The following is a 57399-nucleotide window of genomic DNA, read 5'->3' as shown; positions in this document are numbered from 1 at the left end:
CCCCATTTTTTTGAAATATCGTGTCCGGTTAAAGCCCTCGTTCGCAAATGACTTGAGTGAATAAATAATCTCCCTTTGTAAGCAGCCCGTTTATTCACTACACTTCGATCTTCCGGTCAATCCGGCCATCCAAGACCGTATTCAAAAATGCCAGCTCCGTAGCCGTCATTGTTTTATCTACGATCTTCTGCATCCAGTCCCAACTGAGCTGATCCGCGTTGTACGCCTTGCCCAGCACTTCATACAGCATATCCCATTGCCATTGTTCCAATTTCATCGGCATATTCTCTTCATCCTCCTGTAAAACGTCGTAATTGTAGAGCTGGTATTTCTCAATAATGGCTATTAACTTGGCGGCATAATTCGAATCTGTCGCATATCCCGCTGCCTGTAAAGCTTGTGCAGCTCCCGCATAATCCAGCTCCGCGCACCGGTCAAAAAATCCTGCCTTCGAGTAACGACTGTTCTCTACCAAAAAATTACTATGGTCAATTACGCTGTCTTCCCAGCTGGGATAAGCCCGAAAGCCGTTGATGACAGTGACAAAGCTTCCGTTCTTATGCTCTTGAGTGACAAGCTCTTGAGCCGTACCCTTGATGCCAAACAAGTTATTGCCCGGGGCTGCAGCGCCCCACGCGCTTTCGTGCGCCGCTTGCGATATCGTTATGCTGGCCAATACGCCCGTGCGCTTTTGCTCGGCCACTGCTATAGGGACAATGATATTGATAAAACTTTGCACTTCCACCATATACCAACTCCCATTTTTTAATAGTTTATTCCGTATCGGGCTTGCCCGAAACTGCCTTCTGACCAGATTCCGAATTTTGACAAAAAGTCTCCTAACGTTTGTCGAAAAAAGAAAATAGAAAAAAACCCTTGCGGCGCAAGGGTGAACTATGACCTATGGGTGGAAACGTAATAAAAAGACGCTAGTCTGTAAGAAGATGACTTCTGCATGCATCGGGTCATCTTTTTTTCCCGCTGGCAGCGGCCATTACTGAATGCTTAATGTGCATTGCAATGCACTATTCTGGTAGCCCATTACCTCAATAATATACGTACTCCCCGCGACTACGTTATAAGAAATCTGTGAATACGTTGTGTTATTATAGTCATCGTTTGTAGAAAGGAGATTATTGTTAGAATCATAGAGATTTAAAGTCGTATCAGCCATATTTTGATAAAACCCGGTCGTAAACGTAACTACTCCGCTATTCTGCGCTTTAAATGTGTACTTCTTTGATGATCCTTGGGCTATTTCTACATTTACTGTGTCTCCAAGCGAGATTTGATCTTGATCGAAAAGTGTAAGACCTACAACTTGAACTGCATAATATGCTCTGGTTTTGTCTCCCGTTCCAAGTTGTCCTTCTGCGTTGCGTCCCCACGCCCAAACTGTACCATCGTTTTTAATGGCAAGTGAGTGAGACTGACCTACTTCTACAGATTTTACCCCAGTTAATGGTGTTACAAGATCAGATGTAACTACTTGATGCGGAGTTTTATAGGAGGAGTTATTGGTTTGTTGACCAATTCCTAAATATCCACTTGTGTTATTTCCAAAGGCCCATAAAGTCCCATCGTTCTTGATCACTGCTGCTCTGCCCCCATTTGAGGAGACAAAGGAAACATTGTCAATTCCCGCTTTTTGTGTCGGTACTTTTATGCTGGAGGAGCTACATTCCACAATTTCACTAGCAAGGCAAGCTCCCCAGTTCCATACGGTACCATCGGTTTTTAAACCTAAAGTAGCTATACTGCCTGGATCAACCATAGCGGCATTGGGGAAATCAATGATAACAGGCTCTGGCCTATGTTCCATGGCCCCGTCGCCAATTTGACCGTTAGCGCCATCTCCCCACATCCAAATTGTACCGTCTTGAGATGTTGCAGATGCATGTCCATACCCTACAGCAAACTTTACTATATTTGTTACGTTATGTACGCGTACAGGTACAGTATTATTGCCAGTCGCGGTTCCTAAGCCTGTTTTGTTAGAACCGGTTCCCCAAACCCATAGAGTTCCATCACTTTTTAATGCGTAACTGTTAGAGCCGGAAGCAGCAATGGAAATCACCGAATTTAAACTTGGAATTTGAGTTGGGGTCTTTTTATTAACTTTTGTTCCATCGCCAAGTTGGCCGTATTGATTTGATCCCCATGCCCAAACCGTTCCATCTGATTTAAGGGCCATAGAATGATTTGAACCTGCCGCTATATCAATCACATTATTCAGACTGGGAACTTGATTAGGTGTTAATTTTTCCGCAGTAGTGCCATCGCCTAGTTTGCCAGATGCATTATCCCCCCATGCCCAAACCGTTCCATCACTTTTTAAAGCTAATGAAAAAGAATCTCCTCCGGCAGCTAATTTGGGTGTCACGGTTACTGCTGCATGAGTAACGCTTGAAAAAATAGAAAAACTCCCAAAAAATAAAGATAAAGACAAAACTAGAAATAACCTTTTGCTAAAATTCATTGATGTCCTCCTAAAGTAAATAAGATTAAGGATAAATTGATATTCACACAAAAAGAATATTTATCCTTTTCATTTATTAATAAACAATTTATCCAATTCGTAGAAATTATATCATAAAGATCTTCTGAATTCTATAAACTACTACACATTGTTAATATTTAATTGGTAGTAACTACTAAAGGAATAGTAGGATTGGAACTGTTCTTGGCACTATCTATCGCCTTCAATGTGAAACTATACGTTTTTTTGCTTACCAGGTTATTTATCGTATAGGTCGTCGAAGCAGTATAACCGATATAAATATTGTCTTTATAGATTTCATATCCCTTAATATAAGTATTGTCGATTGAAGGGTCCCAGGATAATGTTATAGCTGTTGCCGTTTTATTGCTTGCCCTTACATTTGCGGGTGTGGACGGAGGCGTTCGGTCAATTTTGGCTACAGCCGTCGTAATGACGCTTTCGTTCCCTAAGTTGTCAATCGTTTTACTGTAAACTGTAGTTTCTCCTTCGGGACTAATCGGAACAGACAAGGTGTAATCAATCCAATTATTTTGGTCTCCAATTTTATATTGAGTTTTTTGAACACCGCTTCCGCTATCTATTCCAGGTGTAATAGTAAAAGTAACTTTAGAGTTGGTCCACTCAGCCGTACTCAAATTGATTGTTGCTGGCGTCGGCGGGCTTCGATCGATTTTAATAGTTTCCGTAACCTCAATGCTTGAATTCCCGGAATTATCAAGCGTCCGGGCATAGATTACTGTTTGACCTTCTGCAGTAATCTTGAAATCTCCGGTATAATCAGTCCATACTCCATCCGCATTAAGTTTATATTGGCTCTTATAAAACCCGCTTAAAGTATCAATTCCGTGATTAATCGAAACGGTCACATCATCCTTAGTCCATTCCTTGGTAGAAGCTACAATAGAAGGACTTGACGGTGCGGTTAGATCGATGACAAAAATATATAGTTTGGCTTGTTCGATATTGCCTACAATATCCGTTGAGCGGTAAATCAGTTTATAAAACTGCTCATTTGCCATGACAATCGGCCCAGTATAATTATTCCATGTCGCGCCCTCGTTTAGGCTGTATTCCGTGTTTTTAACGCCAGTATCATCAACTGCCGATAAAATAACTTTTACCGAGCTTCTAAAATAAGTCGGTTGTCCCTCGTCACCCAGTATTTGGATTGATGTTACCGGCGGTGTGACATCAGGATCAATTCTTATAAATTGAGATTTCGTCGTTTCCATATTATTGTTGTAATCTTTGGAACGATACAAAATTGTGTACTGATTATATTCCGACAAGTGAAGTATCGTATGATAAGGAATCCAAGTTACACCGCCGTCCAGGCTGTACTCACTCGACTGTACGCCGGATTCATTGTCCGTAGCATTTAACGTGATATCAATAGGTCCATAATATTGCCCAGATGTTACAGGGAGCTGGTTTACGAGCATCGTCGTCTCAGGCGGGGTTGAATCGTTTGAAACAATACTATCCCCTTGAATGATTGTTGTAGGCTCTAACTCCGTAAGAGTGCCAGAACCTTTTACATCATAGCCTAACTTAAATCCGATATCTTTCATCGTTATGATTCCTTTGGTCGCTGGAGTAACGGGGAGTTTGTAATATTGCTCAAACTGCAATTTTTTTCCGCCGCTAAAATCAGCTTCTTCGATAGTGACTAGCCCGTTATCGGTACCGGTTATTTCAATACGATAGTTTTTGGAATTAGGTATTTGAACATATTTATGTCCGTCCTCTATAAAGTACAGAATCCCAGGGATATTCTCCTCAAGAGAGCCGTCAGGCAAGGGACCCGTGTGTCTGCCGTTCACGTCGTAAACATGTACATCTACAGGCGATTTAAAACCAAAAAACTTTTGAAAAAGACTGGTGCAGCCCGAATAATCGCAAGTATCAATATCCGATGGAACCGCAGAACCAGGCGATCCCCACGGTATACCATTTCCAGGAGCCCCGCGACGAATTCCGTCTTTGGTGAAAAACGGCAGTATTTCTGATTTGAAGGCCATCATAGCAATCGGATTAAACCAAGGCAGCTTTTGTCGCAGCGGTACAGAACCTTGCAACTGGTCGTATGCAGGTTTATTTTCTTTCTCAAGACGCTGCCGTGCGCATTCGGCACGTAATCCTTTAAACCATACCTCAGATAAGAAGCTATTTGCATCAATATTAGTTTCGCTTTTCAATTTGCTTAAAAATTGAACTAATTTAGCGTCGGCAGTATTTGACCATTTTTGAATATCTATTGGCGGATGACTTCCATAATTACCCACTAAATTCCCGTTTAAGTAAGCATAATGATATGGAAAATAACTGCTTTGAACTGTATGAGAGCCATCCTTTTCATCAACCCAATTTGCACTAGATTGCCCATCTGCTGAAATTTGAACCTCCAAAGTTGAAAAGATGGATGGGATATAATGACTTTCACCGGTATTTCCGATCATCCCATTAATTGCACCCGACGGATCTGCCAATTTGGCTATACTGTCCCAAATATCAGGGGCATTTACGCTGACTCTGCTTTCCAAAAAAGACCTGACGGAATATTGGTAAGCATAATTGTCTCTTGGTATAACTTCTTCTGTTTGCCAGTTAACCTGCCTGGTAGGAGATGGTTCATTATCACAGTAAAGCGATTGTGTAATATCTCTGTCCGCCAGAACACGAGGTGTGCTTACGAAACGATTGCCGTCTGATTTGCCCTCCAAAATAATTTGGTTTAGTTGTCTAAAAGAATGCTGAGGATAAGTATAATACTCTGTAATCGTAGCGTTAGGGCTCTCTGATGGAATGTGATCCTCATGAAAAGGGCTATTTTCGACTTTATCAAAAGGAAGATAACTTAAAACCGCCCCTGTCGTTTTAACTAATGCATATAACCGAAGAGCTGCGGAATCTTCAGCGCCTCCGGGTCCCGATGCAATAACCTTGATTTCATGGTCGTTGATATCGTCCGGGGAGAACCATAAAAATTGGCTTTGATTCAATACGCTATTTTGTTTGGCACCATCGACGTAAAGATCCGCGCTTGTTGCTTCGCCACGGATATCCAAATGGAAGTAAACAATTTCCCCGGGATTATAAGAATCATCGTAATAAGAATCTGTTGTCGAATTAATTTTGTTTAGTTCCACTGTTAAGCTAGGTCTTCGAATGACCGAAATTATGATTTCGGTTAGCGACGCAGGGCTGTCATCCGGGATTACTTGAATAATATAATCGCCCTCATTCGTATCGCTAAAAATAAAATCCCCGCTCATGACATTAGCAAAATATGAAGACCGTAATTCGTTTCTGGAATCGTCTAATATTTTTACATATGTATTGTGAAAAGTACCTTTGTAAGAAAAATGAACCGTAGTTGTTTCCCCGGATATAAGGGTTCGTTTGGCAGCAGTTACATCAGGTGTAGCGTCAGGAGGAATCCCCCCGCTCGAAACGGTTACATAAACAATCGCATAAGCTTGAGACTCGTCGTAATCAGTGTTCGGGTCATCTATAAGATTGACCTCGATCCGATAATGCCCGGGTACGGTTTGCTTAAAAGTCCAGTAGCCGTTCAAAATAGATGAAAATGCGGACTCTTGAACTAAATTATTGTGTTCATCATAAACCGATATAAATCCGGGATGCGGTAAATCATCAAACCAATAATGAAGTGTTGCTTGCTGTCCGGGAAGCACTGTGGAGGGAGCTATTTCTGCATGCGTAAGCAGCGGAATTACCGTCCCCGAATCATTTCCGGTTGAAATGGGCTCGCCAGTAGTATCAAGAACAACCTCTCTTTTATATTTTTCCTGTATTGCATTTATCGGTTGTATAAGCCCATATCCATAGTATTGTTTATCTCCTAAGAATGTAGCGGAGTTAAGCATTGAAGCTCGTAATTGCTTGACGTCCCAGTCCTTGTGAGCGGACCATATATCTGCCGCAGCTGCAGTTACTATTGCTGCAGACAAAGATGTGCCCGATTTAACCGTATATTTATTGTTTATATCAGTTGTACTAATCCAAGAACCTGGTGCTACTAATTCCAATTTTGAACCGTAATTTGAGAAAGAGGCTGCTTTATATTCATTATCAATTGAACCAATGGCCATAACGGCTGGGAAGTGCGCGGGATACAAAATCGATTCCGTTCCATTGTTACCCGAAGGGGCAATAATGAGGATACCGGATTCCCACGCTTTCTCAATTGCTTCTTGAAGAGCCTTACTTGGTTCAGTCCCCCCGAAGCTCATATTGATAATATTTATATTGTTATCCATTGCCCAGTCCAAGGCTGCGATAATATCACTGTAAGATCCTTGACCATGTTTATCGAGCACTTTGACTGCATACAAATCTGCAGACGGGGCGATTCCCTTAATGCCAACATCATTAAATTGAGCATTAATCAAACCTGCCATATTCGTACCGTGACCGTTATCATCCTGAAAGGAATCCCCTACAAAAGAAATTCCTCCAGCTACGTTCAGATCCTCGTGGTTCAAATCGATACCAGAATCAAACAGGGCAATCTTTATATTTTTCCCCGTATGTCTATTACTCTCTAGCAGATTGCCTTTAACAGCACGAAAAGCCCATGTTTCCATCGCGGCATGGTTCATATAACTGTATGTTGCCTCGGTTACAGAGGGAGCGGCCGTCAGAATAGATACCGTCTGGTCTAATTCTATGTACTCAATTGAAGGGTCTTTCCTTAGCTGGGCAACTTCGCTATTTGAATATTCCATAACAATTTGAGAAAAATGGCTAAAACTATTTATTTTTTTACCGACTTTTGTTTTGTCTAATTCAGAATCTATCTTCTTATTAGACTTTGAAAATTCATTTTCATTTTTGAATTTTACAATGTAGCGTTTTTTGTTGTTTAAGTATGCTGATTGAGTGACTGTTTCTTCATTGTATGTATTGTCTGTAACAGTAGGAGCAGCGGATCTAACAACCGGATTGCCAGGCTCAGTAAAAGCATAGCCAATATTGTAAAAACTAGAATCAAAAAAAACGAATAGAATCATGATAAATGATATTAATGAAAACCATCTGCGTTTCATGTGTCCATCCTTTAGAGTGTATTTGTCCCTTAATCAATATTCGCCTTCTTTCCCTTTTATTGGGACTAATACAGTATATTAGGAAAACCATTAACTGTAAAGCTATTGAATTTAACAAAAAAACACACCTTCCAAATGAGATTTCAACGTCTCAAATAGTTAGTGTGCTACCGTTCCAAAATGAAGTTTTAAGCGGGTGATGGGAATCGAACCCACGCTACCAGCTTGGGAAGCTGGAGTTCTGCCATTGAACTACACCCGCATGGTTGCCGCGGCGTACTGTTAATTATATACGGACTTGCCGTAACTTTCAACTGCAATTCCGCGAAACCCGTTCAACCCACCGATCGATCGTTCCGTCAAAGGGGAACTTCCGCTCAGCCACCCGCTTCTGCAGCAGCTCCAGCTCTTGCCGGGCGCGGGCTATCAATTCGTCCGGATAACCGTAACGTACGGCATTGGTCGCAAATTCATCCTCGTCGACGACTTTCCATTCGCCGCCCCGGCAGATCAGGTCCAGATCCAAGTCGACAAAGGATACGTGATTCCCCTGTATTCGCGCCGGCTGATTAATATTGCAATAAAACTGCCGGATCGTTCCTTCCGCAATATCCGCGCTGACGGTGAACCAGGAGGTGAACGAAAAAAATTCGATGGTCCAGTGGTCCATCGTAAATATTTTGCCTTTGGTGTAATGATGAAGCTTGCGCCCCTTCTCTCCGAGGACGAATACGTATTCGCCGGTCTGCTCCAGCAGCTTCGTATTCCATTCATAATGAAGATGATTGCCGTATTTCAATGACTGAATCGTCAAATTTCCGCTTGATTCCATATCCGGTTCGCCCCCTTATCGTTTACGCTTGTCCGCTCAGTATACCAAAAAAATATACCTCCTACGATATCGAATATCGATAGGAGGCGGTGTCATGCCGTGGTATCTATTGTGCATCCAATGCGCCGATATGGTTAAACGGATAATAACGGAACAACACTTTTCCGATTAGTTTGCTTTTGTCGACGAACGGCGTCGGCCACAAATGCGAGTCCAAGCTGTCGTTGCGGTTATCGCCGAGGAAGAAGTACTGATCGGCAGGCACGGTAATCGGGCCGTACGTATAGTTCATTTTTTCCTTAAGATAAGGCTCGTCCACTTTCTCTCCGTTGCGGTACAGCGCGCCGTCCTTCACTTCTATCGTATCTCCCGGCAGGCCGATCAGCCGCTTCACGAAACGCTGATCCGCTTGATCAGGCAGCGGCGGATAAAAGACGACGACGTCTCCGAACTTGAAATCGGTCAGCTTGACCATTTTCTCCACCAATATTTTATCGTCCAGCTGGATCGTAGGCAGCATCGAGCCGGTCGGCACTTTCATTCCTTGAGCTACGTACGTATTAAATGTAAAGCTGACAATCACAGCGATTGCCAACGTTGGAACCCATTCCTTGATCCACCGTTTCATCCGATGCATTTACTCAGCTCCTTTGCCGTTTCTTCTGTTACTTTACACTATTTCGGCAAAAGAAAGATTAATGTAACATAAATTTTCGAATCGCGCTTCGCCCGATCAGGAAGAAGCTTTCTCCGCTTTGTTTTTCACGGTGATATATTCCTTGAGCACTTGGTTGTCCGAGCTCTTCCATTCAATCTCAACCTGCGTCGTATCCTTCCAGCTTGTTACGGTTCCTTTTTTATCCAAAGTTACGAATTGCCCCGGCTTCAGCAGCGTCGGCTCGATCACGGCGTTTGCCAGCGGCGTCCCGCTGCCGTGAACAACCGTAACGTTGACGTTATCGATCAGTTCGTCCACCTTGTAAGCTACCGATGCGATTTCCTGAAGCTTGTTATTTTGAGGCGCATAGTCTACCTTTACTTTCCAATGCAGCGATTCTCCTTCCAGCGTGGCCGGCTTCGCTCCGGGATCGCTCGCCGTACTGGCCGTATTGCCCGAATTGGGCGTCCCTGCCTCCTGCTTGACGCAGGCCGCCAAAGGCATGGCCATAAGCATCAAAGCCAGAATGGTAATGATCCGTTGTTTTCTCCGCATGCCGCTATTCCTCCTGTATGGCTATATGGTTATCATGGTGCTGCTGGCAATATTTTATTCCAAAAGGAGGCCTCGTTTCAAGTCGGGGGCGCTTTGACAACCATCCGGCATTATCGTTAAATAAAAGAGATAAGCTAACCAAATTCAGGGAGGGATTCAGTTGAAATACCGCAGATTGGGCAAGACGAATATGAAGGTGTCCGTTATTGGAGTCGGCACATGGCAGTTCGGCGGCGAATGGGGTAAAGCGTTCACGCAGGCGGAAGCCGACGCCGTTCTCGATCAAGCCAAGGAGTCCGGCATCAACCTGATCGATACGGCCGAATGCTACGGCGATCATACGTCGGAATCGCTGATCGGCAGCTATGTAGCCCGCAACCGCCGCGAAGACTGGGTGATCGCCACGAAATTCGGACATCATTTCCATGGCCATCAGGAGCGTACGCAGCACTGGTCTCCTCAAGAAGTGCTGTCCCAGCTGGAAGCGTCTCTAAAGGCACTGCAAACCGATTATATCGATCTATACCAGTTCCACTCGGGAACGGACGAAGCGTTTGATCAAGACGAGCTGTGGACGTTGCTGGACAAGCAGGTGCAAGCGGGCAAAATCCGCCATCTCGGCACCTCGATCGGCAGCAACGACAATCTGCATCAGACGGCGGCCTCGACCCGGGTGAACTCGCAGGCGATCCAGGTCGTTTATAACCGGCTCGACCGCAAGCCGGAGGAACGCGTCTTCCCCTCCTGCGAAGAGCAGGATCTCGGCGTGCTTGCCCGCGTGCCGCTGGCGAGCGGATACTTGAGCGGCAAGTATAAGCCGGGGGCCGTATTTCCGGACAACGACGTGCGCAACCGCCATGACCGCGAGCAGACGATTCAACGTCTGGAAGAAGCGGCCCGAATTCGCGAGAACGAAGTTCCGGCCGGCATGAATATGGCCACTTGGGCGCTGGCATGGTGCCTGAAGCATCCTGCCGTCACCGCCGTCATTCCCGGCTGCAAGAGTCCCGAGCAGGTTATCGCCAACGCCGCCGCGGCGAAGTATGTATCCGATCTGCATAAGCAAGCGTGGAAAGATTAAAGCATAATAATCCATGTTTTTAGACAGGAGCGTCCATGTTATTGAGCTGCCGGGTTGAGGTATGCTAATTCGTGAAACGAAATAAGCATTTCCATGCGGTGCAGAAAGGTCTTGAACCCGATGAAGCTTACGACACGAATTTACATGGACGCCGCTCTGCAGAACATGAAGAGCGTCAGTTTTTTCACGTTTCTGCAAGTACTTATCGCCCGTCTGGGCGCGAGCAATTTCGAGATCGCCTTATCCAATTCACTGCCGCCTCTGTTCTGCGCGTTGTCGCTAGCGTTTCTTACACGACAGCTCCCGGTAACCAGAGGCGTCTTTCTTGCGAGCGGCTACGTTCGTCAAGCAGCCTTCCTTTGCATGGCTTTCGCCGCGCTGCTGCCTCATCCGGTACCGTTTCTGCTGTTCTTCTGGTGCATTAACGCCGTCGCCGTCATGATTACGGGAGCGCAGCAGCCGGCCATTATGCGCAAGTGGGTCGCTCCGGACGCGTTCCCGCAAATTTTCAGCAACAATAAAATTATCGGCATCGTGATCGTCACTTTGGGCAGCTTCGGGATCGGGCAGTATCTCGACGCATTCGACTGGATGTTCCCGAAAAACTACGTATTTTCCATGCTGGTCGGCTGTCTCGCCACCTTCGCCGGCATGTCGCTCATTGCGGAGCTGGCTCCCAAGGAGAAGCAGCCGATCCGTCTCTCCTGGATGCGGCCGCTGCAAGAATGCGACCGCAAAACGTGGTGGATGGGACTGAATAACGTCGGGATTGCGATGGTCGCTCCCTTGTTTGTCATTTACCATGTCAACGTGCTGAAGCTGAGCAACTCGCAAATCGCCTATTTCGTCGTGACGGCCGGCATCGTCTCTACGCTGCTGCTGCCGGTCGCGCGCCGCTGCATGGAACGGTTCGGCGTACTGAAAGTATACGGCACGGCTGTGATCGGAATGGCGCTGGCCGTGCTGCCTTACGGCTTCGTCCATTCCTTCTGGCTGCTGCTGGTCATACAGGGCTGGGTCGGCGTCTGTCTGGCCGTGCACGAGGTGGCGTCGCAGACGATGATGATGAAGGAAGCCGCCAAGCATAAAAAAGAGATGGCGTACTTCTCCGACTTTCAGCTGGTGATGAACGCAGGCAATGCCGTCGGCGCGCTGGCAGCCGGAGCTTTAATCTCATTTCTGCCGATGTGGGGCTGCTTTATCGTGATCGCCCTAAGCCGCGTCTTCTTCTATTTGACTTACCGCTCTTCGAAGGAGGCCGAGTCGCACCAGCCATCCTCCGCCATGCAGCAGGCCAAATCGGCCAACGGATAAGCAGGAGCTGCGATTTGCACGCATTTTTTAGTAGGTTGGATCGGCGTCTAACCCTTCCTCTGGGATCGTTCTATGGGTAGACATTACTTTCGGGGGAGCCCCCGGATTTCCACAGATATGGCTGCGCATCATTTCCTAAACAATAAAAAAACCCAACCGGACTCCTTTGTCCCGGTTGGGTTTTGCCGTTAATACAGACGGATTTGCTTATCGTATACCGTCTCGTCATCGTTGCTGTCCATAACGCGAACCTCGATATCCCAATAGCCGGGATACGGCAGATAAGCGCCGCTTGCTTTATACGTATACTTTTTTAAACCGCCGAAATTATCTTCTATGCTGTTGTCCTCCGCGTATTCGAGCGGCACCTCGATAGGGGCGATATCCTTGCTCTTCGCATCATGCAGCTTCAAGATCATCTGTTTCGGCTTGCCGAGCGGTTCGGGCAGCCATACCTTCACCGTAAACTCGTTTACTCCCGGCACGTTCGGCGTAATCTGCGCCGTCATATGGATTTTGTCCCCCATCACATGCCAGTTCAGCGGTTCGTTGGCCGGCAGCGGCGTCAAATAGGTGAACACGCCGACAATGGCGACGATGAGGAGCGACAACACCGCATCGGTGCGCAGTAGGAGGCCGATTTTGCGTTCCCCGCGTTTGCGGTATACGAAGCGCAGGCAGCCGGCGGTGATAACGACCAGAACGACCAGGGCGCTTTTGGCGAGCAGCAGCTTGCCCCACTGCGTTTCCAGCACGTACTCGATATCGGGCAGAAAGATAACCGTCGACAATATGCCGGAAGCGGTTAGCAGCAGAATTGAAGCTAATGCGGCTCCGGAAAAGCGCGGGAAGAAGGCCAGTCCGTCTTCCTTGCGCTTGCGCCACAGCACCAGCAGCATCCACAGCCCGCCGACCCAGAGCGAAGCCGCGGCCAGATGAATCATATCCAGCAGCAGCGTCTGCTTAAGCGGCTCGAACGCCGCCGCATGCCCGTTCAAGCTTTTCGCCAGACAGATCAGACCCACCCACAGCAGGTCCAGCCATAGGCTGCGGTGCAGCACGACGAAGCTGAGCAGCGACAGCAGCAGCGAAACCATCCATACATACCCGATCCACGTCTGCGTGAAGATAACCGTCAGCGCTTCGGGTCCGCCGTCGCCGATTAAGGCGAACACATGAGTAAACATAAAAAAGAGAAAGGCCAGCAAATATCCTCGCTGAAGCTGGGTGCCCCAAGACTTCAGCGCATCCAGCGTCTCCGGGCCGAAGCCGCCGAAGCGCAGCCATAAGAGCCAGCCGCAGAAGGCAAGCATCAATGCGTAATATAAAATGCGCGAAATGAATTGCATGATATCGACGAAACCTATCTGAGCGGACAATCCGTGCGAGTGGAGATGCTGCATCGTCGGCGATGCTTCGATAGGCTGCTGGCTCAAGCTCTGTCCGACCGCAAACAAGTAGGTTCCTTCGACCGGGTGCCCGTCCGCCGAAATGATATGATACGTTACCAAATAGCTTCCTGAAGACAGCTTGGGTAAATCGAGAGATACCGTCGTCCGGGTCTCGTTCATCCGCGCCTTGTTCTCCGTTACCTGCTTTTTGTTGTTGTCAAATACTTTGATATAAAAAATGCCGTCTTCCAATCGCTCGTTAAACGTAAGCTCGACCCTCTCCGGCGCTTGGTCCAGCTCCGCGCCCGATGCCGGCGACGAACTCACAAGCGTTGCATGAGCCGAGGCCTGCTCCGGCAGCGCGGCGAAACCGATTCCGAGTAATAAGATCAAACAACAAAGCATTTGGACGAGCCGCCCGCTCTGCGCGTGACGAAGCCGTTCATAAACGACCGATTTCATGATATTCACAATCCCCCTTTGACCGCAACCGCCGGACTACTCTCCCGTAAGCTTCTTTCTTCCCGCATATCCGTCGTACAGTCCGTGATAATGCTGCACGCTCTCTTCGCCTTGGCGCCAGCACAGAAGCACTTCCTCCCCGTTCAACAAGGCAGGGAAATCGACGAGCCCCATATCCACGTCCTTCAATTGAATTCCGTTCAGCTCGAAGCTTTGCATGACCGCATTGCCTTCGACTTGCAAAAAGTCCATTTCGCATTCCAATGTAAAGTACGGGTCCACTTGGGATGCGCCGCCCTTTTGCTTATGATAAGCCTTGAGCTGATGCAATTCCTCGTATTTCTCGCGAAAACGGCGTTTAATATCCTGCAGCTTGGCCAGCTCCTGCTTCACAAGCGGCAGCATCGCATTGGCCTCAGCCAGTGTAAAATACGTTTTGGCCATAACACACCTCCGATAAAGGTACTTCTTGACAACCCGGCGGCGGACCGCCCTTCGCTACTTGATTCGAGGAGCCTCGCCATCCTCATCAGGACGAGAGTGAAGCGCGCCTTTGGAATCGTGCTCATGCTCGTGACTGTGCGGATGATCGTGATTATGACTGTGGCTATGATCATGCGCGCCGCTGTGAGCGCTGTTAGCATGTACCTCCGCATCCATATGCGTCACCGAAAGCTCGGCATAAAATACGCCCTTCAACACCTGAATCCGCTGCTGAAGCTCGCGCAGCCGGCTGACGACGCCGCGCACCACAATCACCTCCAGGCATTGAAGATGATTCAAATGAATATGCATCGTCGAGTTGATCTCCTGATGGTATTCGTGCTGCAGCTCCGTCAATACGATCGGCAAATCGCTGACATGATGGTCATATACCATGACGATCGTTCCGGCAGCCATCTGCTCGGGATGAATGTTAGACGGCGCCAGCAGCGCCTTGCGCACAAGATCCCGTATCGCCTCCGAGCGGTTATCGTAGCCTTGCTCCTCCAGCAGCGCGTCGAACTGCTCGATGAGCGATTGCGGCATGGAAATGCCGAATCGGACCAATGCGTCCTTCTCGCTCATTTGCCTCGCTCCCCTTTCCGTTTAATCCCTCGTATCCTTGCTGCCGCGCATGCGGCAATGCTTCTTTTAATGTAGCATACTCGGGCGGAGCTAACCAAACTTTTCACCGTAATGTCATACTCTGGACATAACGGGCTTAACGCGCATTCGCCTTCATATCTATTGCTTTATTCAGTACTATATATTATTATGTACTTAACAACACTAAGTTCGCTCGCTGCTATGGTTCGTTGCAAGGAAGGATGAATGCCCGTGGAAATCGATAAAGAAATATTAAAAGGCCATATCGACACGATCCTGCTGTCGCTGCTAAAAGCGCAGCCGATGTACGGCTACGAGCTGTCCAAGCTCGTTCGCGAGCGCAGTCAAGGCCGTTTCGAGCTTAAGGAAGGCACCTTGTACTTGGCGCTGAAGCGGCTTGAGAAAAACGGCTATATCGAGTCGTACTGGGGTGCGGAGGAAGAATCCGGCGGAGGCCGGCGCAAATATTACCGCATTCTCGACACCGGCGGCGTGCGCTTCCGGCAAAAGCAAGCCGAATGGCATTTCGTCAAATCCGTTATGGATACATTTATTAAGGAGGAAGCCGAACTATGAGCAACCCTATCGACCGGTATATCGATTCCTTGTACCGGGATTACGACGCAGGCTCGGCCGAGCTGACGGAGCTGAAGGCCGAAATGAAGCAGCATTTGCTGGACGCGGTCCGCGATTTGAAGGCGCAAGGATACACCGACGAGGAGAGCGCCAAGATCGCTCTGGATCGCTTCGGAGACGAAGACTCGCTCTCCGCCGAGCTGCAGGCTTCGTTCAAGCTGCACCGGACATTCGCCCGCGGCCTGCTCTACGCCTCGCTCGTCTTCGCGTTCATCGGCATCGTCGTTGCCGGGTGGTTTCTGCAAAGAGACTATCACGCTTCAAGAGAGCATTCGGCGCTCACTCTCGGTATCGGCACTATGCTGAAGGAGCAGACCGCGATCACCCCGCAGCTCAAGGAAGAGCTGGATTCTTTCGCATCGCAGCATATGTACGGCACCCGTTATATCGCCGTGTTCCAGAACCCTTCGAACGACCCGATATTTCCCCAGCCGCTTGACCGGGCGGTCTATATATATCCGCCCGATGCGACGCACGATACCGAGAGCGGCATGGGCGGGGGCACGGATGGATACTGGTCGACCCAAGCCCAGCAAGAGCGCTTTGTGACGAGAGGCTACGGAGCCGGCTGGTCCCTTCCGTTCTTTGCGGCCTATTGGCTGCTGTTTGCGATATGGGGCTTTGTGAACGCCTACCGCGAACGGCGGTTGACCATCATTTGGGGCGCGGCTTTCGCCTGCCTCAACGTCTTCGCCTATCTCTTGTTTCGTATCCGCCGCAAATGGCTTTATCATTAGACATTAATAGACTCCCGAGTAGGTCCAATTAACTATTTTTCTTTCGTAAGGAACGCCGCAAGTCCCCCGTTCGTGCCGGCCGGATCGGGCTGAAATCAGCCTCCACAGCGGGGATTCCGACTCGCCTATATATTGTGGAAGTACTTTCATAATCGACAAATATCATTTTTTGCGGATTCGTAGACTGCTCTCTTACGGAACGGGCCGGGCTCGGCATTCAAGGCCTGCACCGCACAACCGCTTTGCCGCCATTAGGCTTATACAGCTGCTGGCATGCGCCTTCTGTTTTCAGGACGGCCGCATGCTTTCCAATGAACGGCTGAAAAAGCTCGGCTTGGAAATTTTATATCCCGAAATCTCCGATCATCCGATGAAATGGGACGACTTGTTAGAAAGCGGACGGACGCCGGCCCCGTACACGCCGAAAGCCCGGTTTCGCTTAACATACAGCGAAACCGGGCTTTTAGGTTACCGTCATCGACCGTGCAGACCGCTTACAGATTAAGCAGCTGCCTTACTTTAAATTCCAGCTCCACCATCGAGAACGGCTTATGCATGAATACGTTCACGCCGAGCGAGAGCCCCTTCGACAGATCGTCCTCCCGGGTCCGCCCGGACAGCATCAGAATATGCATATCCTTCGGCTTGGCTTCTTCCAGCTCCAGCCTCTCCAGCAGCTCGAATCCGCCCAGATTGGGCATTATGCTGTCAAGAATGCACAGGTCCACCTGCTGCTGCTTGATCAGGACGTAAGCTTCCTCGCCGTCCGCCGCTTCAAGAAACGTAATCGGCAAATGCTGCAGCTTCGACATGAGAATCGAACGCAATATTCGGTCGTCATCGGCGATAAGCACCACCGTCTTCCTTCCTTGGGCGCCTTCCGCAATTCCGTCCTCCCCGCCCATCTCCTTGGCATACTGCAGCACCTTGTTTCTCCCGCATTGCTTGGCCGCGTACATCGCATCGTCGGCGCGTTTGATCCACTCTTCCACCGTCATGTCCTCCGACCACTCCGCCACTCCCGCAGAGAAGGTAATATAGTAGGACTGTCCGTCATTTTGAGTGACCGGCTCATTGCGGGTCAGCTGCAAAATGCAATCAATCGATTTTTGCGCGTCCTGCGCCGTGCTGCCCGGGAGAACGACGACGAACTCCTCGCCTCCGAAACGGGCGATCAAGTCCGTCGCCCGCAAATGATTTTGCAGCATATGCGCCAAGCCTTGAAGCACCAGGTCGCCGATATGATGGCCATGCGTGTCGTTAATGGACTTGAAGCGGTCTATATCGATAAAGACGAGGGAAATCGGCGTCGGATAACGGCGTATCCGCTGCAGCTCGACTTGAATCTGATGATCGAAAAAGCGCCGGTTATAAGCGCCCGTAAGCGGATCGCGAAACGCCATCTGCTCGAAGCTCTTCGTTCTTTTCAGCAGGCTGTATATTCGCGCGCTCAATTCTTCATATTGAAACGGTTTCGTAACGAAATCATCGGCGCCCAAATAGAAGCAGCGCACCTTATCCTGAATATCATCCCTTCCGGACAGAACGACCAAAGGAACCCATTTTAAGGTTGGATCTTCCTTAACGAATTCAAACAGCTCGTATCCGGATTGAGGGTGCATCATAAGATCCAGCGTGATCAGATCGTAAGAGTGCTCGCGCAGCAGCTTCTGCGCAGTCGCAACGTCGGAGGCATGGTCCACCTCATAGCCTTCCAGCTTCAGCCGCCTTACCAGATAGGAGCGCAGCACCTCATCGTCATCGATAATCAGCAGCCTGCCTCCGGACGGCGTCATCGTCGTTTTGCCGAATTGCTCCTGCTGCTCGTCGAGCTCCATCTCCTGCTCATAGAGACCGAGCTCCATAACCAGTTGACGCTTCCACCTCTCGCCGGCTTGAACCGCTTGGTAAAACTGCGCGCGCACGGTATGCGAACCGAGGATGCTTTCTTGGTCTTGCGCCCATTCCCATAAATGCACGAGATTCTCCGCAGCCGATCCGATCCGCTCGAATTCGAACATCGGCGCACTGCCCTTGATCGTATGGACGATCCGATATATTCGTTTGGCCGTATCCGCCGTGCGTTCCCCGACAGGCGCGCCATGCAGTTCTTCAAGCTCCTTGAGCTGTTTGCGAAGCTCCGAGACGTATCGTCTACGTCCCTCCTTCATCAGTCTAGCTTCCTTCAGCAAGCGTTCCTCAGGTGATGAATGACGCAAACCTTTCACTTCCAGTCATTTCGTAATAGATATGTATAGACGCTTATTGCCCGCCCTCTATTAACTGTCCGACGGTATCGACCAGCTGCAGCGGGCTGAACGGTTTCACGATATAGGCGGTGACTCCGGCCGACTTGGCTTTCTCCCGGTCTTTCTCCAGAGCTTTGGCCGTCAGCAGGACGACCGGCGTGTTCTGATTCGGGTTCGGCTCTTTGCGCATCCATTCGCATACTTCGACTCCGGTGTATTCCGGCATCATATAATCCAGAATAATGAGATCGTACCGGCGGTTCCGAATGTGCTCCAAAGCTTCCTTGCCATCCTCCGTTTCCGTAATTGCGTAGCCCTCGTCGGCTAATGTTTCCGTAAGCAAAAAACGAAGAGCCAATTCATCATCGGCGAGTAAAATACGGTAATCAGGCATCGCGGCAGTCTCCTTAATTCCCTAACAATTTGCTTTATTATACCATTTTACATCCCTGACAGTATGTAAAATTTCATACAGTTATAATGTCAATTTTATAACACAACCGTTTCTCCTTCTTAAGAACTATGTTAAAATAAGGTTATCTTCCATTTTACAATATTTTTTTAAAATATTTAGTTACTGAGAACTATTGAAAGGAGATGGAAAGTCTTGAGTGATTTAGAGCTTTTAATTAAAAAAGTTTCACGTTACGTCTCCTTCGGTCAGCCCGTTTCCTCCGGTTCCGTCATCAATCAGCGCATATCCGATCCTCGGGTTCCCATATCCGCCTGTTATATGTCGATGAAGCTCATGAATGAACAAGAGCATTACTATTACGAAATCTGGCTTAAAAAGGAAGGTATGTTCGCCGTTACGGAAGCATGGTATAAAGAAACGACCGTATCCCGGAGCTTGCTGTACGACGATCTGACCTACGAACAGCTTGCCGAAGTATACGGCGATGAAGACAGCCGCACCGTAATCATGCGCATGAACGAGATCATCAAAAAATCCGAGAATGAAGATTGGCATCGGATGTTAGGATCAAGAAGAGTTTAGGGAGTCGCTCTCCCTCAAACTCTTTTTTTATTCCGGTGAATGCTCCAAGACCCTCCTTCGATGACAGGGCAGCCTCTCGGCTCCTCCCATACGTAGACCCATCCCTCGCGACCGCTCATCAAAGCATCTTGTATCCACACACGATCATACAAATTGCTGCGTCCCGGGCCGAAATAATCCTCCAGCTCATCCATCGCCGCAAGCCCTTCTTCGCTGACCGTAAACCATTCTCCGCAGACCAGTCCGTCTCCTTGCAAAATCAAGGCCGGATAAGGCCCGTAATCGCACAAGATGCCGCGGACCGCTCCCGGCTCGGCCGAAAGCAAATAAGGAGCCGCTACATGATGATTACTCTCCCCGGTCATCAGTGTGCCATAGACGAAAACGGAAATCAAATGCTCCACCTTCCTTTTTAAAAAGAAAGCAAATGGGCGCCGCGGCGGACGATTGCACCGGACTTCCCAAGCCTCTCTCGCATACAGTATAACAGAATCCCAGAAGGGAGTTGACCCGATGCTTAGTACAGAAGATGCCAATAAGATCATTTTATTCTTGTCCGCCGCTTACGGCTGCACGGATTCCAAAGAAGCCCAGAACGAATTTCACCGCTTGGCCAATGAGCTTCGCAAAGCGTCCGGACAGCCTGAAGAATAAGTATGAACCGGTTTCGCGGGTTCAGTCCAAACCGGACTGAAGCTTGCCCGCCGAAGCGCCGAAGAACGGCCGAACCGCCGCTTTCGATAGGACAACCTCGCCGCCGCTTCCTGCCGGGAAGCCGGCGATTTTTTCATTCACGCGCCGGCATCGCCGTTCATATAGTAAGTTAGCTTGCGCCTAAAGCCGGAATTTTTTATGCAAAATGATAAAACACATATTGCCGATAACCTTAGTAGGAATTATAATAAACACATACTTATTCAGAGCATACGAATGCATGGGGTGGAGATCAATGGATTGGAGCATTGCACTAATGGGGCTGCTGGTCGGCCTGCTGGTCGGATTGACCGGTGTCGGCGGAGCCGCGCTGTTAACGCCGATACTTGTGTTTTTGGGCATTCAGCCTACCGTTGCCGTTGCGACCGACTTGTTTTACAACTCGATAACGAAGCTGTTCGGAAGCATTCAGCATTACCGCCAAAAAACGATCAATTTCAAGCTGACCGGCTACTTGGCCGCAGGAAGCGTGCCGAGCGCTATCGCTGCCATCCTGCTTTTGGAGCTGTATCCTCCCTTGCATGCGATTCAGGAGACGATCGTCAAGCATGCTCTCGGCATCGTCCTCATTATCGTAGCCGTCCTGAGCATCGCCAAGCAGTGGATCGGCCGCTTGGACACCAACCGCCTGTCGGAGAAACCGCTGGAGGAGAAGAAGCGGCTGACGATCGCCATCGGCGCGCTGCTCGGATTCATCGTCGGGATGACTTCCATCGGCTCGGGCTCGCTGTTCGCCCTGGCCATGATGTTCTTCTTCCGTCTCGGCGCCGCCGAGCTCGTGGGCACCGATATCGCCCATGCGTTTCTCCTCGTTTCGGCCGCCGGCATCATGCATGCGGGCTTCGGCAATATCGATTATCATCTGGCCTTGAATCTGCTGGCCGGCTCCGTTCCCGGCGTGCTGCTCGGCAGCGGCTTGTCTGCCAAACTGCCGGCCAAACCGCTTAGAACGTTTATGGCCGCCATCATTCTCATCAGCGGGCTTAAGCTGATTTAACTCGGGACGCCCGTTCCCGTAAGCCGGCCCTTCGAGCCCGGAGCGATTCCCCGTGCCTGCAGCTATCGTCCGGCGGATTCGCCGTTTGTCCGGGCCAAGAAAAAAAGCCTTAGGATGATAATCCCGGCTTTTTTTTTCGTTTATATCGAACCCATTATGCGGCCTGCCGGCTTCCGGCTAATGCTGCCTGCCGACGGCCACGCGGGTTTTCACAATAATTTTACGGATGCTGTCCTCGGACAAATGATATTTTTGAATCAGCTCCATGACGGTCGAGCCGTTCTCATAGAGCCGGTAAATTTCGTGATTGCGCCGCTGGATCGTCTGTCTCGTTCCGTTGTTCTCGCCCCAGCCCGCGCGAGTCTGATCTTTCTTCGGGATATAGATAATCTCGCCCTGAATGTAATCCTGCAGCTGCTTCAGCAGGCTAGGGGGAAGAATATCCTTTCCGTTCTTGTAACCCATAGATGAATGCCTCCTTCCGTGCATTAGTCGCATGCGCCGCCGTGAAAGAGATAAGCATTTTCATCTTTACACCTCCTAAGAGTTTTCGCTCCGCCGAGCCGCGTTTTTCGCAGCCGCAGCCGAACCTTTAGTAACGTTAGGGTCATCCATGAAAACAAAAAAACACGATCTGCCGTATCGTGCCTGGGTGCCATACTATATGTCATGGTTCATGTCAATGACGTCAGGTGACGGTGATGGGAAAATGCTTATTCAGTTCAGCCAAAACCCTTTTTTAGTTGTTGTGAATTCAAACATCGAAGCCACTCCTTTCGTCATATTTTCATGATTCCAATTACTTCCTAATCGATTATACCCTATGTAAGGTATTCATGTCTATTCATGTTTTTTGGGAAAAGTAGGGGGAGGCTTTGGGGGCCTCCCCTGTTTTACCGCCAGGAATATGCGGCATCCTTATAACGCTGAGGCGATAAGGAGGAGCACGTTCCCTCCGGCGGCAAAACAACCGCTGACGCGGCCGCCTATCCTTGTGGATCGGCGTTATGGTTATGGAGTCTCTGCATTAAGCAGAGACCACCTCCGGTTGTGTAATCATGTCTGCGATCACTCCTTTCTTTGAGTGTTAGCTGGCCTGCTACAACTATTATTTACTCATATTTACAAATTCAGCTCAAGCGAAAAAATCGTTATAATGAATTTCTCCTTGCCAAGCCCTTCCCTTGCCGATTCCTTGCCAGATGGCAGCGCCGGCTTCTCCGCCGTTCCGTTACGCGCTTCCGCCGCAGCCTTCCTAAAATCCGCGCTGCTGAAGCCACGAAGCGCATACTTCCGTCCAAGCTCTGACGCCCGGCTGCTCCCCGGCAAGACCGAGGCCGTGCCGGCCGCTTTCGAATACATGAAGCTCGAAAGGCACTTTATTGCGGCTGAGCGCGCTGGCGAACAGCAGCGAATTTTCTACCGGGACCGAAGCATCGTCGGCCGTATGCCATAGGAAGGTCGGCGGCGTATCCTCGGTAACCTGAAGCTCGCTCGACATCAGCTCCACCAGCGCCCCGTCCGGATGCTCGCCGAGCAGGTTGCTGCGCGAGCCTTGATGGGCATGCGCGCCAAAGCTGATTACAGGGTAACAGAGCACGAGCAAATCCGGCCGGGAGCTGAACCGTTCGACCGGATCTTCCGCATCGGAGCGTCCCGCGTCATAGTGCGTTCCGGCGGAGGAAGCGACATGACCGCCCGCGGAAAATCCCAGTATGCCTACGCGGCCCGGATCGACCTTCCACTCCGACGCGCGGCTGCGCACCGTCCGGATCGCGCGCTGCGCGTCCATCAACGGATTCGGATGACGGTAAGGCGCCACCCGGTAATGAACGACGAACGCCGAAATGCCCAGCGAGTTGAGCCACAACGCCACAGGCTCTCCCTCATGCTGCGCCCGGCGCGCGTAACCGCCGCCGGGGCATACAATAACCGCGGCGTTCGGTCCGCCGTTTCCTTCCGCCAAATAAGGAACCAAGGTCGGCAAATCTTCCGGCTCGTTCCCCAGCGCATTCGGTGTGCCGTCGGGCCATAACAACAAACTCATCGTAACTTCCTCCCAGCATCGTTATCGAAATCTATGATTCGATCATACTATAACCGGTAAAATACGGAAACCGTATTTTTTTATTGTTTAGGAAATGATGCGCATCCATTTCCTGTGGATATCCGGGGGCTCCCCCGAAAGGAATGTCTACCCATAGAACGATCCTAAAGGAAGGGTTAGACGCCGATCCAGCTTAGGCTGGATGCGGACGGAATAAGCTTCAGAGCATCACGTCACTACCCTGGAAATTACTCTTGGTACCCCATTTCCATTGTCTGTGGTGCCGCGTAGCGGCATGGATGGCTTTTGGGGGATTTGTTCCGCTGCGGCAAGAAGAGCGGATAACTGCTCAATGAAAAATTCATTTTCTTCCTTCGTCCCGACGGAAACCCGAATATGATTCGTAAGCCCCCAAGCCCCGCCATAGCGGACGATCACGCCGCGCCGCATCAGCCGGTCGTACATTTCCTTGGCTCCCGGCCCCAAATCGGCCAAGATGAAATTGGTCATGCTTTCGGTATAGCTCAGACCAAGCCGGCGGAAAGCGGCGTACAACTGCTCGCGCCCTTCGGCGTTCACCGCTCTCGATCGGCCTATATGCTCATGGTCGGTCATCGCCGCCTTGGCCGCTTCCTGCGCCAGCGAATTGACGTTGAACGGCTCTTTCACCTGCAGCACGCTGTGGATAATTTCCGGCGACGAGACGCCGAAGCCGACGCGGATGCCGGCAAGCCCGAAAATTTTGGAGAACGTCTGCAGCACGATAACCGGATAGCCTTGGCGCACGAATTCAAGTCCGTCGGTATAATCGTCCGCAGAGGCGAAATGGCTGTAGGCGGAATCGACCATCACCAGCACATGCTTGGGAAGCCCGTCGAGCAGACGCCTCAGCTCCGGCTTAGGCAAATACGTTCCCGTCGGATTGTTGGGAGTGCAGAGAAAGAGCATCTTCGTCTTCTCCGTGACCGCTTGCAGGAGCCGGTCGACATCGTATTGATAGTCGTCATTGAGCGGCACCGAAACGGGCTCCGATCCCATCAAATAAGTCCCGAATTCATATTCGCTGAAGGTAGGAGACGGCATGATCACCTCGTCCCCCGCCTCTAGGAACGCTTCCGCCACCAGCTTGATCAGTTCGTCCGCCCCGTTCGTGACGATAATTTGCTCCGTCGACACGGAAAGCTCGGCGGCGATCACTTCATTCAGCGCCTTCGTTCCGGCATCCGGGTAACGGTGAATTTCCGGCAAGCAGGCAACGATCGCCTCCATCGCTTTCGGAGAAGCGCCTAGCGGATTTTCGTTCGATGCCAGCTTCACGACCTTATCGATTCCAAGCTCCTTCTGCACTTCCCAGATCGGCTTGCCGGGAGAATAAGGCTTCATATTGCGCAGCGCCTCGCGGGCCTGCACCTGAAATTCGGTTTGTCTCATCATCAACAGCTCCTTCAACATTCGCTTTCACGCTACAACTCGATATTACACTAATATATTAACTTAGTAAAGCGTTGGAATGGTAAGTTGACACAGTAGACGTATGGTGAAAACATCCGCTGCGGCGCCCGTTTGCCTCTTCCATCCGCCATTGAAATCGGATTAGAGACGATAAAGCCGCCCTCCGGTATGGAATGGCGGCCTCATATTTTCAGATTATTGAGCGTCCGAACCATGCGGCGAACACGTCCGCACAGGCGGCCATTCGCTCTTCCAAGCGCCGCTAAGCTTCGTCCCAGACGACTTCCCAGTTCGCATTCAAGGACGCTTCGATCGTGCCCTTCTCCATAATATAGGTGGCCAGCAGCTCGGCCATATCCGTCGGAATATCGCGTACGACCGGCTTGCCCTGGAACATCGTATAATTGCCTCCGCCGGCCGCGCGGTAATTGTTCATAACGACATCGTACTCGGCGTTCATGTCCAGCGGTTTACCCCCGTAATTCAGCAGCACCACGCGCTCGCCCTCGGGACGGGAGATGTTCAGCTTGTATTCGATGCCTTCCCACATGTCATAGTTATAATGCTGCGGCTTCGGCTCGCTGAAGGCGGGGTTCACCTTAACCTCTCCTCCGTCATAGCGGGCAAAATAAGAAGCAGACCGCTCCAAAGCGTCCTTGATGTCTTGACCGCTGATGCGGATCACCTGCAGCGTATTCGGATAAATGTAGTTGGAGACGATATCCCGCATCGTAATGTCCGGGGGAAAACCCGGAGATATATTATCGAACAAAGCGGTGTTGGAGATCGGCGCACCGGACAGCTCCATCTGCACCTTGTTAATGAACTCGATCAACGGATGCTCCTTCAGTCTGACCCCCATCGGGTCGGTCACGCGCATATCGCCGAGCAGCTTGCCGATCGGCTGATCAAGCCATTGCTGCGTCAGCTTCTCGTGAGGCTCGACCAGCTCCAGAATCGCCTTCACGGCTTCCTCTTCACCCGGAGGCAGCAGCTCCGACGACGCGTCCGCGATCGTCCACCGGCCTTCCCGTTTCTCCAGGCGCAGCTCGACTTTGCCGAGATACGTCCCTTGACTGCCCGGCTGAATGACGGTCACTCCGTTAATGCGGCAATCGGCGATCGTCCGATGCTGATGCCCGGTCAGCAGCACGTCGATTCCTTCCGTTTCCCGGCATAGCGCATACCCGAGATTTTCCCCGGTCAACGGTTCCGTCGGCTCTCCGGTCGCCATATCCCGCTCGAAACCGCCGTGGTAAGAGACGATCATCACGTCCGGCTGCTCCTCGCGGCGGATTCGGCCGACCCATTCGCGCGCCGTGTCGAGAACGTTCTCGAACCGCAGTCCCGCGATATGCTCCGGCTTTTCCCAATTCGGAATATACTGCGTCGTCAGCCCCAGCACGGCGATCTTGACTCCGTTCGTCAATTCAATTATGCGGTACGGCTTCCCAAAAAATGGCTCGCCGCTTGCGGCATCGACAATATTCGCGCTCAACCACGGAAAATTCGATTCCTTCGCCGCTTTCTGCAGCAGCTCCAGGCCGTAGTTGAATTCATGATTGCCGATGACTGCCGCATCGCAGCCGATCAGGTTCAAGCAGCCGATCATCGGATTCGGCGCCTCCCCGTTCAGCTTGGCATGATGGTACGCCAGCGGCGTTCCTTGAATCAGGTCGCCGTTATCGATATAGACGACATGTTCGTTCCTGCGGCGCTCTTTTTCGATCAGCGAAGCGATTTTGGCCAAACCCGTGGAAGTCGGCTCATTATTTGCATATTGAATGGGCAACATAGTCCCATGAAGATCGCTTGTTTCCAGTATAATCACATGACAGCTTTGCTCGTTATTCATACGTTCGAATCAGCTCCGTATCTCCAAATTCCTCTTTTCACAAAAGAGATTTGTTCTCACTATACCAAAAAGATGCGGGATCGAGCAATTGCGACGGGTCTTAACATTTTTTTGATATCGAAGAGGCCAGGTTAATAATTTTTTTACTGTCCATCTGGGTATATTGTGCTATAGTAGATGTTGGATTCGAAACCATAATTAACAGGAGGTCAAAAATTTATGTTGAAAAAGGTTGCAGCAATCAGCTTATCGCTCCTGCTGTCCGCGGGAATTGCGGCTGGCTGTGCGAAGAAAGAGGCGGCTACTCCGTCCGGGACGCCAGCTCCTGCTGACAAAAAAACAGAAACAGCGCAAGGCTACGTTCCTAAGGAGCTGACAGTACAATTCGTGCCTTCGCAAAGCGCGGAAACGCTCGAAGCCAAGGCCAAGCCGCTTGAAAAGCTGCTCAGCGACAGACTGGGTATTCCGGTCAAAGTATCCATCTCGACGAACTACAATACGATCATCGAAGCTATGGCTTCCAAAAAAGTCGACATCGGCTTCCTGCCTCCTACAGGCTACGTGATGGCTCATGACGATAAGAAAGCCGCGGATCTCTTGCTGCAAGCTCAACGTTACGGCGTTGACGATGCAACGGGTCAAGAAGATAAAACTAAGCTGGTCGATTCCTATAAATCGATGATTATCGTAAAAAATGATTCGCCGATCAAAACGATCGCAGACTTGAAAGGCAAGAAAGTCGCTTGGCAGGACGTTACTTCTTCCGCAGGCTACATATACCCAGGTCTTGAAATGAAGAAGAACGGCGTCGATCCCGATAAAGACGTTAAAGGAATCACGGTCAAAGGGCATGACAAAGGCGTTCTGGCCGTACTGAACGGCGAAGTCGACGCTGCTGCGATCTTCCAGGATGCGCGCACGACGGTAATGAAGGACGTTCCGGACGTATTCTCGAAAACGCGCGTACTGTTCTTCACCGCTCCGATTCCGAACGATACGATCAGCGTTCGTACCGACATGGACCCTGAATGGCGCAAAAAAATCGCCGACGCGTTCATTGCTATCGGCAAAGACCCTCAAGGTCAACAAATTATTTATGACGTATACTCCCACCGCGGCTACACGACTTCCGACGACAGCAAATTCGACGTCGTACGTGACGCCAACAAACAAATGGGCGGCAAATAAGAAACAAACACCCTCAAAATTCTATGTATGCAGCAAAAAGCGGAGCAGGATCGAATCCTGCCCCGCTATTTTTTTGTCTTTTTTACACGAGCCGCTTGCGGATATATCCGGAGATGATATCAATAATCGTAACCATCACGATAACGCCGAGAAGAATAATCCCGACCCTCGACCAGCTCCGCGCGTCCAGCGCGAAGATGAGCGGCGTACCGATACCGCCCGCGCCGATAACACCGAGAATCGCCGCCGAACGGATGTTAATTTCAAAGCGGTATAACGCGAAGGAAAAAAAGTCCGGCAGCACTTGGGGAATGACGGCAAACCACAGCGTTTGCAGCTTGTTTGCTCCGCAGGCCACGAGAGCCTCCGTCGGACCGCGGTCCAAATTCTCGATCGCTTCGGAATACAGCTTGCCGAGCATCCCGATGGAATGCACGCCGAGCGCGAGCGCCCCCGCATAGGAGCCGGGACCGACCGCTTTGATGAAAATGATCGCCATCACGACCTCGGGAAAGGTACGGATCAGGCTGAGCACGAATTTACCGCTGCCCGTCGCCCAGCGCGCTTTGCCTTTGGCAGTCGCGGCCCAGAACGCAAACGGAATACAGAGCACCGCGGAGATAAACGTACCGAGTACGGCAATCGCCATCGTATCGAGCAGGCCGCGCAGCAAATCTTCCCCTTCGGGCAAGTAGACGTAGCCCCAGTCCGGATGGAACAATCCGCGCACAATCGACCTGGACACTTCGCCCGCCGTGGCCATAATTCCGGAATATTCGACTCCGGTGAACGCCCAGACCAAAATAATCAGGACAACAACCCAAATCGACCACAGCCGAATCCGGGCTCCGACATTGTTTTTAACCGAATCTGACATCATAGCAGCTTCTCCCGTAACTTAGTACTGACATAATCGATAATGAGCACGACGATCAGCGTAATGATAATGATCGTTGCGGCCTGATCGTAACGCAGCCGGTCCAGCGTCCGCTGCAAAATCAAACCGATGCCCCCTGCGCCGACGAAACCCAGTATCGTCGCGGCGCGAACGTTCACCTCAAACGTATACAGCACGTAAGCGGCGAATTGCGCGGTAACTTGCGGCACGACGCCGAAGTTAATCCACTGCAGCTTGTTGGCGCCGACTGCGGTCATCGCCTCCAGCGGGCCAGGGTCGATCGATTCGATGGATTCATAGGTCAGCTTGGACACAAGCCCGAACGAGAAAAAGGCAAGCGCTATCGTACCCGCCAGCATGCCGTATCCGACGATCGCCGCAAAAACGCCGGCATACATCAGATCGGGAATCGTGCGGACCAAATTCAGGATAAAGCGAGCGCATACGCTAAGCACCGGCACCTGAGTCACGTTACGCGCCGCCAGGAAGGAAATCGGGATCGACAGAACCGATCCGACGATCGTACCGATGATAGCCATCCGGATCGTCTCTATCATCGGATCGACCACCGTGCTGAGATAGCTCCAATCGGGCGGATACATTTCCTGAAACAGCTTGCCCATCTCCGGTATGCCTTCGATAAGCTCCATAAGCGAGGCGTCGGTTCTGAGTGCACTGCCGAACAGCAGCACCAGCACGAAAATGACGGACAGCGTCGGTTTCAAAGACGAAGGCTTTTGGAGAGGCAGCTGCTTGCCTTGACCGGATGACGACATCAGCCTTCCCCCCCAAGCAGCTCGTCCTTCTTAATTTCACGGCCGTAGATTTCCGAGAATTTGGCGTCCGTCGCTTCGGACACCGGACCGTCGAAGACGAGCTGGCCTGCGCGCAATCCGATAATCCGGGTCGCATATTCTCGGGCCAAATCGATAAAGTGAAGGTTCACTATCGTCGTGATGCCGAGCTCCTGATTGATCCGCTTCAGGTCGTCCATAACCTGGCGGGTCGTCAGAGGATCGAGCGAAGCGACCGGCTCGTCCGCCAAAATGATCTTGGCTTCCTGGGCCAAAGCGCGCGCGATGGATACCCGCTGCTGCTGCCCGCCGGACAGCTCGTCGGCGCGGGCGTAAGCTTTCTCGCGGATATTGACCCGCTCCAGCGCTTTCAATGAAAGCTCCACGTCTTCTTTCGGAAACAAGCCGAGAATCGTGCGCAGCGTGGAGTGATAGCCGACGCGTCCGGATAAGACGTTGCGCAGCACGGAGACGCGCTTGACAAGGTTGAAGCTTTGGAAGATCATCCCGATATCGCGTCGCATCCGGCGCAGCTCCGCTCCTTTGGCCGCAGTGATCGACTTACCGTCAATCAATATTTGACCATCGGTTATTTCATGCAGACGGTTCATGGAACGCAGCAGCGTCGACTTGCCCGCGCCCGATAAACCCACAATCACAACAAAATCCCCCGGGTTAATCTTCAGGTTGATCTTGTTCAAACCGACCGTCCCGTTGGGATATACCTTGGAAACATTTTGAAATTCAATCATAGGCTAAGCGTTTCTCCTCTAGTATAAAATAACTACCATCAGTACATTCGACATAAAATTCAATATTCCTTTTTTATAAACCCGCCTCAATTAAACCTTTATATTCCTGATAGTTTGTCCATCTTCCTATAAAGAATACCGCCGTCCGGCAAGCGGAGGGCGGTATTCTTTCACATCTTAAGGCCTATGTCAAGCAAATAGGGGAACTATCCATTGGATGATTAACGTGCAGGGCACCAGCAGCAGCTGGGCCAGCCACGTTCCGCAAAACCGCGAAAACATCAGCCAGCCGTACATTTTATTGATCGATCCCATACTGGCCTGCCCGTTCATCGCTCGATCCGTCAGCAGCGCGACTTGAGGATCGACCAGCAGCGTCATTAAGATGGTCGCGATTCCGTTGACAAGCCCCGACGATTGGGACGCCGCCGTGCTGTACTCCGGCATCAGGAACGACGCATATAGCGCGGCCAGCACTCCGACGGTATAAAATCCGGTCACCAGCATGTTCAGCAATAGCAGCCGTTTGGGAACGCCGCCGACGCGAAGCCTCGACAGCATGGCCCAGGTCGGCAGCTTGAACTGGCTCCCGACCCGCTTCAGACTGCGGATGGACACCGAATCGCGGACAAGCCGCGGCAGGGAGCCCGTCTCTTCCAGGCGGCTGATCAGCTTGACCGAGATGCGCACCGCCGTCGGAAAAAAGAGGATCGCGAGCAGCGTGCCGATAGAAGCGCCCGCGATCATAACATGCATCTGCGCTTCCAGCGAAATGCCCGGATTGCGCTTGGCCTCGTCGATAACCCCGCCCATCATCGGGCCTTGAATCAGGTTCGACGTTCTCGACAACAGTACGATCATCCCCGTCAGCGACAGCGCGACGGCCAGCTTGCCCGTCCTTACGCCGGCCAGCCGGATGCCGTAAGACAACGTTTCGACCGCATGGATGACCATGGTCAGAGCGGACACCCACAGCACCTTATCTATCATGAAGCTCCCCCCGTATGCGGCCCGGCGTGCTTTTATCCGTCATGAGACGTCCGTTTCCTTCTTCTTTGCCCGAACCGGCCAAATCGATCAGCTCCTTCAATAACAGCCTGAACCGACGCTCGCAGTCCTGCCCGCGGCAGGCTCGTCTTACAAGCATCTTACTATAGAACCGCTGCAAATAAACAAGAAACGTGACGCCGAAAAATGTCCGCTTTTCTCCCGTATGAACGCCGAACAGCCGGAGATCCGGCCGTTCGTTACGGCTTGGTTCTCCGGCTGCGCCGGTTGGGCGGTTTATCCCGCCACGTCTCTTTTCGTAAACAGAAGCCAGGAAACGGCATAGAACACGATCCAGTAAAGGACGAGCATCGTTACCGAGAAGCCCAGCGTCATTCCCGCTATCGGCGGCTTATCCCCAAGCAGATACGGGGACAAATCCGTATTGGCGAATAAAATGTACTTCACCCAAGTGTATTTGAGCGAAGCCAGCACGAGCACGATCGTATTGGCCGTAAACATCAGGCAGATGGACAAGCCGATAGCCAGGGAGCTGCTGCGGAACGCGGCCGAAATCATAAAGGCGAGCGTCACATACATCAACAGATCGATGAACTTGATCCCGTACGTCTGGATCATTCTCGGAAACGAGTCCTGCTCCGCCACCGGGCCGCTCAGGCCGAAAAACAACAGCCCGACGAAATAGGAAACGATTAGCAGAAACAACAGCAGCGTCACAAGCAGCAGTACGACCGAAACGTATTTCGCCGCCAATATTTTGCTGCGGGTCGCCGGGCGGATCAAAAGCAGCTTGATCGTGCCCCATGTAAACTCCGAGGCGACGCTGTCTCCGGCTACGATCACCGAGAACAAAAACACAAGCCAGCTCATGCTGGTGCACATCGCCACGAACGAGAAGGCATGATTCATGCCCGAGCCGATGACGTACTTCAGCATAATAGCCATCAAAACGACGGCCAGCAGCACGATGGCAAACATGATCCAGGTGCGGGTGCGGTTGTATATTTTCATCTGTTCGTTCTGGACAAGGCTCAAGAAGTTAGACAATTTGATTCCCCCTCGTCACTTCGAGGAATTGCTCTTCGAGCGATTTGTTCTGCGTCCGGATGCCGTAGACGCGAATGCCCGCCTCCACCAGCCGCGCGTTCAGCTCGGCTATCTCTTCGCGTCCGCGCAGATGAACGGTGAGCGAGCCCGCGTCCTGCCCCTGCACGGATTGCTCCGCCGGAGGCTGCGATAAAGCGACGCTGTAGAGGACGCTGCCTTCCCCGGCCACTGAGGCTGCGGCCCGCGCCGCCGCTTCCAGCCGGTCAACCTCCAGCAGCACTTCCAGAACGCCAGCTCCATCCTGCGTTTCCCTGAAGGACCGGACATCCAGCAGCTTTCCGTTCTGGATGATGGCGACGCGGTCGCACATCAGCTCCATCTCGGAGAGCAGATGGCTCGATACGATGACGGCGATGTTCTCTTCCCGCGACAGCCGTCGCAAATAATCGCGCAGCTCGCGGATGCCTTCCGGATCGAGCCCGTTCGTCGGCTCATCGAGGATTAGCACTGCCGGACGGTGCAAAATCGCCTGAGCGACGCCAAGACGCTGCCTCATGCCGAGCGAGTACGTTTTTACCTTGTCGTGGATACGGTGCTCCAGCTTGACCAGAGCGACGACCTCATCCAGCCTTTCCGGCGTAATTCCCGGAATCATTCGGGCGAAATGCTGCAAATTTTGATAACCGGTCATAAATTTATAAAACTCGGGATTTTCTACAATCGCGCCGATATGCATCATCGCTTGCTCGAATTGCTTGGTAATGCCGAGACCGTTGACCAGCACTTCCCCTTCCGTAAGCGACATGAGCCCGACCATCATCCGGATCGTCGTCGTTTTTCCGGCGCCGTTAGGCCCCAGAAACCCGAATACTTCCCCGGGCATCACATCGAAGGAGAGATGATCGACGATCGTCTTCGAGCCGATCCGTTTGGTCACGCCGCGCAGCTGCACTACTGACATCGTATTCATAAGGCCTCCGATTTTCAAAAAGGATACGGTAACTTCAAACAGGAAAAGTATACCATACTGAGCAGTCTAGACCAAACCGGGGCGATGAATACCGTCTATCGCTCGTAATATTGGGCCAGCGTCACGATCATGCTGCCCATCCGCTCTTCCTCCGGCGCGACGACCCGCTCGATGCCCTCGTCGCGCAGCGCTTCCGCCGTTACCTTGCCTACGGCGACGGCGACCGTACAGGTGCGGAACGCCTCCAGCAGCTTCGCTTCAAGCCCGTTTTCGCGGGCGTAGGCCATCAGGAAGCGCACCTGCGGCGTGCTGGTGAAGGTGACCGCATCGACCTGACCTTGAGTTATTTCCGCCAGCAGCGTGTTCACCACATCCAGCTCCGGCGGCACATGCCGGTAAGGCAATATTTCGTAATAATCGGCTTGCTGCTCCTCCAGCCAATTCACAAGCCGCGGCGCGTGATCGCCGTAGAGCTGCAAAACCACCCGCTGTCCGCGCATCGAGTAAGGCTGCAGCGCGCGAACGATGCCGCCCGTCGTCCCGTCGTCATCCCGCACCGTCGGAGCGAGTCCTAGCGTTTTTAAATATTTGACCGTTTTATAGCCTCGCACCGCCAGCTTCATCCGCTTCAATCGGCCCACGAAGGCGTCCGCCTCTCCCATATCCTCGGCCGTCTTATACAGCATCTCCGCGCCGACGCCCGTAGTGAAAATGATCCAATCGCCGCCTTCGTCGATCAGCCGTCTGATCTTCGCTTCGGTCAGCTCCTTCTCTACGGCCACCGTCCCCTGAGCCGGCCGCACTAGCGGAATCCCGCCTAACTTCTCCACGATGACGCTAAGCTCCGCCGCCTTTCTCGGCCCGGTGATCGCTATACGCTTGCCTTCCAATCTTCGCATGGTTCCCCCCGCTAATCATTATCTTCATGTCATCTTCTCTTACACTCGGTAATCTATTCGTACTATAACGTATTCATTCATCGTTTTCAATTCAAATATACTTATTATTCCTATTAGAAAACTTGATTTTTAAAAACAATACGAATTGCATGGGAACGGGAAAAAGCCCCGTGCCCGCCGCGCCGGCAAACACCAGAGCTATGCTTCCGTCGCTCTCTCGACCAAGCAGGGGGAGTTATCCGCCGTATTTTCGCTGCAGCTGCCGGATTTGCTTGATCAGCTCCGGCCCGATCGCCGATTCGTATTGGGAATAAATCGGGTCCCAAGCGCGCATCCATTCGGCCCGCTCCTCGGGCGTCAGCGTGTAAATCTGCATCTGCGACTCGCGCCGGATTTCCTCCAGCTGCTTCTCGTTCATCAGAACGGCATTCCGATTGGCCCACTGCGTCGTCTCCTGCATCGCTTCCCCGATTTGCTGCTGCACGTCGCGAGGAAGCTTCTGCCAGAAGGAGCGGTTCATTAAAACCGCGTAGCCCAGGTAGCCGTGGTTGCTGATCGTCATATACTTTTGGACTTGATAGAACTTTTTCGTATAAATGTTAGAGATCGAATTCTCTCCTCCGTCGACAGTTCCGTTCTCGTAGTTCCGGTATACTTGATTAAAAGGCATCTCCGTCGTCCTCATATCAAACATCCTAAACTCCGCGTCCAAAAGCTTGCTTCGCATCGTTCGAAAATGCTGTCCCTTCAAATCGGAAGGATGGATAATCGGGCCTTTGCTGCTGGTCATTTGCTTAAAACCGTTGCCCCAGAACGCCATGCCCTTCATATCGACGGTTTGCAGCTGATCGAGCAGCGTCTGGCCGATTTTCCCGTCGAACGCCTCCTGCACCGCCTCTTCGCTCAAAAAAGCGAAAGGCAAATCGAGTGCCATCCAGGACGGCAGCAAATCCGACAAATTCGGAAAAGAAGGAGCGATCATCTGCACGCTGCCCTGCTGCAAAGCGCGGATTTCATCGACTTCGGAGAACAGAACCCCGTTCGGGTAAACCTCGACTTTCACCCGATCATGCGTCTTTTCCTTCACCAGCTGCGCAAATTGCTGCGCCGCCAGTCCCTTCGGCGTATTCTCGGCAACCACATGGCTGAACTTGATGACGATTTGCTGATCGAGCCCTTGCTGCTCGTCGTCGCGTACGACCGGCGTTTGCAGAACCGTCGGATAGAAGCCTACGATCAGCGCGGTCATCAGCCCCAAAATGACGATCGCCGCAATGCCCAGATACGATTTCATGCCGCATACGCCCCCGCGCGTCTAGTGAATGTCCTTCTTCTTGAACCGTCCGCCCTTGACGTCGTGAATGTTGCCGATGGCCAGGAAGGCGCTCGTGTCATGCTCTTCTACGATCGATTTCAGCTTGGCTTCTTCCAGACGGGTGATGACACAAAAGATAACCCGTTTTTCCCCACCGGAAAACCCGCCTTCACCGTTAAGATAAGTAACCCCGCGGCCCAAACGACTGAGCAGCGCGTCTCCGATTTCTTTGTAGTTGTCGCTAATAATCCAAACCGACTTCGACTCGTCGAAGCCTTCGATCGTAATATCAATCATTTTGTAGGCGATAAAATAGGCGATAAGAGAATACATCGCATGATCCCAGCCGAAGACGAACCCTGCGCTGGCGAGGATGAACAGGTTGAAGAACATGACGACCTCGCCGACCGAAAACGGCGTCTTTTTATTAAGCAGAATAGCTACGATTTCCGTACCGTCCAGCGAACCTCCCGACCGGATGACCAGGCCGACCCCGATCCCCAGAATAATGCCTCCGAAAACGGATGCAAGCAGCGGGTCGATGGTCAGAGGCGGAACCGGATGCAGCAGCGACGTTCCGATAGACATGAAGAGTACGCTGATCAGCGTCGAGACGGCAAAGGTTTTGCCGATTTGCTTATAACCGAGAAACAGGAAAGGCAGGTTGAGCAATAATAGGAAGATTCCAAGCGGCAGCGATGTAAGGTGGGACATAATGATGGATACGCCCACGACCCCGCCGTCAATAATATTGTTAGGTACCAGGAATATTTCCAGGCCTACGGAGACGAAGGCGGCCCCGATCAGCATGGAAAACGCTCGTTTAAGAATCTGCGTCCGGGTGATTTTGGAGTGCTGAGGAAGAGTGGGTTCCGACGGACTTTTTGGCGCAACGTTCGCTGACATTTCCTTTTCCTCCTTCAATGAGTTGATCGGTCAAATCAAATTCTACCGCAATCTCCCAAATAATCATGTCCGTTGCCGACAGCTGCCCACGAATAAACTCCTTCGACTGCTCCAGCTCATTAAGCTCAAGCTGTCTAATAAGCGCTTGTTTGCGGATAAGCAACCGATCAAGATAATGTTCTATTTTGGATTTGCGGTATGTTTCCGCCATAACGGTTGATCCCTCCTCAATTTTATTCTGACTATTCTATTGTATTCATTTGTATACAAAAAATCAAAATTTTTCGCACTATCATGAACTGCCAAGTTCAGGGACAAACTAACCGTACCTGCTAGAAATATGAAAGGAGCTCGTTGTTCATGAAGCCTCTTCCTTATTGTATAACCGCCGGCCTCCGCCGTTTTTGTCGCCTCGCGCTGCATCAATCGTTTCTCTTGTGTATACTTTGCGTTCTGCTTGTCGCCTCTTCCGCCGCTTGCGGCAGCAAAAATAAAGGCGCCGAAGGAAGCGGCAAGCCCAAAGCGCAAAGCAACGAACAAAAGAAACCGGTCGATAACGCGCTGAGAGAGCAGATGAACATGTATAAGCAGCTCAAGCAGCATGAATACGAGGAATCCGAGAAGCTGCGCAAAGCGGATAAGGAGCAGCTCAAAAAAATTCAGAAATCCCGGCAGCAAAAAAGCGGCGGCGGTTCCTCCGGGACCGGGTCCTCCGGAAGCGGGGGGCAAAGCGGCAGCAGCGGCGGCGGAAACAGTCAAGGCGGCAGCAAATAACCGCAGCGAAATCGGACTTGCAGTTTAACGAACCGCCCTTCCTGTTGTATGATGAGGATAAATATCGTCCGAGGGAGGAAATGGGAGAGCGAATGCTGCAGCGTCTGAAAATCAATGCCAAGATCGCCATACTGTCGTCCGGCATCGTGCTGTTCTCGCTCCTTATCGGCGGCACGGTGCTGGTCGGCACCAGCATCGGCTCAAGCGAAGCCGAGCTCGGCCGGCGGCTGCTCGTCACGGCGCGCACGGTCGCCCAGCTGCCGGAGGTCGCGCGGGGCATCGGCGACCCTTCGCAGTACCCGGCGATCCAGGAGGCCGCCGAGCGCATTCGCATCATCAACGACGTCACCTACATCGTTGTGATGGACATGAACCGGGTCAGGCTGTCGCACCCGGTTGACGATAAGATCGGCACGGTATCGCTCAGTGCCGATGAAGGGTCCGCCTTTGCCGAGCACACGTACGTGTCCAAGGCAAAGGGCGAGCTCGGCACGGCTCTGCGCGCGCTCGTGCCGGTGATGAACGCCGATCACGTGCAGATCGGCGTCGTGCTGGTAGGGCAGCTGCTGCCGAGCATCGGGCAGGTGCTGCAAACCTTAAGCGGGCAAGCCTATGTGATTTTGCTGCTGTCGCTCCTGTTCGGCATCCTGTGCTCGTGGAAGCTGGCCCAGCATATCAAGAAGCAGATGTTCGAGCTGGAGCCGCATGAGATCGCCCGGCTGCTCGTCGAGCGAACCGCCACGTTTCACGCGATGCATGAAGGCGTGATCGCGATCGATAAAGACGAACGGATTACGATTTTCAACGACAAGGCGAAGCAGATTATGAAAATCGACGAGGAGCCGGACGTGATCGGCCGGCCGATCCGCGACGTCCTGCCCGATACCCGGCTTCCGGAAATATTGGAGCTGAACCATCCGATCTACAATCAGGAGCTGCTGCTCGGCACGACGGTCATTTGGAGCAACCGCGTACCGATCAAAGTAAACGCTCAGACGGTCGGAGCGGTGGCGATTTTCCAGGACCGCACGGAGGTTACGCAGATCGCCGAAGAATTGACCGGCGTCAAAGCGTTCGTCGACGCGCTGCGCGTGCAAAACCATGAATACATGAACAAGCTTCATACGATCGGCGGGCTGATCCAGCTCGGGAATAAGGAGAAAGCGCTCGACTATTTGTTCGAAATTACGGAGCAAAAGGAAGAGCTGACCCGCTTCTTGAGCGAACGGTTCAAGGACGACAGCCTTACGGGGCTGCTGCTCGGCAAAATCAGCCGCGGCAGCGAGCTCGGCATCGCGGTCGCGATCGACCGGCAAAGTCATCTTGAACGGTTTCCCGATCGGCTGGATCATCACGACATCGTCGTTCTGGTCGGCAACCTGATCGAGAACGCTTTCGACGCGCTGCAGCCGCTGCAGCGCAGGCAGAAACGGATCGTCGTAAGCATCGAGCAGGACGATGAAGTGCTGTCTGTGCTCGTCGAGGATAACGGCACAGGCATCGATCCTGCGGTCCGGGAGCGCATATTCGAGCAGGGCTTTACGACGAAGGGCGCAAGCGGCCGGGGCATCGGGCTCTACTTGATCGCGGGTATCCTGCGCAAAGGGGACGGCACGATCCGCATCGATTCGGCGCCGGGCGAAGGGGCCAGCTTCCTCGTCTCGTTCCCGATGAAATCGGCGGAAGCGTCAAACGGCTTGCCCGAATCGCCCGCGCCGAGCGGCTTCCCGCCTCCGCCTCCGGCCAATCTATAAAGAGGGGAACGATTTTTCATGCAATCCAAACCAATCCAGGTGCTGCTGATCGAGGACGATCCGATGGTGCAAGAAGTGAACCGGCAATTCGTCGAGCAAGTCGACGGCTTTCGCATTGCCGGCATTGCCGGCACCGGTGTCGAAGGGATGGCGAAAATCCGGGAGCTTGCGCCCGATCTGGCGATTCTCGATATTTATATGCCGCAGCAGGACGGCATCGAGACGCTAACGCAAATACGCCGCGAGCAGCTTCCTGTCGACATCATGATCATCAGCGCGGCCAACGACCAAAGAACGATTGGGAGAATGCTGCAATACGGCGCAGTCGATTATATTATGAAACCGTTTAAATTCGAACGGGTCAAGCAAGCTTTGGAGCGTTACCGCCAAATGAAGCAGGGGCTGACGAGCTCAGACACCTTATCGCAGCATGAGCTGGACCGCATGCTGTCGCGGCATGCCGGCCGCGCGCCCGAAACCGCGCCTGTGTCGGCCGCAGATTCTGCCGTCTTCGCCCATCGCGGCGAGCAAGCGCCGGAGCAGCTCCCGAAGGGGCTGCAGGCGGGAACGATGCGGCAAATTCTCCAGTATATGACCGGCCAACCCGAGCCGCTCTCCGCCGAAGAAGTGGCCGAGGGCGTAGGCATCGCCCGGGTGACCGCCCGCCGCTATCTCGATTATTTGGAGAAGAGCGGCAAGGTGCGGATCGACCTGCAATACGGCGTCGGCCGGCCGGTCAATAAATATATGTTATCCTCCTAGCCTCTGGCGAGCGGCCGGCTCATAAGCCGGACCCCGCGGCAGCGGCGGTTAGCGGATCTTCCTGGTCTTCAGCATCATATAGTCGCCTTGGAAAAAGACGACACGGCCCTCTTCCTCGCTCACGCCGAGCTGCCGCCGCAGCGGATCGTCCCATCCCAGCATATAAGCTTCCAGTTCCCGCTTCACCGGTTCGGAGACATTCATTCGGCTGCACCACGGGTCGAAAACGAACGTTTTGCGCGTTTGCACAAGCTGCTCTAGGCGCAGACCGGCAAGCTCCGCCCTCCGAATCCACTCCGTCTTCTTCCACGCCCTGTAATGGCTCGGATCGCGCCGCTTCTCTACTTCATTGTACAGAGCATCCGCGTCGTCGCTCTCCGGAGCGATGTTATCGAACAGGATGAAGCTGCCGCCATGCTTCAGTACGCGAGCGGCCTCGCCGACGAAGGCGTCGGGATCGGGAAAATGATGCGCCGCGATCCGGCAGGTAACCACATCGAAGCTTTCCGCTTCAAAGGGCAGCTTCTCGGCGTCACCCTGCACATAGCGAACCGTCTCCTTGCCGCGGCTTCGCAGGAAGGCTTCCGCTTCCTGCAGCATTTGCGGCGTCAAATCGAGCGTCGTCGCCTGCTGCACATGCTCCGCCAGCACCAGCGCCGCATGACCGCCGCCGGTCGCAATATCAAGCCCGGACGCTCCGTTCTCCGCTTGCACCCATTCCGCCAACAGCAGCAAATCTTCTCCGGACGCATGTCCCGGGCTGTTCACATATTTTGCGGCATTCGGTCCGAACTGAAGCTTCACTTGTTCCTTAATATCCATTCTCTCACCCTCCACATAAGTTTCAACTAATGAAACATAGTTTCAAATAACGAGATAACAATTCCAGAATACAGCAACCGCTCCCGATTGTAAAGGCCCTGCCGTCATCCGGGGACTTGGACTGGGTACGGGAATTAGGATCGGGGCCGGCGCTCGCTGTTGCTCTTGCCGACAAGAACAAATCCCCCAACAGTGACGTGATGCTCTGAAGCTTATTCCGTCCGCATCCAGCCTAGGCTGGATCGGCCTCTAACCCTTCCTCTGGGATTGTTCTATGGGTAGGGTAGACTTTACTTTCGGGGGAGCCCACGGATTTCCACAGGATATTGCTGCTTGCTGCGCATCATTTCCTAAACAACAAAAAAGCGCGAGCCTAGGAATCGCTTCCCGGCCCGCGCCTTATATCGGCTGCCCGTGCGGCGGCAGCTCTGTTTAAAGAACAAAGAGAACAGTTAATTTACGTCATATCCCTGATCTTCGATCGCTTCTTTGATCGCCGCTTCGTTCAGCTTGTTCTCGTCGTAAGAAACGGTGACCGATTTATCGCCAAGGTTAACATGGCCCGACGCGCCAAGCTCTTTCAATGCCCCTTCGATGGAGTTCACGCAATGATTGCAGGACATCCCTTCCACTTTCAATGTGATGGTTTGCATAAGTATCACTCCTTTACACCGATTATAATATACCCCCATAGGGTATGTCAATTTCTTCTCGTTACCATCTCTTCATGCCGCTGTCAGCTCATATCCTCTACAATAATATACCCGTCCTCCGCGACCAAAATGACCAAAAGCACCAATATGGCCAAATGATTCACAAATTGTTTTGTAAGCGATAACATAAGCCTACAGAAAATAAACATTGGGGGAAGTGATCCGCATGTCCATTCCATCCGGCGCTCATACCAGCATCATTTTGCGTCTTGAACTCGATAAAGAAACCGCTTCCTTCGGCCAAATCGCCACGGCCGTCAGCGATACGGGAGGAGATATTATCGCGATTGACGTCAGCCGCTCGGATAAAACGACGACCGTCCGCGATATCACGGTCAACGTCTACGACCAAAAGCATACCGACCTGATCGTGAAGGCGGTCGGCGCCGTTCCCGGCGTTAAGGTCATTCATGTCTCCGACCAGACCTTTCTGCTGCATATCGGCGGCAAGCTCGAAACGATTCCGAAAACGCCGATCAAAAACCGCGACGACCTCTCCAGAGTCTATACTCCCGGCGTCGCCCGGGTTTGCATGGCCATCCACGAGAAGCCTTCGCGCGCGCATTCCTTGACGATCAAGCGCAATACGATCGCGGTCGTATCGGACGGCTCCGCCGTACTCGGCCTCGGCAATATCGGACCGGAAGCCGCGATGCCCGTCATGGAAGGCAAAGCCGTATTGTTCAAGCAATTCGCCGGCGTCGACGCGTTTCCGATCTGCCTCGATACGCAGAATACCGAAGAAATCATCGCAGCGGTCAAGGCGATCGCCCCTTCCTTCGGCGGCATTAATCTGGAGGATATTTCCTCTCCGCGCTGCTTCGAAATCGAACGGCGGCTGATCGAGGAGCTGGATATTCCGGTATTCCACGACGATCAGCACGGCACGGCCGTCGTCCTGCTCGCCGGGCTGCTTAACGCGGTCAAGCTCGTCGGCAAGTCGCTGGAGCAATGCAAGGTGGTCGTCTGCGGCATCGGCGCTGCCGGCATCGCCTGCTCCAAGATGCTGATAGCCGCAGGCGTCCGCAACATTATCGGCGTCGACCGCGCCGGCGCTATCGTCCGCGGCGAGACGTATCCGAACGAAGCCTGGCAGTGGTACGCCGAGCATACGAATCCCGACTGCTTAAGCGGCACGCTGTCCGAAGTGATCCGCGGCGCCGACGTGTTTATCGGGGTGTCGGGACCCGGCGTCCTGAAGGTTCAAGATATTCAGCGCATGGCGGCCGATCCGATCGTTTTCGCCATGGCCAATCCGACGCCGGAGATTTCCCCCGAAGAGGCGGAGCCGTATGTCCGCGTTATGGCGACCGGGCGTTCGGACTACCCGAACCAAATCAACAACGTGCTGTGTTTCCCCGGCATTTTCCGGGGCGTGCTGGACTGCCGCGCTTCCCGCGTGACGGAGGAAATGAAGCTGGCCGCGGCCAAAGCCATCGCAGCGGTCGTCAGCGACGAAGAGCTCAGCGAATATTACATCATTCCCAGCGTTTTCAACCAATCGGTCGTCGAGCGGGTCCGCGAGGCCGTGATCGAAGCGGCCTATGCCAGCGGCGTCGCCCGCAAAACGGCGCGTCCGGATTCGGCTGCAGGCGCAGGCAAAACTGTTCAAATAACCCGTTAACGGGCAACCTAACCATATGAAGAAAAGAGGGGTCATCCATGCGAATCAACTTTAAAAACTTGACCGTGCAGGTGCTGCTCGCCATCGTCGTCGGTATTTTGATCGGTCAGTTTTTCCCGTCCTTCGGCGTTCAGCTTAAAGTTCTCGGCGATATTTTCGTCAAGCTGATCAAAATGATCATCGCGCCGATCGTCTTCTTCACGATCGTCATCGGCTTCGCCAATATGGGCGATATGAAAAAAATCGGGCGGATCGGCGGCAAAGCGCTGATCTACTTCGAGGTCATAACGACGTTCGCGATGGCTATCGGCATCGCCATTATGTATCTGGTCAAGCCCGGCGCCGGCATGGATATCAGCAATGTCGGCAAGAACGCCGCCGACGTCGCCAAATACGCCAAGCAGGCCGCCGAAACGCCGCACGGCTTCGTCGATTTTGTCGTCAGCGTCATCCCCGACAGCGTCGTCGGCGCCCTGGCGAAAGGCGACATGCTTCCGGTGCTGTTCTTCTCCGTGCTGTTCGGTCTCGCTATGGCCGGCATGGGCGACAAGGCCAAGCCGGTAACTGCATTCTTCGAGAAAATGAACGAAATTTTCTTCCGTCTGGTCGGCATCATCATGCGCATCTCCCCGTTTGCGGCCGGCGGAGCCATGGCTTATACGATCGGCAAGTTCGGCATCGGCTCCTTGTTCTCTCTGGGCAAAATGATGGGCTCGGTTTACATTACGATGTTCTTGTTCGTCGTCATCGTGCTCGGCGCCGTTGCCAAAATATACGGCTTCAGCATTTTCAACCTGCTGAAATACATTAAGGAAGAAATTTTACTCGTGCTCGGCACCTCCTCGTCGGAATCGGCGCTGCCCCGTCTGATGCAGCGGCTGGAGAAATACGGCTGTTCCAAGTCGGTCGTCGGCCTTGTCGTTCCGACCGGCTACTCCTTCAATCTCGACGGCACTTCAATTTATTTGTCGATGGCCGCGCTGTTCATCGCGCAAGCTTACGGCATCGAGCTCTCCTGGATTCAAATTTTGACCGTGCTCGGCGTGCTGATGCTTACTTCCAAAGGGGCTGCGGGAGTCACCGGCTCCGGCTTCATCACGCTGGCCGCTACGCTCGCCGCAGTGCCGGGCAATGTAATACCGATCGAAGGCATGGCGATCCTGCTCGGCGTCGACCGCTTCATGTCCGAAGCGCGGGCGATCACCAACCTGATCGGCAACAGCGTTGCGACCGTCGTCATCGCCAAGAGCGAGAAGCAGTTCGGTATCGAAGAGCCGACCGCGGAGGCAGAGGCAAGCGGCCTGTTCTCCGGCGAAAGCGGCAAGCTGGCAGGCGCATCCGAAGCATAAGAAAAGCGTCTATCGCCGTTCTTTCCAAGAGGAGCGCCCGCGTTCCGAGCCGGTTTTAACGTTAAATAATCAATCCCATGGTTCCTCCCTGAATAAGGGGAATCATGGGATTTTGAATTTGCTTGGCTGACGCGCGATGGTCCATTGCGGCAGCGCAAGCTACCGGGAAGACGCGGCCCCCCGCCTCATCATCAGCGCGCTTGCCAAGTAAGCGAAAGAAATCGGGCCGTATACAGCGAAAATTCCCGGTGTCATAAGCAAATACAAGCTGACCGGGGCCGACCAGACAAAAGCCGCCGCCAGCAAAACCGGCTGCTTGATCGTTACCCCGACGAGTGCGATAACTGCCGGCGCGAACAGCATGAAAAACGTAATCCATACCGCATCCGGCTGAGCATCGCCGGAATACGGATTGGCATAATGAAGCATATACCAGAGAACCATCGCCGTTAACGAAGCGATTCCCCCGACCGCAGCCGACGCTTTGCGCAAAACCATCCCAACCGCCCCCTCCCGTAATATCCTCCCGTCATGCATTACAATCAAATAATCCGCTGTTAAATTAAACGCTCGAAACACGTGCAAAGTTCCATGCTTCGCCCAGCCGCCGGCGGTTTGGGCTCTGCAAGACAGCGGATCTGAACGGCCTTCCGGCCCGCTACGGAGCCCCGACTGGAAATAAGCCGCCATTTCCGTTAGTCTAATAAGATATAAGCCCCTACGAGGAGGTTACCGCATGAAAGCGATCCTGGAAGTCGATCACGTTACCGGAGGCTACAGCCGCCAGCAGCCCGTGCTGCACGATCTGTCCTTCCATATGCAGCCGGGGGAAATGATCGGGCTGATCGGCTTGAACGGCGCCGGCAAAAGCACGACGATCAAGCATATTCTCGGACTGATGCTGCCGCATAAGGGAGAAATTCGGCTCAAAGGAAGCACGCTTGCGGACTCCCGGGAGCAGTACCGCAAAACGTTCGCTTACGTTCCCGAGAGTCCTTTATTATATGAAGAATTGACGGTTCAGGAGCATCTGGAGCTGGCCGCGATGGCCTATCAATTGGACAAACCGACGTATGAACAGCGGATGCGCCCGCTGCTTGAGCAGTTTCAGATGGAGTCGCTAACCGGCCGGATGGCTTCGCATCTGTCCAAAGGAATGCGCCAAAAAGTCATGATCATGTGCGCCTTCCTCGTGCAGCCGGAACTGTATATTATCGACGAGCCGTTTCTCGGACTCGACCCTTTAAGCATGCGTTCGCTGCTTGAGCTGATGGTGAGCGTGAAGCAGAGCGGCGCCTCCATTCTGATCAGCTCGCATATTCTCGCGACCATCGAGCGTTACTGCGACCGGTTTCTGGTGATGCATCAGGGCAAGCTGATCGTATCCGGCCCCGTTCCCGCCCTGCAGCAGGCGGCCGGGCTGCCCGGAGCGCCGCTGGATGACGTATTCTACGAATTGGTCACAAGGGGCGGTTCGCGGTAATGGATATGAAAGCCTTGTACCGCCGGCGGACAGCGGGATTTCTGCAAGAAATCCTCCCTTATCTTCACTACGCGCTGCAGAGCGCGTCGATGGCCGCGCTGACGGCTCTGCTGCTATTTTCCATCGGGTACCATCTGTTCCTTCAATGGGTTACGCCGGCCTTTCCCTGGCAGCTGCCTGCCGCCGCGCTCATGTGGATTATGCTGATGTCGGGAAAAGTCCGCACGTATTTGCAGGAAGCGGACACGCTGTTTCTGCTGCCGCAAGAGAAGGGAATGGCGCTCTATCTGCAAGCGGCGCTGCAAAAAGCGCTTATGCTTCAGCTCGCCGGGGCGATTGCCGCCTGGCTGATCGTATGGCCGCTGTACGCCAAAATGACCGAGGCCGCCGCCTCCCGGTTCGTCCTGCTGCTGCTCGTGTGGGCCTTGTTCAAGGCCGCACTCGTATACGGCAAATGGTTCGAGCAGCAGCTGCAAGAGCCTGCCGCGCGCCGCTGGCTGGCGCTGCTTCGCTGGGCGCTGTCCGCCTTCGCCGCCTACGTCGTTATCGCCTTCGAGCCCCCTTACGGCATTCTGCTGCCGGCCGCAGGCTTGCTTCTTTATCTCGTCTGCCTTCGCTGGCCGCGCAAATATCCGGTTCACTGGATGCAGCTGATCGATCTGGAGAAGCGCCATCGCGCCGCGGTATACCGGATATTGAACTGGTTTATCGACGTGCCGCAGGTGCAGGGCAAGGCGCGTAATACCCGCTTGTCCATCCAGCGCTGGGTCAAGATTCCGTTCCGCGCGGAATCCGCCTATGTTTATTTGTACTCGATCGTCTGGTTTCGTTCGGAGCTGTTCGGCATTTCGCTGCGCATCACCGTTATCGGGGTATTGCTGCTGCTATCCGTGACCGGCACCTGGCCGGCGGCCGTCGTCTATATTGTCGTCGCCTTATTCAGCGCCTTGCAGCTCTCGGACTTGAAGCGCTATTACAAGGAGCATTTATGGCAGCGCATCTATCCGCTGCCCCCGGAGCTGCATAAGCGTTCCGTCGGCATCGTGCGCCGCGCCGTACACCTTGTCATACTGGCGATTCTGTTTGTTCCCGCCGGCTTCTCCATGGGCAGCTGGCTCCAGGCGGCCGGCCTGCTGCTGCTTGGCGGCGCCGCTTCCTGGCTGTATCACCGGTACCGGTAGCGGCTGAAGCCGAGAAAACGCTGTTGCTGCCGGGCAAGGTATCGTATAATGATACATGCGTTTTCATTTACTACCGGTAGAAAGGAAGCACTTTCCTATGCGACCCACTCCCGCAATTACAAGAGCGGCCCGACCCCGAAGGACACTTCGCCGCAGAACGCTGTGGACGGCGGTACTGCTTGTCCTAGTTCTCGCGATCGGCACCGTCCTCGCATCCGTTTACGTCGGCCGGCAGCTGACGCATCCCGCCCGCTTGGCGCTTTCGGAGTCGCCCGAGAGCTACGGGCTCGCCTTCGAGGACGTTCAATTCGCAAGCAGGACGCAAGATGTGAACCTGAAGGGCTGGTTTCTTCCCAGCGTATCCGAGCCGGCCAAGATGAACATTATTATGGCGCACGGCTACCGCAAAAATCGGCTGCAAGCGGACGCCGAAGCCCTGCAGCTGGCGAAAGCTTTGGTAGAGCAAGGCTATAACGTGCTCATGTTCGACTTTCGCAACTCCGGCGAATCGGAAGGCACTCTCACCTCCGTCGGCTATTTGGAGAAATACGATCTATTGGGAGCCATCGATTGGATGAACGCGCAGCATCCGGGCAAGATTGCCCTGCACGGCTTCTCCATGGGCGCGACGACGGCGCTGACAGCGGCCGCGGACGAGCCGTCCGTTGCGGGCGTCGTGGCGGACAGTCCGTTCAATCAGCTGACCGCCTACCTGAAGGAAAATTTGCCGGTATGGTCCCATCTTCCGAATATTCCGTTCACGCCGCTGATCTTGGGCATTTTGCCGCCGCTTACCGGCATCGATCCCGATCAGGTAGACGGGCTCGGAGCGGTCGACCGGATCTACCCGCGGCCGATTCTGTTTATTCATAGCGTTGACGACCATTCGGTGCCGTACCGCAACAGCGAATCGCTGTGGTCCAAGCATAAGGACCGGTTCGAGCTGTGGCAAGTTACCGGCGCCGATCATGTGAAGGCCCATGCCGTTTATCCGCAGGAATACGAAGCGAAGGTCATCGGCTTCTACGATAAGCTTGCGGAGCAGCAATAGTCCGCATGATGTAAAAGTCCGCTGCGGCGCCATTCGATCCTCCCATCGCTGTTGAAACCGGATTTTGGGGACGGTTGTTTCCTTTTTCCAGTGTAACGGACACGGGGGAGCTAAATTCGCCGCATACAGACGCTTTTTAAACGTAACGGTCACCCTGGCGCTTACATAGCTCCGAATGGCTTTCTAAGGCGGCTTTGTCAACAAATAGCTGCAGCTGTGTCCGTTAGAAATCCCAAAAGGCCGATAGCGTTGATATAACGGCCGCTGTGTCCGTTGCGAGTGTGATCCGCGGACAAAGGAGAACGCCGGCGCTTCTCCAGACTGCGCTCGCTTGCTCCATCTTCTTTTCACCACGCTTTAAAAGTGAAAAGCGTGGTGATTTCGTCATGTCCTGCGGCCAGTTGTTCCACTCTTTTAAAAACAAGCCCCTTCCGCCGCCAATCCGTCTTACCGGTCCCGCCGCCGGATTGGCAGCAGGGAAGGAGCCTGCCGGCTACTGAATCCGCACCGCTCTGCCCCGCTCCGTATCCGCCATCGCCACAATACCGAGCTGTTCGAGCGAAGCCAGCACTTCGCCGAGCTCCCTTACCTCGAACTCCACGCCTTTATACACGAGCAGATCGACCAGCTCCAGCAGCGTGACTTCGTAACCGCTCTGAAAGCTCGTTTGGATCAACACCATGAGCTCGCGTATAAGCCGCTTATCCTGGCTGACCAAAAAACGCGACTTGATCGCCGCAAGCTCGCTATTGAACTTGCTGCGGTATACTTCGGCGATGTCTTTTTCCAGCTCCTCCGGCACATCCAATCCTTGCTCGCGCAGCACTTCAAAAACCGAATCGATATGCGCCGAAGCCTGCTCCGCAAACCGGTTGAAAGATTCGAGGATATGTTCGTTATAAGTCCGTGTGTCCTGCTTCAGTGCAAGCAGTTCCTCCTTCATATGAGCAAATTCGTCGACCTTGTCGATGATTCTTCCCAGCGCTTGCTGGACTAGCATATTATGGCCCGAGGCTTCCAATGCTTGAACATAGGAATACACCATCGCCACTATCGCCAGCAAAATGGTGGAGAGCGCCGAGCCGAACGAGATCTGGTCAATCAGCTCGCGAGCGGAACCGAATTTCCAAGACAAGGCCCCGATGGTAACGATCGTCAAATCGATGATGATGAAGCTGAAGATCAGATCCTTTCCGGTCATTCGGTCCGTCCATGACTGCTTCGGATTCATTGCCATTCATAGCACCTCCCCTTTCCGTTACGTCCCGTCGCCCTTCAGCAGCCGGACGGCCTCATCCAAAGTGGAGCAAAGTGGAATCAGCGCATCCAACCGGGCAATCAGCAGCAGCTCTCTCATAAGCTCATCCTGTACCACAATCGTCATTCTCCTGTTTCCCTTACAATACGTTTTCATAAAATGGATCAGTATCCCCATGCCCATACTATCGATTAAAGTCAGCCGCGATAAATCGAAAACATAGCCTTCGCACGGCTCGACGATCTGACTCAGTTGTTCCTTCGCTCTGGCTTCAAGGCCGAACGTCAGCTTCCCGGCGGCGGCAATATGCTGGTAAGCCCCGATTCGCTTGCTGTCAAAATGAATGAACGTTCCTTTATCCCGTCCCCTGCCGCGAGGATTACCCAATGAACCGCTCATGCCCATCGCCTCCTTCGTTTTCTTAGCTCGATCGTAATTTGCCCCCTCTCGTCCTGGTCGAAGGTCAGCTCATCGGATAATCGCTTGGCTATGAGCAGCCCTCTTCCCCTTTCTTCATGAAGCAGGTCATCCAGTGTCATGCCGCGCATCGAATGAAGCCTCTGAACGGCGGAAGGCTCGGCGCGATTCGATATGGTGATCACGATATCGCTCTCGACCAGCTCCATTTTTAACGAAATGGTGCAGCCGCTCCCTGCCGCCTTCAACTCGCCGCTCCTATCCGCAAGCGAAGGGCCCTGTTCCTCCGCGCCGCAAGCGCCGTAGGCGCCTGAGCAGCCGTACTGGCTAAGGGACGCCTCCACCGCATTAATCACCAGCTCATGCACGGCAAAGCATAGTTTTCTATACTGCGGAACCCCGGTATATTTCAGAAAACTTTCCGTCATTTCATCCGACAAATCGATAAATTTCCGGGAGGGCTCGCTTTCAATCATCATCCGCACCATCAAACGTCACTCCTTATCCGCTCTCATTGGCTGCTCCTTTAAATCCAGAACGACTACGCAAATATCGTCCGGCTTGCACTCGGTCTTCCGCAGTTCCTCCTCCAGCTCCCTCATGAAGCAATCCGCATCCTCGCCGGCGCATGCTCTCAATCGTCTCTCAATCCGTGCCGACGTCTCCGCCGGCGATGCCCGATACAGCTCGAACAAACCGTCGGTGAACAGCACGATTCTCGCTTTGCAGGCATAATCCGCAACCCCTTGGCCGAACCGGGCTTCGGCATCGATTCCGAGCGGAATGCCACCGCGCCGAAGCTCGGTCATATCCGCATCATCCGCAAGCATAACCCCGTAAGGATGACCGGCATTGACGTACTCCACGCGTCTGTTCAGAGCGTCGGCCCTCAGGCAGACCGCCGTACAATAAACGCCCCCTTTGCCCGCCTCCGAAGGAAACAGCTCGCACATACGGCCGTTCAGCCGCCGGATGATGGCTTCAGGTTCGGACGTTCCGAACGGAAGCGACTGTACGTAGGAATGCATATACATGCTGACCAATGAAGAGGACACGCCGTGTCCCATCACATCCATAAGCAGAAGGACGACCGTATGCCGGTCCACGAACACCCATGTATACATATCTCCCGACACTTGCGCGGAAGGTATGTGCATCCCCTTGACCGCTATAAACGAATTTTCCGCCGGCACCGGCAGCACGGATTGCTGAATGCGCTTGGACAACCCCATATCATAGCGTCTTTGCTGCTCGCTCAGCTTGCGCTCCGTAATATCGGTCAGCGTGCCGAACATCCCGCCGGCCGGGCCCTGCCCCTTCTTTACAAGCTCGGCGTACAGCTCCACCCATCGATAGCCGCCGTCCTGTGTGACGACCTTCGTTTCCATCCTGCATGACGACAGCGCCCCGCTCCTTATCAGATTCATCTGGCTGCGGACTTCGTCGCGGTCCTCCGGGTGAATATAATTCAAAACGCTCGTCTGCAGCGCAGCCTCCGCCGGGAAACCGGTCATATCCGACCACGCCGGATTCAGGAATACCCACCTGTCCTCGCGATCGGTCAAATAGACGACCTCCCGCACTTGGTCCAGGGCCGCCCGGCTCGTCTCCGCCAGCGCCCGAAGCCCTTGAAGCTTCATCCAATGATCGATCGCCCAAAAAGCGATGGACCCTCCGGCGAGAGATACCGCGGCATTGCGACCGTTCAGCAGCCATTGCTGCGCCGCACCGGAAGTTGCGGACAACGCGGGCAGCGCCGCGTATGCGAGCGTCTGAAGCAGGTTCGCAAGGTGGAACCTCGACGCGCGGCTCCACGGAAGCCGCGAAGCCAGGCCGCAGATCAGCGCGACCAGCAGCGGCGATAACGACAGAACAATCGGCGCGTCCGGACATGCGCCGCCCAGTCTCTCCGCCAGAATGACGGCGGCGACGGACGCCGATAACATTCCTCCGAAAGCCGCTGACAGCGCAACGGCCAAGCCGCATAGGCTCCATCGCAAGCTTTCTCCCGTACCGGGAGATGCCAAAGGGACAAAATACAGCAGCAGCGCTCCTATCGTTCCGAAGAGCAGCCCTGCGCCAAGCCTCGTTAAAACGGGGGAATCCGGGGACAGGGGCGGCCTTAACCACCATTTGGCAAACACAAATAAGAACGCAAGCGCCAAGCAAACGTTCGTCGCATCTGTTTGGATCATCTCCGGCACCTCAGCCCTCCTTTACGCCGCTTGTACTATACGGTATGAAGCGAAGACGCCGATTGACTCCATGAATGGAGAGGTAAGTTCCAACTATTTTTTTTCGCAAAAAACAACGGCAAAAAACCGCCCCGAACAATCGGGACGGTTTCGTATCATACCGGCGTGATCTTTTATTCGTATACGATTTTTTGGCCGGTACGGGATGATTCGTAGATGTCCATGACAAGGCTAAAGCCTTTGTACCCTTCGGGTCCGTCGATCCAGAAATGCTTGCCTTCCAGCACATGCTCGTAGAAATCGCGGATTTGATATTGATGGCTCATGCCCCAGTAGGCCTTCTCGCCGAGATCGTTTTTGACCGGCTCCGCAAGCACCGTGACCTGATCGTCCTGCTGCAAGTAGAGCGTATCTCCGCGCAGGGACAATGTCGCTTGCTCGAATACAAGCTCGACCTCGATCGGGGCGCTTTTGCCGTAAGCGTTGGTTGCATAGAATACCGCCCGCACGCCGTTCTTGAACTGGATGAACGCATGAGCGGAATCCTCGACCTCGATAACCCCTTCCAGCGAATCGTTGGAAATCGTGCCCTTGACGCTTGTCATCTCGCCGCCGAGCCACTGTAGCAGGTCCAGCGTATGGATCGCCTGATTGATCAGAACGCCGCCGCCTTCGGTAGCCCACTTCCCTTTCCACTCGGTTTCGTAATAACCGGGGCCGCGGAACCAGGTTACGATCCCTTTCATACACTGCAGCTTGCCGAATTCGCCGGAATCGACGGCTTGTCTCATGCGAACCGAGGAAGGATTGTAACGGTTTTGGAAAATGACGCCGAGCTGCACTTCCGGATGCTCCTGGGCCGCCTGCAGCATCGTCATTGCGGAGGCTTTGTTCTCCGCCATCGGTTTCTCCGTCAATACATGCTTGCCCGCGCGGAGGGCGTCCACCGTCATCGGGGCATGCAAATAGTGGCCTGTGCAAATATGAACCACTTGAATGTCTTCGCGCTTCAGCATTTCCTTGTAGTCCGTGTAATAATCGCAGCCGTACTCTGCCGCCGCTTTTTGCGCCAAGCTTTCATTAATGTCCACAACCGCCTTAAGCTCTGCCAGTTCCAGTCCTGCGATCGCTTTCAAATGGACGCCGGAAATAGAACCGCAGCCAATAATCGCTGTACCCAATGGTTTCACGGTTTCACCTGATTTCGTTGAAGTTGAGCGTCGCTGCTGCAACGGAGCTCCTCCCAACCATCTGCGGAGAAGAAACTCGTCTAGCTTCGCTTTCAATACCATTTTATAATGAAGTATAATAAAAACAAATTCCTTGCTTCAATTGCCGTTTTTATTGCTTTTTTTGACTTTTTTTCGTTCGAGGTGATCCGCCATGCGCATTCATCATGAAATTAAAGGAATTCAATACGGGCACCGGCGCATCGAGCAGCCTCCGAAGATGGATTTCCACCTTCACGACCGGTTCGAAATTTATTTTTTCATCGCCGGGGACGTGCAGTATTTTATCGAAAAGTCGGTATATCCGCTCGCCTACGGCGACCTGCTCATTATGAACAACCGGGAGCTGCACAAGGCGACCTTCCGTTCGGACGCCCCTTATGAAAATATCGTGATCCATTTTGACCCGGAGGCGATTCGTCAGCTCACCTCCGCCTTTGCCTTCGATCTGCTGGATTGCTTTACGAACCGCCCGCAAGGGGAGCAAAATAAAATTCATTTGCACCCCCACCAGCTCGAAGAGATCGTGGCCTTGTATCATAAAATGGATTCGTTGTTCCAAGAGCCGGACGACGGCTCCGAACTGCTTCTCGCCGCCTATTGCACCGAGCTGCTTGTCCTGCTGAACCGCGCGTTCCGGCATAACTTCTCGCCGCTGCCTTCCTCCGTCGCTCCGGAGAAGCTGGCTCCCGTGCTCGATTACATCGACCACCATCTGGATCACGATTTGTCGCTGGAGGCGCTGGAGCAGCAATTTTTCATGAACCGCTATTATTTGAGCCGGCTGTTCCGCCAAAGCACGGGAAGCACGATCCATGAATATATTTTGCTGAAGCGAATCGCCCGGGCCAAGAAGCTGCTCTTCGAAGGGCATAATGTCACCGACGCCTGCCAGCTGTCCGGGTTCAACGACTATTCCAATTTCATCCGTATGTTCAAACGTTTCGTCGGCGTGCCGCCGGGCCAATACCGCAAGCAAAAATAAGGCAATCCGCCATTGACGAGCGGGCTGCCCTCATAGTAAGATGATCCATGGCAATTCACTAATTCCGATGTTAATACATAGGTATCGAGGTAAAGGACGTTGTTGAGTTGAACGTAAAGATTTGGATCATCTGCTTTTATTTAATGGTTATTTATTGGATTTCCCGGCATATTCCCGATGTGAGAGCCATCTTCTTCCCGACGCTCGGCGCTTTTTCTTATTTGTTTATCAGCCGCGCCTTCTCCGTTAAAGAGTTCGGCAAGATGATTGCCGGCGCCGCGGTCGCGTCGCTGGTCAGCTCCGCGCTTTTTTTAAGCCATACGGGTCTGCTGTCGCTTCTGTTAGCCTCACTGTTCGCGATACTGATCATCCGCAAGTTTCATTTGAACGCGCCTCCCGTGCTGGCGATTGCGCTGATTCCGTACTTTGCGGAGCCGGCGCAGGTATGGACGTTTCCGCTTGCCGTGCTCGCTTCGCTTGGCGGCCTGCTGCTGCTCTTATCGATCGCCGAAGTGGCGCAAGTCGTCTTCCTTCGTTCGGACTTGCGGCTTCTTAAGAAAAAAGGCCAATCGATGGAAAGCGGCAACTCATAGATGACGCTGGACAAGCCCGGTTCGAAGAGAGCGATTCCCTTCAGCCGGGCTTTTCTGCGCGGAACGCTCATCGCTTGACGACCTCGAAGTTGTCTTCGATAAGCAGCCAATTTTGCGGGAAAGCGAGCCCCAGCTTCCAATAGCTGACCCCGCGAAGGCCGAGCTCCTTCACCAGATCGAATTTGGCTTGAATGGAACGGGCATCCTCGAACCATACGACATGCCTTCGCCCCTGGCGATCCGTGTATTCAAAATGGGGGGCTTGAGCCGTCCGGTCGAATCGAATCGCTTCGTTATGGTCCCTCGCCAACTTAATCGCCTGCTGCGGGCTGATCGCCCGGGCAAATTTCCCGCCATGCACGTAAGGCAGCGTCCAGTCATAGCCGTATAAGTTTTGCCCCATCATGATTTTGGACGCCGGCATTTCCGTCAGCGCATATTCCAATACTTTGCGCACCGACGGCAGCGGGGAGACCGGCATCGGAGGGCCTCCGCTGTACCCCCACTCATAGGTCATAATGATGACGAAATCGGCTATTTCCCCATGCGCTCTATAGTCATGCGCCGTATACCACGCTCCCGTCTGGGCGGCGCTCGTCTTCGGAGCCAGCGCCGTCGACATCAGGAAGCCTTCGCTGTGAATGCGCGCGGCCGCCCGGCGCAAAAAAGCGTTATAGGCCTCTTTATCCGCAGGCCGGAGATGTTCGATATCGAAATGAATATCGCGGAAGCCGAGCCGCTTGGCCGTTCGGATGATCTCCTCCAGCAGGCGGCTTTGCATATCCGGGTCGTGCAGCACCAGCTCCCCCAACCGGGCGCTGAACTGACTGCCCTCCAAATTCGTTACGACCATCATCATCGTGACTCCCTGTCCGGCCGCGATCGAAGGCAGGTCGTCCAGCGGCGGCTCCTGCAGGGTGCCGTCTCTGCGAATGCGGAAGCTGAACGGAGCCAAATAGGTCAGATGCGGCGCCGCTTCGGCGGACGCTGTCCTCAAAGCCGCCGATACGTTATGTCCATGGGGCTCGACGTAAGCGTTTATTTCCGCGGCACGCCGAGGGCGTTGCGGTATGTACAAGCGGCTGCCCGGCCGCAGCGCCGCCTGCGGAGCCAACTGATTGGCCTGCGCCAGCGCCGACTCCGAAATGCCGAACGTCCTGCCGACGGAGCTCAGCGTGTCCCCCGAGCGGACCCAGTAATACATGCCCGCGATCGGAATGACGAGCGCTTGCCCTACAACGAGCCTCCCCGGCTCCGCCAGCTTGTTGGCTTCGGCAATGTCGTGCATGGAAACCCCGTACATGCCGGCGATACCGTAAAGCGATTGCCCCGATTGCACAACGTGAATTTGCATACGGTCTCCTTCCCAAGCATCGGGATGCTGTACCCCGTTACGCTTTATGCCGATTCTTTCCTATGTAACATTCTATTCCGCTCCCTCCTTGCAGATGTTCGAGAAGATGAGCGTAATTGATAATATATTTGCATACATATGAAGTATGGGAACGACCTCTGATCATCCTTTTATTACAGAACGGGAGGAAGATTCAAAATGGCGATTCATCCCCCTCTATTACAGCCCGGAGATACCATCGGTATCGTTTCGCCGGGGAGCCCTCTTCCTGCAGATCAAATCAATCTAGGCATCACCATATTGAAAAGTATGGGTTTTCAAGTAATCACCGGAAATTATGTCTACGCCAGCAACGGCTTTCTCGCAGGAACCGACCGGCAGCGCGCGGCGGATGTGATGTCCATGTTCGCCAACCCCGCCGTGAAGCTGATTCTTCCCGCGCGGGGCGGCGTCGGTGTGGCGGGCATATTGCCTTATTTGGACTACCGGTTCATTTCCGCGAATCCGAAAATCGTCTCCGGCTATAGCGATGTGACCGTACTGCTTAACACTCTGTATCAAAACAGCGACCTGCTCACCTTCTCCAGCCTGATGCTGCTCAATTTCCGCATGGATACGCCGGCATACAACTACGATCAATTTTTCGGGATGGTCTCTTCCGCGTCCGTACCCAAATTCGTGCTTAATCCTCCGGGCATCCCCTTGGTCGGCAAAGTACCGGGAAGAGTCTCCGGCACTCTGATCGGGGGCAATCTCACGTCGTTGACGGATACGCTCGGCACGCCGTATGAGATCGACGCGCGCAGCCGCATTTTATTCCTTGAGGAGACGCATGAGCCGATCAACAAAGTATACCGGATGCTGAATCATCTGAAGCTGGCGGGGAAATTCAACGATTGCGTCGGCATCGTCATGGGAGAATGCACGGAATGCGGCGTTTCCTACGGCAAAAGCTACGACGATCTCATCAACGATTTCATCGTCCCGCTGGGCAAGCCGCTGCTGACCAATCTGTCCGCCGCTCATGGTACGTACAAAGCGGCGGTACCTATAGGCGCTTTGGCGCATCTCGATACGCAGAGCTCGAACCCTTCGCTGGCTATTATGGAGCCTACGGTCAGCGCCCCGGCATCGGCTTGATGCAGCCGGTCCGTCTTCAAGCAATCGTTCCCGGTGAAGCCCCGCCGCGGACACGCCGCCATGAACGATGTACATATGGAAATGTCAGGCGCAGCGAAGCTGCGCTTCGAGGCAAATCCCCGCTGCTTCCGGGAGGGCCTGCGGCTTGCGGCCGAAGCGGGAACAAATCCCCCAAAAGCCATCCATGCCGCTGACGCGGCACCATTGATGATGAAAATGGGGTTGGTACTAACAAAAAACGTTAACACTGCTACTATGGCTGGCGAGGAAGGTCGGTTCACTTTGGTGTCCTGAACC

General features: G+C 53.1%; 55 protein-coding genes and 1 tRNA gene. 19 read left to right on the top strand and 37 right to left on the bottom strand.

What is annotated here, in order from left to right; translation table 11 throughout:
• Window positions 1–97: 97 nt before the first annotated feature.
• The 7 genes from N0M98_RS11395 to N0M98_RS11365 all read right to left on the bottom strand — a co-directional run bounded on the left by N0M98_RS11395 (window position 98) and on the right by N0M98_RS11365 (window position 9620).
• Window positions 98–748, bottom strand: a complete 651-nt coding sequence (locus N0M98_RS11395; protein WP_259617940.1) for a glycoside hydrolase family 73 protein — start codon at window positions 746–748, stop codon at window positions 98–100.
• A gap of 246 nt (window positions 749–994) precedes the next feature.
• Entirely contained in the window at window positions 995–2479 is a 1485-nt protein-coding gene (locus N0M98_RS11390) for an RCC1 repeat- and reductase domain-containing protein (protein ID WP_259617939.1), read from the bottom strand.
• A gap of 158 nt (window positions 2480–2637) precedes the next feature.
• Entirely contained in the window at window positions 2638–7575 is a 4938-nt protein-coding gene (locus N0M98_RS11385; protein WP_249861521.1) for an OmpL47-type beta-barrel domain-containing protein, read from the bottom strand.
• A 191-nt stretch (window positions 7576–7766) separates the two neighbouring features.
• Window positions 7767–7837 (bottom strand) — tRNA-Gly (locus N0M98_RS11380).
• Between the two features lie 48 nt (window positions 7838–7885).
• Window positions 7886–8407, bottom strand: a complete 522-nt coding sequence (locus N0M98_RS11375; RefSeq protein WP_249861520.1) for a DUF402 domain-containing protein — start codon at window positions 8405–8407, stop codon at window positions 7886–7888.
• A 106-nt stretch (window positions 8408–8513) separates the two neighbouring features.
• Window positions 8514–9044 carry a signal peptidase I gene (gene lepB / locus N0M98_RS11370; protein WP_259617938.1) on the bottom strand — a complete coding sequence of 177 codons (531 nt, stop codon included), beginning with the start codon at window positions 9042–9044 and terminating at the stop codon, window positions 8514–8516.
• A gap of 96 nt (window positions 9045–9140) precedes the next feature.
• A complete protein-coding gene (locus N0M98_RS11365) occupies window positions 9141–9620 on the bottom strand; it encodes a hypothetical protein (RefSeq protein ID WP_249861518.1) in 480 nt (159 codons plus the stop codon).
• A gap of 160 nt (window positions 9621–9780) precedes the next feature.
• Between N0M98_RS11365 and N0M98_RS11360 the strand changes: the two genes are divergently transcribed.
• The gene (locus N0M98_RS11360; protein WP_249861517.1) at window positions 9781–10701 is read left to right on the top strand and encodes an aldo/keto reductase; all 921 of its coding nucleotides are present in this window, start codon (window positions 9781–9783) and stop codon (window positions 10699–10701) included.
• Window positions 10702–10821: 120 nt separating this feature from the next.
• Window positions 10822–12015, top strand: a complete 1194-nt coding sequence (locus tag N0M98_RS11355) for an MFS transporter (RefSeq protein ID WP_249861516.1) — start codon at window positions 10822–10824, stop codon at window positions 12013–12015.
• Window positions 12016–12203: 188 nt separating this feature from the next.
• On the opposite strand, the gene N0M98_RS11350 is transcribed toward N0M98_RS11355, so the two are convergent.
• Genes N0M98_RS11350 through nikR form a run of 3 tightly spaced genes read right to left on the bottom strand, consistent with a single transcriptional unit; the run spans window position 12204 to window position 14936 of the window.
• The gene (locus N0M98_RS11350) at window positions 12204–13868 is read right to left on the bottom strand and encodes a copper resistance CopC/CopD family protein (RefSeq protein WP_249861515.1); all 1665 of its coding nucleotides are present in this window, start codon (window positions 13866–13868) and stop codon (window positions 12204–12206) included.
• 36 nt (window positions 13869–13904) lie between these two features.
• Entirely contained in the window at window positions 13905–14312 is a 408-nt protein-coding gene (locus N0M98_RS11345) for a DUF2203 domain-containing protein (RefSeq protein WP_249861514.1), read from the bottom strand.
• Between the two features lie 54 nt (window positions 14313–14366).
• Window positions 14367–14936, bottom strand: coding sequence for a nickel-responsive transcriptional regulator NikR (nikR, locus tag N0M98_RS11340; RefSeq protein ID WP_259617937.1), 570 nt, complete (start codon window positions 14934–14936; stop codon window positions 14367–14369).
• A 252-nt stretch (window positions 14937–15188) separates the two neighbouring features.
• Between nikR and N0M98_RS11335 the strand changes: the two genes are divergently transcribed.
• Together N0M98_RS11335 and N0M98_RS11330 are read left to right on the top strand one after the other, a co-directional pair.
• Window positions 15189–15533: a PadR family transcriptional regulator gene (locus tag N0M98_RS11335; RefSeq protein ID WP_259617936.1), complete on the top strand. Its 345-nt coding sequence runs from the start codon at window positions 15189–15191 to the stop codon at window positions 15531–15533.
• Window positions 15530–16330: a permease prefix domain 1-containing protein gene (locus N0M98_RS11330; protein WP_259617935.1), complete on the top strand. Its 801-nt coding sequence runs from the start codon at window positions 15530–15532 to the stop codon at window positions 16328–16330. The genes N0M98_RS11335 and N0M98_RS11330 overlap by 4 nt, the downstream gene beginning before the upstream one ends.
• 494 nt (window positions 16331–16824) lie before the next feature.
• On the opposite strand, the gene N0M98_RS11325 is transcribed toward N0M98_RS11330, so the two are convergent.
• Window positions 16825–18501 (bottom strand): diguanylate cyclase, encoded by a 1677-nt coding sequence (locus N0M98_RS11325; protein ID WP_249861510.1) that lies wholly within the window; start codon window positions 18499–18501, stop codon window positions 16825–16827.
• A 91-nt stretch (window positions 18502–18592) separates the two neighbouring features.
• On the bottom strand, window positions 18593–18973 hold the full coding sequence (locus N0M98_RS11320; protein ID WP_249861509.1) for a response regulator: 381 nt from the start codon (window positions 18971–18973) through the stop codon (window positions 18593–18595).
• A gap of 213 nt (window positions 18974–19186) precedes the next feature.
• On the opposite strand from N0M98_RS11320, the gene N0M98_RS11315 reads away from it, so the two are divergent.
• Complete coding sequence (locus tag N0M98_RS11315) at window positions 19187–19576, top strand: hypothetical protein (RefSeq protein WP_259617934.1); 390 nt, start codon at window positions 19187–19189, stop codon at window positions 19574–19576.
• 14 nt (window positions 19577–19590) lie between these two features.
• Here the strand turns inward: N0M98_RS11315 and N0M98_RS11310 are convergent, their stop codons facing one another.
• Window positions 19591–19980: a gamma-glutamylcyclotransferase family protein gene (locus tag N0M98_RS11310; protein ID WP_375295474.1), complete on the bottom strand. Its 390-nt coding sequence runs from the start codon at window positions 19978–19980 to the stop codon at window positions 19591–19593.
• 109 nt (window positions 19981–20089) lie between these two features.
• On the opposite strand from N0M98_RS11310, the gene N0M98_RS11305 reads away from it, so the two are divergent.
• The gene (locus tag N0M98_RS11305) at window positions 20090–20230 is read left to right on the top strand and encodes an N-acetylmuramoyl-L-alanine amidase (protein WP_249861507.1); all 141 of its coding nucleotides are present in this window, start codon (window positions 20090–20092) and stop codon (window positions 20228–20230) included.
• Between the two features lie 295 nt (window positions 20231–20525).
• Window positions 20526–21287, top strand: coding sequence for a sulfite exporter TauE/SafE family protein (locus tag N0M98_RS11300; protein ID WP_249861506.1), 762 nt, complete (start codon window positions 20526–20528; stop codon window positions 21285–21287).
• A gap of 177 nt (window positions 21288–21464) precedes the next feature.
• Here N0M98_RS11300 and N0M98_RS11295 read toward each other — a convergent pair whose 3' ends face one another.
• The 4 genes from N0M98_RS11295 to N0M98_RS11280 form a co-directional block, all read right to left on the bottom strand.
• On the bottom strand, window positions 21465–21752 hold the full coding sequence (locus N0M98_RS11295) for a CD3324 family protein (protein ID WP_249861505.1): 288 nt from the start codon (window positions 21750–21752) through the stop codon (window positions 21465–21467).
• Between the two features lie 790 nt (window positions 21753–22542).
• On the bottom strand, window positions 22543–23334 hold the full coding sequence (locus N0M98_RS11290) for an alpha/beta hydrolase (RefSeq protein ID WP_259617933.1): 792 nt from the start codon (window positions 23332–23334) through the stop codon (window positions 22543–22545).
• A 228-nt stretch (window positions 23335–23562) separates the two neighbouring features.
• Window positions 23563–24768: a histidinol-phosphate transaminase gene (hisC, locus tag N0M98_RS11285; RefSeq protein WP_375295473.1), complete on the bottom strand. Its 1206-nt coding sequence runs from the start codon at window positions 24766–24768 to the stop codon at window positions 23563–23565.
• Between the two features lie 280 nt (window positions 24769–25048).
• On the bottom strand, window positions 25049–26641 hold the full coding sequence (locus N0M98_RS11280) for a bifunctional metallophosphatase/5'-nucleotidase (protein WP_259617932.1): 1593 nt from the start codon (window positions 26639–26641) through the stop codon (window positions 25049–25051).
• Between the two features lie 219 nt (window positions 26642–26860).
• Between N0M98_RS11280 and N0M98_RS11275 the strand changes: the two genes are divergently transcribed.
• Window positions 26861–27829 carry a phosphate/phosphite/phosphonate ABC transporter substrate-binding protein gene (locus tag N0M98_RS11275; protein ID WP_249861502.1) on the top strand — a complete coding sequence of 323 codons (969 nt, stop codon included), beginning with the start codon at window positions 26861–26863 and terminating at the stop codon, window positions 27827–27829.
• An 82-nt stretch (window positions 27830–27911) separates the two neighbouring features.
• Here N0M98_RS11275 and phnE (N0M98_RS11270) read toward each other — a convergent pair whose 3' ends face one another.
• The 11 genes from phnE (N0M98_RS11270) to N0M98_RS11220 form a co-directional block, all read right to left on the bottom strand.
• Window positions 27912–28706 (bottom strand): phosphonate ABC transporter, permease protein PhnE, encoded by a 795-nt coding sequence (gene phnE, locus N0M98_RS11270; RefSeq protein ID WP_510823290.1) that lies wholly within the window; start codon window positions 28704–28706, stop codon window positions 27912–27914.
• Window positions 28706–29503: a phosphonate ABC transporter, permease protein PhnE gene (phnE, locus tag N0M98_RS11265; RefSeq protein ID WP_249861500.1), complete on the bottom strand. Its 798-nt coding sequence runs from the start codon at window positions 29501–29503 to the stop codon at window positions 28706–28708. The genes phnE (N0M98_RS11270) and phnE (N0M98_RS11265) overlap by 1 nt, the downstream gene beginning before the upstream one ends.
• Entirely contained in the window at window positions 29503–30273 is a 771-nt protein-coding gene (gene phnC, locus N0M98_RS11260; protein ID WP_259617930.1) for a phosphonate ABC transporter ATP-binding protein, read from the bottom strand. The genes phnE (N0M98_RS11265) and phnC overlap by 1 nt, the downstream gene beginning before the upstream one ends.
• A gap of 189 nt (window positions 30274–30462) precedes the next feature.
• Window positions 30463–31263 (bottom strand): lipid II flippase Amj family protein, encoded by an 801-nt coding sequence (locus tag N0M98_RS11255; RefSeq protein ID WP_249861499.1) that lies wholly within the window; start codon window positions 31261–31263, stop codon window positions 30463–30465.
• Window positions 31253–31420 carry a hypothetical protein gene (locus tag N0M98_RS11250; protein WP_249861498.1) on the bottom strand — a complete coding sequence of 56 codons (168 nt, stop codon included), beginning with the start codon at window positions 31418–31420 and terminating at the stop codon, window positions 31253–31255. The genes N0M98_RS11255 and N0M98_RS11250 overlap by 11 nt, the downstream gene beginning before the upstream one ends.
• Window positions 31421–31557: 137 nt before the next feature.
• Window positions 31558–32328 (bottom strand): ABC transporter permease, encoded by a 771-nt coding sequence (locus tag N0M98_RS11245; protein WP_249861497.1) that lies wholly within the window; start codon window positions 32326–32328, stop codon window positions 31558–31560.
• Entirely contained in the window at window positions 32321–33298 is a 978-nt protein-coding gene (locus tag N0M98_RS11240; protein ID WP_249861496.1) for an ABC transporter ATP-binding protein, read from the bottom strand. Before N0M98_RS11240 ends, N0M98_RS11245 begins: the two co-directional genes overlap by 8 nt.
• A gap of 95 nt (window positions 33299–33393) precedes the next feature.
• Window positions 33394–34197 carry a uroporphyrinogen-III synthase gene (locus tag N0M98_RS11235; RefSeq protein WP_259617929.1) on the bottom strand — a complete coding sequence of 268 codons (804 nt, stop codon included), beginning with the start codon at window positions 34195–34197 and terminating at the stop codon, window positions 33394–33396.
• A 235-nt stretch (window positions 34198–34432) separates the two neighbouring features.
• On the bottom strand, window positions 34433–35491 hold the full coding sequence (locus N0M98_RS11230) for a DctP family TRAP transporter solute-binding subunit (protein WP_259617928.1): 1059 nt from the start codon (window positions 35489–35491) through the stop codon (window positions 34433–34435).
• 21 nt (window positions 35492–35512) lie between these two features.
• Complete coding sequence (locus N0M98_RS11225; RefSeq protein WP_259617927.1) at window positions 35513–36322, bottom strand: YitT family protein; 810 nt, start codon at window positions 36320–36322, stop codon at window positions 35513–35515.
• Window positions 36323–36335: 13 nt separating this feature from the next.
• On the bottom strand, window positions 36336–36629 hold the full coding sequence (locus N0M98_RS11220) for a hypothetical protein (protein WP_249861492.1): 294 nt from the start codon (window positions 36627–36629) through the stop codon (window positions 36336–36338).
• Between the two features lie 149 nt (window positions 36630–36778).
• On the opposite strand from N0M98_RS11220, the gene N0M98_RS11215 reads away from it, so the two are divergent.
• From N0M98_RS11215 to N0M98_RS11205, 3 genes are all read left to right on the top strand, one after another.
• Complete coding sequence (locus N0M98_RS11215; protein ID WP_259617926.1) at window positions 36779–37192, top strand: hypothetical protein; 414 nt, start codon at window positions 36779–36781, stop codon at window positions 37190–37192.
• A 92-nt stretch (window positions 37193–37284) separates the two neighbouring features.
• Window positions 37285–38946, top strand: a complete 1662-nt coding sequence (locus N0M98_RS11210) for an ATP-binding protein (protein ID WP_259617954.1) — start codon at window positions 37285–37287, stop codon at window positions 38944–38946.
• 18 nt (window positions 38947–38964) lie between these two features.
• Window positions 38965–39708 carry a response regulator gene (locus N0M98_RS11205; protein WP_259617925.1) on the top strand — a complete coding sequence of 248 codons (744 nt, stop codon included), beginning with the start codon at window positions 38965–38967 and terminating at the stop codon, window positions 39706–39708.
• A gap of 48 nt (window positions 39709–39756) precedes the next feature.
• On the opposite strand, the gene N0M98_RS11200 is transcribed toward N0M98_RS11205, so the two are convergent.
• Both N0M98_RS11200 and N0M98_RS11195 read right to left on the bottom strand, forming a co-directional pair.
• The gene (locus N0M98_RS11200; protein ID WP_259617924.1) at window positions 39757–40530 is read right to left on the bottom strand and encodes a class I SAM-dependent methyltransferase; all 774 of its coding nucleotides are present in this window, start codon (window positions 40528–40530) and stop codon (window positions 39757–39759) included.
• 452 nt (window positions 40531–40982) lie between these two features.
• Window positions 40983–41183, bottom strand: a complete 201-nt coding sequence (locus N0M98_RS11195; RefSeq protein ID WP_249861488.1) for a copper ion binding protein — start codon at window positions 41181–41183, stop codon at window positions 40983–40985.
• Between the two features lie 226 nt (window positions 41184–41409).
• Between N0M98_RS11195 and N0M98_RS11190 the strand changes: the two genes are divergently transcribed.
• Window positions 41410–42867: an NAD-dependent malic enzyme gene (locus N0M98_RS11190; protein ID WP_259617923.1), complete on the top strand. Its 1458-nt coding sequence runs from the start codon at window positions 41410–41412 to the stop codon at window positions 42865–42867.
• 38 nt (window positions 42868–42905) lie between these two features.
• Window positions 42906–44216: a dicarboxylate/amino acid:cation symporter gene (locus tag N0M98_RS11185; protein WP_259617922.1), complete on the top strand. Its 1311-nt coding sequence runs from the start codon at window positions 42906–42908 to the stop codon at window positions 44214–44216.
• 159 nt (window positions 44217–44375) lie between these two features.
• Here the strand turns inward: N0M98_RS11185 and N0M98_RS11180 are convergent, their stop codons facing one another.
• The gene (locus N0M98_RS11180; protein ID WP_249861485.1) at window positions 44376–44714 is read right to left on the bottom strand and encodes a hypothetical protein; all 339 of its coding nucleotides are present in this window, start codon (window positions 44712–44714) and stop codon (window positions 44376–44378) included.
• 238 nt (window positions 44715–44952) lie between these two features.
• Between N0M98_RS11180 and N0M98_RS11175 the strand changes: the two genes are divergently transcribed.
• The 3 genes from N0M98_RS11175 (at window position 44953) to N0M98_RS11165 (ending at window position 47931) form a co-directional block, all read left to right on the top strand.
• Window positions 44953–45699 carry an ABC transporter ATP-binding protein gene (locus tag N0M98_RS11175; protein ID WP_249861484.1) on the top strand — a complete coding sequence of 249 codons (747 nt, stop codon included), beginning with the start codon at window positions 44953–44955 and terminating at the stop codon, window positions 45697–45699.
• Window positions 45699–46880: an ABC transporter permease gene (locus tag N0M98_RS11170; RefSeq protein ID WP_259617921.1), complete on the top strand. Its 1182-nt coding sequence runs from the start codon at window positions 45699–45701 to the stop codon at window positions 46878–46880. The genes N0M98_RS11175 and N0M98_RS11170 overlap by 1 nt, the downstream gene beginning before the upstream one ends.
• 97 nt (window positions 46881–46977) lie before the next feature.
• Window positions 46978–47931: an alpha/beta hydrolase gene (locus N0M98_RS11165; protein WP_259617920.1), complete on the top strand. Its 954-nt coding sequence runs from the start codon at window positions 46978–46980 to the stop codon at window positions 47929–47931.
• A 493-nt stretch (window positions 47932–48424) separates the two neighbouring features.
• On the opposite strand, the gene N0M98_RS11160 is transcribed toward N0M98_RS11165, so the two are convergent.
• The 5 genes from N0M98_RS11160 to N0M98_RS11140 all read right to left on the bottom strand — a co-directional run bounded on the left by N0M98_RS11160 (window position 48425) and on the right by N0M98_RS11140 (window position 52991).
• Window positions 48425–49168, bottom strand: a complete 744-nt coding sequence (locus N0M98_RS11160) for a hypothetical protein (protein WP_249861481.1) — start codon at window positions 49166–49168, stop codon at window positions 48425–48427.
• A gap of 21 nt (window positions 49169–49189) precedes the next feature.
• On the bottom strand, window positions 49190–49588 hold the full coding sequence (locus N0M98_RS11155; RefSeq protein ID WP_259617919.1) for an STAS domain-containing protein: 399 nt from the start codon (window positions 49586–49588) through the stop codon (window positions 49190–49192).
• Window positions 49585–50094 (bottom strand): ATP-binding protein, encoded by a 510-nt coding sequence (locus N0M98_RS11150; protein ID WP_259617918.1) that lies wholly within the window; start codon window positions 50092–50094, stop codon window positions 49585–49587. The genes N0M98_RS11155 and N0M98_RS11150 overlap by 4 nt, the downstream gene beginning before the upstream one ends.
• A 6-nt stretch (window positions 50095–50100) precedes the next feature.
• The gene (locus N0M98_RS11145) at window positions 50101–51801 is read right to left on the bottom strand and encodes a PP2C family protein-serine/threonine phosphatase (protein ID WP_259617953.1); all 1701 of its coding nucleotides are present in this window, start codon (window positions 51799–51801) and stop codon (window positions 50101–50103) included.
• Window positions 51802–51974: 173 nt separating this feature from the next.
• A complete protein-coding gene (locus tag N0M98_RS11140; RefSeq protein ID WP_249861478.1) occupies window positions 51975–52991 on the bottom strand; it encodes a Gfo/Idh/MocA family protein in 1017 nt (338 codons plus the stop codon).
• Between the two features lie 193 nt (window positions 52992–53184).
• Here N0M98_RS11140 and N0M98_RS11135 point away from each other — a divergent pair, with 193 nt between their 5' ends.
• Both N0M98_RS11135 and N0M98_RS11130 read left to right on the top strand, forming a co-directional pair.
• Window positions 53185–54015 (top strand): AraC family transcriptional regulator, encoded by an 831-nt coding sequence (locus tag N0M98_RS11135; RefSeq protein WP_249861477.1) that lies wholly within the window; start codon window positions 53185–53187, stop codon window positions 54013–54015.
• Between the two features lie 107 nt (window positions 54016–54122).
• Window positions 54123–54608: a hypothetical protein gene (locus tag N0M98_RS11130; RefSeq protein ID WP_259617917.1), complete on the top strand. Its 486-nt coding sequence runs from the start codon at window positions 54123–54125 to the stop codon at window positions 54606–54608.
• A 67-nt stretch (window positions 54609–54675) separates the two neighbouring features.
• Here the strand turns inward: N0M98_RS11130 and N0M98_RS11125 are convergent, their stop codons facing one another.
• Window positions 54676–55962, bottom strand: a complete 1287-nt coding sequence (locus N0M98_RS11125) for a glycoside hydrolase family 18 protein (RefSeq protein WP_259617916.1) — start codon at window positions 55960–55962, stop codon at window positions 54676–54678.
• A gap of 198 nt (window positions 55963–56160) precedes the next feature.
• Here N0M98_RS11125 and N0M98_RS11120 point away from each other — a divergent pair, with 198 nt between their 5' ends.
• Window positions 56161–57102 (top strand): S66 peptidase family protein, encoded by a 942-nt coding sequence (locus N0M98_RS11120; protein WP_249861474.1) that lies wholly within the window; start codon window positions 56161–56163, stop codon window positions 57100–57102.
• The last annotated feature ends 297 nt before the right edge of the window (window positions 57103–57399 follow it).

Origin of the sequence: Paenibacillus doosanensis, assembly GCF_025060755.1 — a bacterium.
GTDB lineage: Bacteria > Bacillota > Bacilli > Paenibacillales > NBRC-103111 > Paenibacillus_S > Paenibacillus_S doosanensis.
This window is presented reverse-complemented; position numbering and strand designations above follow the sequence as displayed.

Bases quoted from the DNA above. Each gene is read 5' to 3' on its own strand.
- N0M98_RS11135 (WP_249861477.1), top strand. From the start codon at position 53,185: ATGCGCATTCATCATGAAATTAAAGGAATTCAATACGGGCACCGGCGC.
- N0M98_RS11275 (WP_249861502.1), top strand. From the start codon at position 26,861: ATGTTGAAAAAGGTTGCAGCAATCAGCTTATCGCTCCTGCTGTCCGCG.
- N0M98_RS11185 (WP_259617922.1), top strand. From the start codon at position 42,906: ATGCGAATCAACTTTAAAAACTTGACCGTGCAGGTGCTGCTCGCCATC.
- N0M98_RS11305 (WP_249861507.1), top strand. From the start codon at position 20,090: ATGCTTAGTACAGAAGATGCCAATAAGATCATTTTATTCTTGTCCGCC.
- N0M98_RS11165 (WP_259617920.1), top strand. From the start codon at position 46,978: ATGCGACCCACTCCCGCAATTACAAGAGCGGCCCGACCCCGAAGGACA.
- phnC (WP_259617930.1), bottom strand. From the start codon at position 30,273: ATGATTGAATTTCAAAATGTTTCCAAGGTATATCCCAACGGGACGGTC.
- N0M98_RS11385 (WP_249861521.1), bottom strand. From the start codon at position 7,575: ATGAAACGCAGATGGTTTTCATTAATATCATTTATCATGATTCTATTC.
- N0M98_RS11250 (WP_249861498.1), bottom strand. From the start codon at position 31,420: ATGCTTGTAAGACGAGCCTGCCGCGGGCAGGACTGCGAGCGTCGGTTC.
- N0M98_RS11175 (WP_249861484.1), top strand. From the start codon at position 44,953: ATGAAAGCGATCCTGGAAGTCGATCACGTTACCGGAGGCTACAGCCGC.
- N0M98_RS11150 (WP_259617918.1), bottom strand. From the start codon at position 50,094: ATGGTGCGGATGATGATTGAAAGCGAGCCCTCCCGGAAATTTATCGAT.
- N0M98_RS11210 (WP_259617954.1), top strand. From the start codon at position 37,285: ATGCTGCAGCGTCTGAAAATCAATGCCAAGATCGCCATACTGTCGTCC.
- N0M98_RS11320 (WP_249861509.1), bottom strand. From the start codon at position 18,973: ATGCCTGATTACCGTATTTTACTCGCCGATGATGAATTGGCTCTTCGT.
- N0M98_RS11240 (WP_249861496.1), bottom strand. From the start codon at position 33,298: ATGAATACGATGTCAGTAGTGCAGCTGCGCGGCGTGACCAAACGGATC.
- N0M98_RS11375 (WP_249861520.1), bottom strand. From the start codon at position 8,407: ATGGAATCAAGCGGAAATTTGACGATTCAGTCATTGAAATACGGCAAT.
- N0M98_RS11220 (WP_249861492.1), bottom strand. From the start codon at position 36,629: ATGGCGGAAACATACCGCAAATCCAAAATAGAACATTATCTTGATCGG.
- N0M98_RS11215 (WP_259617926.1), top strand. From the start codon at position 36,779: ATGAAGCCTCTTCCTTATTGTATAACCGCCGGCCTCCGCCGTTTTTGT.
- N0M98_RS11235 (WP_259617929.1), bottom strand. From the start codon at position 34,197: ATGCGAAGATTGGAAGGCAAGCGTATAGCGATCACCGGGCCGAGAAAG.
- N0M98_RS11280 (WP_259617932.1), bottom strand. From the start codon at position 26,641: ATGAATAACGAGCAAAGCTGTCATGTGATTATACTGGAAACAAGCGAT.
- phnE (WP_510823290.1), bottom strand. From the start codon at position 28,706: ATGTCAGATTCGGTTAAAAACAATGTCGGAGCCCGGATTCGGCTGTGG.
- phnE (WP_249861500.1), bottom strand. From the start codon at position 29,503: ATGTCGTCATCCGGTCAAGGCAAGCAGCTGCCTCTCCAAAAGCCTTCG.
- N0M98_RS11255 (WP_249861499.1), bottom strand. From the start codon at position 31,263: ATGATAGATAAGGTGCTGTGGGTGTCCGCTCTGACCATGGTCATCCAT.
- N0M98_RS11180 (WP_249861485.1), bottom strand. From the start codon at position 44,714: ATGGTTTTGCGCAAAGCGTCGGCTGCGGTCGGGGGAATCGCTTCGTTA.
- N0M98_RS11350 (WP_249861515.1), bottom strand. From the start codon at position 13,868: ATGAAATCGGTCGTTTATGAACGGCTTCGTCACGCGCAGAGCGGGCGG.
- N0M98_RS11395 (WP_259617940.1), bottom strand. From the start codon at position 748: ATGGTGGAAGTGCAAAGTTTTATCAATATCATTGTCCCTATAGCAGTG.
- N0M98_RS11145 (WP_259617953.1), bottom strand. From the start codon at position 51,801: ATGATCCAAACAGATGCGACGAACGTTTGCTTGGCGCTTGCGTTCTTA.
- N0M98_RS11170 (WP_259617921.1), top strand. From the start codon at position 45,699: ATGGATATGAAAGCCTTGTACCGCCGGCGGACAGCGGGATTTCTGCAA.
- N0M98_RS11365 (WP_249861518.1), bottom strand. From the start codon at position 9,620: ATGCGGAGAAAACAACGGATCATTACCATTCTGGCTTTGATGCTTATG.
- N0M98_RS11230 (WP_259617928.1), bottom strand. From the start codon at position 35,491: ATGAAATCGTATCTGGGCATTGCGGCGATCGTCATTTTGGGGCTGATG.
- N0M98_RS11205 (WP_259617925.1), top strand. From the start codon at position 38,965: ATGCAATCCAAACCAATCCAGGTGCTGCTGATCGAGGACGATCCGATG.
- N0M98_RS11295 (WP_249861505.1), bottom strand. From the start codon at position 21,752: ATGGGTTACAAGAACGGAAAGGATATTCTTCCCCCTAGCCTGCTGAAG.
- N0M98_RS11345 (WP_249861514.1), bottom strand. From the start codon at position 14,312: ATGGCCAAAACGTATTTTACACTGGCTGAGGCCAATGCGATGCTGCCG.
- N0M98_RS11190 (WP_259617923.1), top strand. From the start codon at position 41,410: ATGTCCATTCCATCCGGCGCTCATACCAGCATCATTTTGCGTCTTGAA.
- N0M98_RS11195 (WP_249861488.1), bottom strand. From the start codon at position 41,183: ATGCAAACCATCACATTGAAAGTGGAAGGGATGTCCTGCAATCATTGC.
- N0M98_RS11225 (WP_259617927.1), bottom strand. From the start codon at position 36,322: ATGCTGATCGGGGCCGCCTTCGTCTCCGTAGGCCTGGAAATATTCCTG.
- N0M98_RS11355 (WP_249861516.1), top strand. From the start codon at position 10,822: ATGAAGCTTACGACACGAATTTACATGGACGCCGCTCTGCAGAACATG.
- N0M98_RS11325 (WP_249861510.1), bottom strand. From the start codon at position 18,501: ATGAAGGAGGGACGTAGACGATACGTCTCGGAGCTTCGCAAACAGCTC.
- lepB (WP_259617938.1), bottom strand. From the start codon at position 9,044: ATGCATCGGATGAAACGGTGGATCAAGGAATGGGTTCCAACGTTGGCA.
- N0M98_RS11125 (WP_259617916.1), bottom strand. From the start codon at position 55,962: ATGCAAATTCACGTTGTGCAATCGGGGCAATCGCTTTACGGTATCGCC.
- N0M98_RS11200 (WP_259617924.1), bottom strand. From the start codon at position 40,530: ATGGATATTAAGGAACAAGTGAAGCTTCAGTTCGGACCGAATGCCGCA.
- hisC (WP_375295473.1), bottom strand. From the start codon at position 24,768: ATGATGAGACAAACCGAATTTCAGGTGCAGGCCCGCGAGGCGCTGCGC.
- N0M98_RS11330 (WP_259617935.1), top strand. From the start codon at position 15,530: ATGAGCAACCCTATCGACCGGTATATCGATTCCTTGTACCGGGATTAC.
- N0M98_RS11290 (WP_259617933.1), bottom strand. From the start codon at position 23,334: ATGAGTTTGTTGTTATGGCCCGACGGCACACCGAATGCGCTGGGGAAC.
- N0M98_RS11300 (WP_249861506.1), top strand. From the start codon at position 20,526: ATGGATTGGAGCATTGCACTAATGGGGCTGCTGGTCGGCCTGCTGGTC.
- N0M98_RS11155 (WP_259617919.1), bottom strand. From the start codon at position 49,588: ATGAGCGGTTCATTGGGTAATCCTCGCGGCAGGGGACGGGATAAAGGA.
- nikR (WP_259617937.1), bottom strand. From the start codon at position 14,936: ATGAGCGAGAAGGACGCATTGGTCCGATTCGGCATTTCCATGCCGCAA.
- N0M98_RS11160 (WP_249861481.1), bottom strand. From the start codon at position 49,168: ATGGCAATGAATCCGAAGCAGTCATGGACGGACCGAATGACCGGAAAG.
- N0M98_RS11120 (WP_249861474.1), top strand. From the start codon at position 56,161: ATGGCGATTCATCCCCCTCTATTACAGCCCGGAGATACCATCGGTATC.
- N0M98_RS11390 (WP_259617939.1), bottom strand. From the start codon at position 2,479: ATGAATTTTAGCAAAAGGTTATTTCTAGTTTTGTCTTTATCTTTATTT.